The organism is Kribbella qitaiheensis (assembly GCF_042657745.1).
GTDB lineage: Bacteria > Actinomycetota > Actinomycetes > Propionibacteriales > Kribbellaceae > Kribbella > Kribbella qitaiheensis.
This window is the reverse complement of the sequence record NZ_JBHSKE010000068.1, coordinates 1-46407: the sequence shown is the minus strand read 5'-3', so window position 1 is coordinate 46407 and position 46407 is coordinate 1. Positions and strand designations below refer to the sequence as shown.

42 protein-coding genes are annotated in these 46407 nt (G+C 67.8%); 21 read left to right on the top strand and 21 right to left on the bottom strand.

What is annotated here, in order from left to right; translation table 11 throughout:
- Positions 1-474: 474 nt before the first annotated feature.
- The 3 genes from ACFPJ1_RS37870 to glnA all read right to left on the bottom strand — a co-directional run bounded on the left by ACFPJ1_RS37870 (position 475) and on the right by glnA (position 3972).
- The gene (locus ACFPJ1_RS37870; protein ID WP_380111139.1) at positions 475-1800 is read right to left on the bottom strand and encodes an ApeA N-terminal domain 1-containing protein; all 1326 of its coding nucleotides are present in this window, start codon (positions 1798-1800) and stop codon (positions 475-477) included.
- A 4-nt stretch (positions 1801-1804) separates the two neighbouring features.
- Positions 1805-2056 (bottom strand): helix-turn-helix domain-containing protein, encoded by a 252-nt coding sequence (locus tag ACFPJ1_RS37865; RefSeq protein WP_380111138.1) that lies wholly within the window; start codon positions 2054-2056, stop codon positions 1805-1807.
- Positions 2057-2547: 491 nt separating this feature from the next.
- Entirely contained in the window at positions 2548-3972 is a 1425-nt protein-coding gene (gene glnA / locus ACFPJ1_RS37860; RefSeq protein ID WP_380111137.1) for a type I glutamate--ammonia ligase, read from the bottom strand.
- A gap of 168 nt (positions 3973-4140) precedes the next feature.
- Between glnA and ACFPJ1_RS37855 the strand changes: the two genes are divergently transcribed.
- Positions 4141-4605 (top strand): RDD family protein, encoded by a 465-nt coding sequence (locus ACFPJ1_RS37855; protein ID WP_380111136.1) that lies wholly within the window; start codon positions 4141-4143, stop codon positions 4603-4605.
- A 49-nt stretch (positions 4606-4654) separates the two neighbouring features.
- Here ACFPJ1_RS37855 and ACFPJ1_RS37850 read toward each other — a convergent pair whose 3' ends face one another.
- The 4 genes from ACFPJ1_RS37850 to lipA form a co-directional block, all read right to left on the bottom strand.
- Positions 4655-5929: a class I SAM-dependent methyltransferase gene (locus ACFPJ1_RS37850; protein WP_380111135.1), complete on the bottom strand. Its 1275-nt coding sequence runs from the start codon at positions 5927-5929 to the stop codon at positions 4655-4657.
- 85 nt (positions 5930-6014) lie between these two features.
- The gene (locus tag ACFPJ1_RS37845; protein WP_380111134.1) at positions 6015-6386 is read right to left on the bottom strand and encodes a VOC family protein; all 372 of its coding nucleotides are present in this window, start codon (positions 6384-6386) and stop codon (positions 6015-6017) included.
- A gap of 107 nt (positions 6387-6493) precedes the next feature.
- On the bottom strand, positions 6494-7189 hold the full coding sequence (locus ACFPJ1_RS37840; RefSeq protein ID WP_380111133.1) for a DUF4191 domain-containing protein: 696 nt from the start codon (positions 7187-7189) through the stop codon (positions 6494-6496).
- Between the two features lie 33 nt (positions 7190-7222).
- Entirely contained in the window at positions 7223-8185 is a 963-nt protein-coding gene (gene lipA, locus ACFPJ1_RS37835; protein ID WP_380111132.1) for a lipoyl synthase, read from the bottom strand.
- Positions 8186-8245: 60 nt separating this feature from the next.
- On the opposite strand from lipA, the gene ACFPJ1_RS37830 reads away from it, so the two are divergent.
- Positions 8246-9640, top strand: coding sequence for a sensor histidine kinase (locus tag ACFPJ1_RS37830; RefSeq protein WP_380111131.1), 1395 nt, complete (start codon positions 8246-8248; stop codon positions 9638-9640).
- Positions 9637-10311 (top strand): response regulator, encoded by a 675-nt coding sequence (locus ACFPJ1_RS37825; RefSeq protein WP_380111130.1) that lies wholly within the window; start codon positions 9637-9639, stop codon positions 10309-10311. Before ACFPJ1_RS37830 ends, ACFPJ1_RS37825 begins: the two co-directional genes overlap by 4 nt.
- A 28-nt stretch (positions 10312-10339) precedes the next feature.
- Here ACFPJ1_RS37825 and ACFPJ1_RS37820 read toward each other — a convergent pair whose 3' ends face one another.
- The gene (locus tag ACFPJ1_RS37820; protein ID WP_380111129.1) at positions 10340-11626 is read right to left on the bottom strand and encodes a hypothetical protein; all 1287 of its coding nucleotides are present in this window, start codon (positions 11624-11626) and stop codon (positions 10340-10342) included.
- Between the two features lie 223 nt (positions 11627-11849).
- On the opposite strand from ACFPJ1_RS37820, the gene ACFPJ1_RS37815 reads away from it, so the two are divergent.
- From ACFPJ1_RS37815 to ACFPJ1_RS37805, 3 genes are all read left to right on the top strand, one after another.
- Positions 11850-12731 carry an ABC transporter ATP-binding protein gene (locus ACFPJ1_RS37815; RefSeq protein WP_380111128.1) on the top strand — a complete coding sequence of 294 codons (882 nt, stop codon included), beginning with the start codon at positions 11850-11852 and terminating at the stop codon, positions 12729-12731.
- A complete protein-coding gene (locus ACFPJ1_RS37810) occupies positions 12728-13960 on the top strand; it encodes an ABC transporter permease (protein WP_380111127.1) in 1233 nt (410 codons plus the stop codon). Before ACFPJ1_RS37815 ends, ACFPJ1_RS37810 begins: the two co-directional genes overlap by 4 nt.
- A gap of 108 nt (positions 13961-14068) precedes the next feature.
- Entirely contained in the window at positions 14069-15034 is a 966-nt protein-coding gene (locus ACFPJ1_RS37805) for a LysR family transcriptional regulator (RefSeq protein WP_380111126.1), read from the top strand.
- Positions 15035-15107: 73 nt separating this feature from the next.
- Here ACFPJ1_RS37805 and ACFPJ1_RS37800 read toward each other — a convergent pair whose 3' ends face one another.
- Positions 15108-16505, bottom strand: a complete 1398-nt coding sequence (locus ACFPJ1_RS37800; protein ID WP_380111125.1) for a hypothetical protein — start codon at positions 16503-16505, stop codon at positions 15108-15110.
- A 247-nt stretch (positions 16506-16752) separates the two neighbouring features.
- Positions 16753-17472 (bottom strand): lipoyl(octanoyl) transferase LipB, encoded by a 720-nt coding sequence (lipB, locus tag ACFPJ1_RS37795; RefSeq protein ID WP_132187771.1) that lies wholly within the window; start codon positions 17470-17472, stop codon positions 16753-16755.
- A gap of 118 nt (positions 17473-17590) precedes the next feature.
- On the opposite strand from lipB, the gene ACFPJ1_RS37790 reads away from it, so the two are divergent.
- Positions 17591-19246: a protein kinase domain-containing protein gene (locus tag ACFPJ1_RS37790; protein ID WP_380111124.1), complete on the top strand. Its 1656-nt coding sequence runs from the start codon at positions 17591-17593 to the stop codon at positions 19244-19246.
- Between the two features lie 46 nt (positions 19247-19292).
- Here the strand turns inward: ACFPJ1_RS37790 and ACFPJ1_RS37785 are convergent, their stop codons facing one another.
- The 3 genes from ACFPJ1_RS37785 to lpdA form a co-directional block, all read right to left on the bottom strand.
- Positions 19293-20183 (bottom strand): TIGR01777 family oxidoreductase, encoded by an 891-nt coding sequence (locus ACFPJ1_RS37785; RefSeq protein ID WP_380111123.1) that lies wholly within the window; start codon positions 20181-20183, stop codon positions 19293-19295.
- A 114-nt stretch (positions 20184-20297) separates the two neighbouring features.
- The gene (gene sucB / locus ACFPJ1_RS37780; protein ID WP_380111122.1) at positions 20298-22280 is read right to left on the bottom strand and encodes a 2-oxoglutarate dehydrogenase, E2 component, dihydrolipoamide succinyltransferase; all 1983 of its coding nucleotides are present in this window, start codon (positions 22278-22280) and stop codon (positions 20298-20300) included.
- A 107-nt stretch (positions 22281-22387) separates the two neighbouring features.
- Positions 22388-23776 (bottom strand): dihydrolipoyl dehydrogenase, encoded by a 1389-nt coding sequence (gene lpdA, locus ACFPJ1_RS37775; RefSeq protein WP_380111121.1) that lies wholly within the window; start codon positions 23774-23776, stop codon positions 22388-22390.
- Positions 23777-23908: 132 nt separating this feature from the next.
- On the opposite strand from lpdA, the gene ACFPJ1_RS37770 reads away from it, so the two are divergent.
- Positions 23909-24226 carry a hypothetical protein gene (locus ACFPJ1_RS37770; protein ID WP_380111120.1) on the top strand — a complete coding sequence of 106 codons (318 nt, stop codon included), beginning with the start codon at positions 23909-23911 and terminating at the stop codon, positions 24224-24226.
- 28 nt (positions 24227-24254) lie between these two features.
- Here the strand turns inward: ACFPJ1_RS37770 and ACFPJ1_RS37765 are convergent, their stop codons facing one another.
- Positions 24255-25025: a carbon-nitrogen hydrolase family protein gene (locus tag ACFPJ1_RS37765; protein WP_380111119.1), complete on the bottom strand. Its 771-nt coding sequence runs from the start codon at positions 25023-25025 to the stop codon at positions 24255-24257.
- A gap of 29 nt (positions 25026-25054) precedes the next feature.
- Here ACFPJ1_RS37765 and ACFPJ1_RS37760 point away from each other — a divergent pair, with 29 nt between their 5' ends.
- Positions 25055-25693: a GntR family transcriptional regulator gene (locus tag ACFPJ1_RS37760; RefSeq protein WP_380111118.1), complete on the top strand. Its 639-nt coding sequence runs from the start codon at positions 25055-25057 to the stop codon at positions 25691-25693.
- Between the two features lie 3 nt (positions 25694-25696).
- Here ACFPJ1_RS37760 and ACFPJ1_RS37755 read toward each other — a convergent pair whose 3' ends face one another.
- Positions 25697-25870, bottom strand: a complete 174-nt coding sequence (locus ACFPJ1_RS37755; protein ID WP_380111117.1) for a hypothetical protein — start codon at positions 25868-25870, stop codon at positions 25697-25699.
- 88 nt (positions 25871-25958) lie between these two features.
- Between ACFPJ1_RS37755 and ACFPJ1_RS37750 the strand changes: the two genes are divergently transcribed.
- Both ACFPJ1_RS37750 and ACFPJ1_RS37745 read left to right on the top strand, forming a co-directional pair.
- A complete protein-coding gene (locus ACFPJ1_RS37750; protein WP_380111116.1) occupies positions 25959-26642 on the top strand; it encodes a DUF2848 family protein in 684 nt (227 codons plus the stop codon).
- Entirely contained in the window at positions 26639-26971 is a 333-nt protein-coding gene (locus tag ACFPJ1_RS37745; protein ID WP_380111115.1) for a cupin domain-containing protein, read from the top strand. Before ACFPJ1_RS37750 ends, ACFPJ1_RS37745 begins: the two co-directional genes overlap by 4 nt.
- Before the next feature lie 30 nt (positions 26972-27001).
- Here ACFPJ1_RS37745 and ACFPJ1_RS37740 read toward each other — a convergent pair whose 3' ends face one another.
- Positions 27002-28495 (bottom strand): leucyl aminopeptidase, encoded by a 1494-nt coding sequence (locus ACFPJ1_RS37740; RefSeq protein WP_380111114.1) that lies wholly within the window; start codon positions 28493-28495, stop codon positions 27002-27004.
- A gap of 104 nt (positions 28496-28599) precedes the next feature.
- Here ACFPJ1_RS37740 and gcvT point away from each other — a divergent pair, with 104 nt between their 5' ends.
- The 6 genes from gcvT (at position 28600) to ACFPJ1_RS37710 (ending at position 36381) form a co-directional block, all read left to right on the top strand.
- A complete protein-coding gene (gene gcvT / locus ACFPJ1_RS37735; RefSeq protein ID WP_380111113.1) occupies positions 28600-29706 on the top strand; it encodes a glycine cleavage system aminomethyltransferase GcvT in 1107 nt (368 codons plus the stop codon).
- A gap of 532 nt (positions 29707-30238) precedes the next feature.
- Positions 30239-31246 (top strand): ABC transporter permease, encoded by a 1008-nt coding sequence (locus ACFPJ1_RS37730; RefSeq protein ID WP_380111112.1) that lies wholly within the window; start codon positions 30239-30241, stop codon positions 31244-31246.
- Between the two features lie 41 nt (positions 31247-31287).
- Positions 31288-33045, top strand: coding sequence for an ABC transporter substrate-binding protein (locus tag ACFPJ1_RS37725; RefSeq protein WP_380111111.1), 1758 nt, complete (start codon positions 31288-31290; stop codon positions 33043-33045).
- A gap of 98 nt (positions 33046-33143) precedes the next feature.
- Positions 33144-34136 carry an ABC transporter permease gene (locus ACFPJ1_RS37720; RefSeq protein WP_380111110.1) on the top strand — a complete coding sequence of 331 codons (993 nt, stop codon included), beginning with the start codon at positions 33144-33146 and terminating at the stop codon, positions 34134-34136.
- Positions 34133-35305, top strand: a complete 1173-nt coding sequence (locus tag ACFPJ1_RS37715) for an ABC transporter ATP-binding protein (RefSeq protein ID WP_380111109.1) — start codon at positions 34133-34135, stop codon at positions 35303-35305. The genes ACFPJ1_RS37720 and ACFPJ1_RS37715 overlap by 4 nt, the downstream gene beginning before the upstream one ends.
- A gap of 8 nt (positions 35306-35313) precedes the next feature.
- On the top strand, positions 35314-36381 hold the full coding sequence (locus ACFPJ1_RS37710; protein ID WP_380111108.1) for an ABC transporter ATP-binding protein: 1068 nt from the start codon (positions 35314-35316) through the stop codon (positions 36379-36381).
- 48 nt (positions 36382-36429) lie between these two features.
- Here the strand turns inward: ACFPJ1_RS37710 and ACFPJ1_RS37705 are convergent, their stop codons facing one another.
- Entirely contained in the window at positions 36430-37650 is a 1221-nt protein-coding gene (locus ACFPJ1_RS37705; protein ID WP_380111107.1) for a low temperature requirement protein A, read from the bottom strand.
- A 116-nt stretch (positions 37651-37766) separates the two neighbouring features.
- Between ACFPJ1_RS37705 and ACFPJ1_RS37700 the strand changes: the two genes are divergently transcribed.
- From ACFPJ1_RS37700 to ACFPJ1_RS37685, 4 genes are read left to right on the top strand one after another with little or no spacing between them, the layout of a single operon-like run.
- A complete protein-coding gene (locus ACFPJ1_RS37700) occupies positions 37767-38795 on the top strand; it encodes an NAD(P)-dependent alcohol dehydrogenase (RefSeq protein WP_380111106.1) in 1029 nt (342 codons plus the stop codon).
- A 27-nt stretch (positions 38796-38822) separates the two neighbouring features.
- Positions 38823-39857: an amidohydrolase family protein gene (locus ACFPJ1_RS37695; protein ID WP_380111105.1), complete on the top strand. Its 1035-nt coding sequence runs from the start codon at positions 38823-38825 to the stop codon at positions 39855-39857.
- Positions 39857-40603 carry an iron-sulfur cluster assembly protein gene (locus ACFPJ1_RS37690; RefSeq protein WP_380111104.1) on the top strand — a complete coding sequence of 249 codons (747 nt, stop codon included), beginning with the start codon at positions 39857-39859 and terminating at the stop codon, positions 40601-40603. Before ACFPJ1_RS37695 ends, ACFPJ1_RS37690 begins: the two co-directional genes overlap by 1 nt.
- Positions 40604-40662: 59 nt before the next feature.
- The gene (locus ACFPJ1_RS37685) at positions 40663-41478 is read left to right on the top strand and encodes an IclR family transcriptional regulator (RefSeq protein WP_380111103.1); all 816 of its coding nucleotides are present in this window, start codon (positions 40663-40665) and stop codon (positions 41476-41478) included.
- A 119-nt stretch (positions 41479-41597) separates the two neighbouring features.
- On the opposite strand, the gene ACFPJ1_RS37680 is transcribed toward ACFPJ1_RS37685, so the two are convergent.
- From ACFPJ1_RS37680 to ACFPJ1_RS37665, 4 genes are all read right to left on the bottom strand, one after another.
- Positions 41598-42890: a sugar ABC transporter permease gene (locus ACFPJ1_RS37680; protein ID WP_380111102.1), complete on the bottom strand. Its 1293-nt coding sequence runs from the start codon at positions 42888-42890 to the stop codon at positions 41598-41600.
- A complete protein-coding gene (locus ACFPJ1_RS37675) occupies positions 42887-43699 on the bottom strand; it encodes an ATP-binding cassette domain-containing protein (protein ID WP_380111101.1) in 813 nt (270 codons plus the stop codon). The genes ACFPJ1_RS37680 and ACFPJ1_RS37675 overlap by 4 nt, the downstream gene beginning before the upstream one ends.
- Before the next feature lie 120 nt (positions 43700-43819).
- Positions 43820-44896 carry a substrate-binding domain-containing protein gene (locus ACFPJ1_RS37670; RefSeq protein ID WP_380111099.1) on the bottom strand — a complete coding sequence of 359 codons (1077 nt, stop codon included), beginning with the start codon at positions 44894-44896 and terminating at the stop codon, positions 43820-43822.
- 102 nt (positions 44897-44998) lie between these two features.
- Positions 44999-46189 carry an ROK family transcriptional regulator gene (locus tag ACFPJ1_RS37665; protein WP_380111098.1) on the bottom strand — a complete coding sequence of 397 codons (1191 nt, stop codon included), beginning with the start codon at positions 46187-46189 and terminating at the stop codon, positions 44999-45001.
- Between the last annotated feature and the right edge of the window lie 218 nt (positions 46190-46407).

Genomic DNA, 46407 nt, shown 5'->3' with positions numbered 1-46407 from the left:
CATCGCCAGATCACTCCTCGAGACCGGTGGCTTCAGGCCCCGACTACACCCTGGATCGTGAAGAGCCGGTAAACCGTGGGATGTTCGCAGGTATTACGAGCGTGTCTACGTCCCGAAAGGGTGGCTGCCTCATTGGCGAATCACGGACGAATGTCCTTCGCAGTCGGCCCGTTGTTTGTCTGAAGGGCATTGGGAGCTTGATGTTGTGCGTGAGATGACGGGGCGACGCAATGGCTGAGGGATTGCTGACCCGGGGCCAGATTCTGGACTTGCTTGACGACTTTATTGCGAGGCTGCCGCCGACTCATCGCGTGCGAGCACTACGCGAGGGCCCGAATCGGGAAGAACAACGCGCCTTTCAGGCGGAAGTTGCTGAGGCTGAGCGAGAGGCTGAGCGCAATCAGGGTGATGGTGACTGGGATGGAGACATTGACGACTGGCCCGGTTGCTGGGTCTGAACATGGCCCCGGAGGGTTAGAGCCGCTGCACGATTCCGCTGACCTCGTTCGTCATCCATATAAAACCCTGGCAATAGGTGGCTCGTTCGATTGCGGGTCCAGCTGTTGGGATTTGCGACAGGAAGCACAGGAGAATTAGCCAGTAGGCGGAGTTCGCCATATGCCAGTAGTGATCGATATTGGACGATGGTTGCTGGCTTCGGTTGTGGGCGTGCTCGTGCCGCTCTTCCTTCAGAAACTCGCTCCACTTCTCAACGTCGAATACGGCTGTTTCGAACCGGGGTCCTGCCAACTGAGCGAGCTGGATGAGTCGGGCTTTGAGCGGCATCTTCCTAGGGTTGTCGGGGATGCCGGTCAGTTCCCTGTGCAGACCTTCTGCCGCAGCTACGGCGTTTAGTAGCCGATCCTCGGAATACATTCCGGACCGCTCTTTCACGCTCATGATTCGAGCTAGGGTCCGCCGATGCTGAGAGGCGAGCGATAGCCAGGATTTTAGACCATCGGGTCCACCAATGTCCTCATAATTGAAGGCGATTTTCGGCAGTCGCTTTTCGTACTCGCCAGCTTTGATCCGCCACGTTGCATAGTGATCGATTTCGATGCGCCGTGGTGGTCGATCGCCCATCAGGAGGCGCTCACGCTCGGAAGTGGCTTCACGCGAAGGGTGGACTATGTCCGGGTGTTCGAATTGGACTTTAGTGAACGCGCTTAGGCGGTCGATTCCCATTGAAACGAAGTCTTGGACATCGCTGACTATTTCGAGCAAGTCGGATTTCGGCGTAAGGCCGTCAGTCCGGATTCTGACGCCGTATGTCTGTGACAGCGTGTACTCACGAGGCAGATTGCCCTTCTGCCCGATCCCGTGTATAAGCGCTATCTCACCGAAGTCGGTTGAAATCTCCTCATCGCTGAGCCGTTTCCCTGAAATGTTCGCAATCCATGTGCCTTCACTCGGCTGGAGTGGTGCGCCGCTTATTCCGCTCCTGCCTAGCCAGGAGGCCATATCTTCCAACTGGACATACATGGTGTCGAATTCGATTTCGTCATCGCTGGCAAAGTGAACGTTGGTGTATGCCTCGCCGATATTCCATGTGGATACCCCGGCGGTGTTTGAGAACGGATTTTGCCTGCGGTTCGTCTCAAGGCATCGATTAAGGGTGTATCCCTGCTCCTGCGATTGCCCAAGAATCCGCACGTAGTCTTCGGGTTGCCCATTCGCGCCTAGCAGACCGTCGAGCCGCAATCGACCCCCGGTTTCTGGATCAAAGGTCAGCGCGCCATGAACCTTGTGATCGGGCTCATCAGATAGCCAGAAGAGGCCAATGTCATCGAGCTTGTCCACCACGTCACTCCAGACCGAAGGTTTGGAACACCTCAGCCGGGGCCCCTCGCAGTAGCTCCCTGAGATCGATCTTGAGGGCTGCGCACAATGCGAGTGCGTCAGCCAATGTGACTCGCCTACTGCCGTTCTCTAGCGCGCCGACTGTCGCGCGTGCCCAATCCAATTCGTCGGCTAGGTCTTCCTGACGCATCCGAATGCGCGCACGCGCCGAACGCACGTTCGCTGCAACCAGCTTGTCTACCTCGTCCTGCGTCATGGCACCTGATCTTGCCTGCTGCTCACCCTGTCGTCATGTGAGGAAACACGGCTATAAGCCGCTGTTACCAGCGTATAGCCGCTGGTGCTGTTTCAGTTCTAGGATTCCTGGCATGAGTCTTGAAAATCTGGAGTTGACCAAAGCTGCGCCGTGCGACGGCGTGAACCCGATTACCGGTGCGCCGTGCATCCTGAGTTGGCACAGGGGGATGCATCTGGACGGGCAGGGGGTCCGCTGGCTAGACGACTGAGGGGCCCTGTGAGGCCCGTGAGGCGCTGGCCTAGCCCTGGTGCTGGCTGGGGCCTTGGGCCCGTCTGAGAGGCGCTGAGAGCCGCTGGCGCTAGCTCGGGTCAACCGAGTCAACGCGGGGTCAACGTGAGGGGCCTGAGCACACGGCAAGGGCCCCTAACCCTTGTGAGGCTAGAGGCCCTTGTTTATAAGGCTTTTCGTGACTGGGCAGGACTAGGGTCGAAGGGCCCTAAAGCCTGCGTTTAAACGTCGTAGTACAGCTCGAACTCGTGGGGGTGGGGGCGGAGCTGGATCGGGGCGATCTCGTTCTCGCGCTTGAAGTCGATCCAGGTCTCGATCAGGTCGCCCGTGAAGACATCACCCTCGAGCAGGAACTCGTGGTCGGCCTCGAGGGAGTCGATCACGGCCGGCAGCGAGGTGGGAACCTGGTTGACCGACGCGTGCTCCTCCGGGGGCAGCTCGTACAGGTCCTTGTCGATCGGGTCCGCGGGCTCGATCTTGTTGCGGATGCCGTCCAGGCCGGCCAGCAGCTGGGCCGAGAAGGCCAGGTACGGGTTCGACGACGGGTCGGGGCAGCGGAACTCGATGCGCTTGGCCTTCGGGTTCGAACCCGTGATCGGGATCCGGATGCAGGCCGAACGGTTGCGCTGCGAGTAGACCAGGTTGACCGGCGCCTCGAAGCCCGGCACCAGGCGGTGGTACGAGTTCACCGTCGGGTTGGTGAAGGCCAGCAGTGACGGGGCGTGCTTCAGGATGCCGCCGATGTACCAGCGGGCGACGTCGGACAGACCGCCGTAACCGGACTCGTCGTAGAACAGCGGGTCGCCGTTGCTCCACAGCGACTGGTGGCAATGCATGCCCGAGCCGTTGTCACCGAAGATCGGCTTCGGCATGAAGGTCGCGGTCTTGCCGGCCTCCCAGGCGGTGTTCTTGACGATGTACTTGAACTTCATCAAGTCGTCGGCCGCGGTCAGCAGCGTGTCGAAGCGGTAGTTGATCTCCGCCTGGCCCGCGGTGCCGACCTCGTGGTGGGCGCGCTCGACGGTCAGGCCGCTGATCTCGAGGTGCTTGGTGATGTCGTTGCGCAGGTCGGCGAAGTGGTCGACCGGGGGCGCGGGGAAGTAGCCACCCTTGTAGCGGACCTTGTAGCCGCGGTTACCACCCTCTTCGACCCGGCCGGTGTTCCAGGCGCCGGCCACGGAGTCGATGTGGTAGTAGCTCTCGTTCTGCTTGGTCTCGAACCGCACGTCGTCGAAGACGTAGAACTCGGCCTCGGGCGCGAAGAAGGCGGTGTCGGCGATGCCGGTCGACTTCAGGTACTCCTGCGCCTTGCGGGCGATGTTGCGCGGGTCCCGGCTGTAGGCCTCGCCCGTCAGCGGGTCGTGCACGAAGAAGTTGACGATCAGCGTCTTGTCCCGGCGGAACGGGTCGATGTACGCCGTGGTCGGGTCGGGCAGCAGCGACATGTCCGACTCGTGGATCTGCTGGAAGCCGCGGATCGACGAACCGTCGAACTGCAGGCCGTCCTCGAAGACCTCGGGACCGAATGACGACACCGGGACGGTGAAGTGCTGCATGATGCCCGGCAGGTCGCAGAACCGGACATCGATGAACGCGACGCCCTCGTCCTTGACGTAGGCGAGCAGCTCCTCAGCGCTGGAAAACATACATACTCCTCGGGGTGGCTCAGAGATTGTTCTGAACGTAGGCCCTGCCGATTACTCGGCCGTGACCCCAGTGTTTCGCGGATGTTACGCCCAGCGTGTCCGCGCTGACCCACTGGTGTGGGCGGGCAGGGGAGTGAGATCCCGGGCCGCCTCGGTAGCCTCGTCATCATGGCATCATCTGCACAATCCGGCGCAGGACCCACCGACGATTTCCGATATCCGGGCAATCGCCTCGGCCTGCCCGAGGCTGGTCCGGAGTCCGTAGCCGGCTGGGGGCGACGCATCGCCGCGCTCTTCGTCGACTGGCTGATCGCCGGCCTGATCGCTTCCGCGATCGTCAGCAAGCCCGTTTGGGCGGGCGGCAACGACCTCAGTACGGCCCAACTGGTCACCTTCTTCGCGATGACCGCGATCCTCACCGGCCTGGGCGGCGCCACCATCGGCCACCGCCTGCTCGGCCTCCGCGTCATCCCCACCAAACAAGGCGGCACCGGCTACGCAGCCCAGGTAGGCCTCCTCGGCGGCGCGATCCGAGCCCTGCTCATCTGCCTCGTCATCCCCGCGGTCATCTACGACCGAGACCGCCGAGGCCTCCACGACAAAGCCGCCAACACCGTCGTAGTCCGCCGCTGACCCGTACTCCGCCCCACGACCTGCTCGCCGCGTTCCGCGGAGTACTCGGTCAGCATTTGGTCAGGAGGAGTTGGACGTCGTCCAGGTAGCCGGCTCGGAAGCCGGCTTCGGAGTAGGCGAGGTAGAACTCCCACATGCGGCGGAAGGTGGCGTCGAAGCCGAGGTCGGCGATCTCTGGCCAGCGGTCGATGAAGCGGTCGCGCCAGACACGGAGGGTGCGGGCGTAGTCGGCGCCGAGGTGGCGGATCACGTGGGCCTGCAGGCCGGTGTGCTCCGCGGTGACCTGCTCGATCACCTTCACGGAGGGGATGAGACCGCCGGGGAAGATGTACTTCTGGACCCAGGTGAAGGTGTTGCGGGTGGCGAGCATGCGCTCGTGCGGCATCACGATCGCCTGGACGACGGCGACCCCGCCCGGGGCAAGCCGCCGCTCGATCGCGTCGAAGTACACCGGCCAGTACTTCTCGCCGACCGCCTCGATCATCTCCACGCTCAGCACCGCGTCGAACACGCCGATCTGGTCGCGGTAGTCACGCAGCGCGACCTGGACACGATCGCTGACCCCCGCGTCAGCGATCCGCCGCTGGGCGAGCAGCGCCTGCTGGGACGCGATGGTGATCGCCGTCACCCACGCGCCCCGCTGAGCCGCGCGGATCGCGAGGCTGGCCCACCCGCACCCGATGTCGAGCACGCGTGACCCGGACCGCACGCCAGCGGCGTCCAGGATCGAGTCGAGCTTGCGGAGCTGGGCCTGCGACAACTCGTCGTACGACGCGGTCGCCAGGTCGGCGGTGACGTCGTCGAAGTAGGCGGCGGAGTACGTCAGCGACGGGTCGAGGAACTCCGAGAACATCGCGTTGCTCAAGTCGTAGTGGCGGCTGACGTTCTCGCGGGCGCCGGCGCGGTCGTTCTCCTGGTCGCTGGGCAGGCTCCGGGTGACGAGCCAGCGCAGTGACTGGGCCCATTTCGGCAGCAGGTGGCGATCCTGGTCGGAGCTGAACCGCTCGGCGAACGGCATCAGCAGATCCGCCAAGTCGGTCCCGGGCTCGGGGTCCCAGTCACCGGCCAGGTACGCCTCGCCGAAGCCGGAGCCGGCGTCCTGCCCGAGGCGGTCGAGGAACGGCCCGGTCCGGTGCACCAGCATGCCCGGGCCGCCCCGGCCGTACTTCCGGTTGTCCATCGTGATGGTGGCAGGCAGATCCCGCGCGATGAAGCGGATCGCGGCGGCGGCCCCGGCCCGGCGTACCGGGTTCGAGCGCGGCGGCGCCAGCGAGGGCCACGTCTCCACGGCCGGTTGGTGCACCGCGGGGTAAAGATCGGTCATCTGTCTACCTCTGGTTTTCATCCGCTCCTGGTCGCACCCTAAGGCCGGTGGATGGCCATCGGGCGCGACACGAGGAGAGGGAGCTTCACCCGGCCCGTTGGCCGAGGACTAGCAGGTTGCCGTCGGGGTCCTCGGCACGCGCTTCCTTCTCCCCCCACGGCTGGTCGGCCGGTTCCTGGGTGATCCGCGCACCTGCGGACCGGATCTGCTCGACCGACGCGACGATGTCGTCCACGTACAGCCACAGGCAGATCGCCGGGGTGCCGGCCGGACGCCGGTACTCCGGGTCGTGGCCGAGGCCCAGCGAAGCCTTGCCGAAGCGCACGCTGACGTACGCCGCGGCGCCCTCGGGCGGGAACTGGTACACCTTCTCCCCGCCGAGGACGTCGGTGTAGAACGGCAGCAGCCGCTCGAGATCAGCACTCGTCACGATAGGGAAAACGTCGTCGACGGCCATCGGGTTGCCTCCTCGTTCGTGCGGATGGTCTCACCCTTGTCTGACGAACGAGGATTTCGTGGATCGACCGGCCCGCAGTACGGGCCGGACGGCAGCACAGTGGAGGCTCAGCGGCCCTTCATGGCCTGACGGGCGCCCTTCATGCTGGTCGGCACCGGGCCCTTCGGCATCGGCACCTGCGGGCGGACGGCGTCGAGCGCCTTCAGCCGCTGCAGCAGATCGGTGATCTCGGACGGCTGCAGCGCGGCCGGGAGCTTCATCACGTGCTTGGTCAGCTTGCGGATGTCGATCTCGTCCTCGCCCTGACCGGCCATGATCTGGATCACCGGCGCGCCGCCCGCGACCCGGGTGTGCTTCTTGCCCTCGGCGGCGAGCAGGTTCTTCACCCGGCTCGGCTGGCCCTCGCCGACCAGGATGATGCCCGGGCGGCCGACCACGCGGTGCACGATGTCGGCGTTCTTGGTGACCGCGATGGCGGGCGTCACGGTCCAGCCCCGGCGCAGTGTCTGCAGCGCGGACGCCGCGGCACCGGCCTGACCCTCGATCTGGCTGTACGCCGCCTTCTCCACCCGGCGGCCGAAGATGATGGTCGCGGCCAGGAAGCCGAGCGCGACGCCCAGCGGGATCCAGATCAGCGGCGGCCCGACGAACAGGCCGAGGGCCACGAACACGACGACCACGCCGAGGAAGATCCCGGCGAGCACCAGACCGATCCGCGGGTCGGACTTCTTGGTCAGCTGATACGCCGACCGGATCTGCTTCAGCCGGCTCGTCTTCTCGGCGGGCGCGTCGTTCTTGGCCATCTCTACCTTGTCTTCGTCAGGCGGTTCAGTCGGTCAGGCGGTCTGGGAGGTCTGTGCGGCGGAACCCGCGGACGTCATCCGGGACTCCACAGCCTGACGGTACAGCCGACCGGCCCGGTACGACGAACGCACCAGCGGTCCGGACATGACTCCGGCGAAGCCGATCTCCTCGGCCTCCTCCTTCATCTCGACGAACTCCTCGGGGCGCACCCAGCGCTCGACCGGGTGGTGCCGCACCGACGGACGCAGGTACTGGGTGATCGTGATGATCTCGCAGCCCGCTCCGTGCAGGTCGCGCAGTGCCTGGCTGACCTCGTCGCGGGTCTCGCCCATGCCGAGGATCAGGTTCGACTTGGTGACCAGGCCGTAGTCACGGGCCTGGGTGATGACGTCCAGCGAACGCTCGTAGCGGAAGCCGGGGCGGATCCGGCGGAAGATCCGCGGCACCGTCTCGACGTTGTGCGCGAACACCTCGGGGCGGGACGAGAACACCTCGGCCAGCTGCTCGGGGACCGCGTTGAAGTCGGGGGCGAGCATCTCGACGCCGGTGCCCGGGTTCTGCGCGTGGATCTGGCGGATGGTCTCGGCGTACAGCCAGGCGCCGCCGTCGGCCAGGTCGTCGCGGGCGACGCCGGTCACGGTCGCGTAGCGCAGGCCCATCTTGGTGACGGACTCGGCGACCCGCCGGGGCTCGTCACGGTCGAGGGCGAGCGGCTTGCCGGTGTCGATCTGGCAGAAGTCGCATCGCCGGGTGCACTGGTCCCCACCGATCAAGAAGGTGGCCTCGCGGTCTTCCCAACACTCGAAGATGTTCGGGCAGCCGGCCTCCTGGCACACCGTGTGGAGCTCCTCGGACTTCACCAGCGCTTGAAGCTTCTGGTACTCCGGGCCCATCTTGGCGCGTGTCTTGATCCACTCGGGTTTGCGCTCGATCGGGGTCTCCGCGTTGCGCACTTCGAGTCTGAGCAGTTTCCGTCCTTCTGGAACGATCGTCACGCCCACCAGAGTACGCGGCGCGCCGGGTGACCTGGCCGCCCACCCGTAGGCTGGCCAACCATGTCCACCTCCCAGCCCGGGACGCCGCCGGCGACCGGTACGCCGAACACCGAGTGGCTCCGCCCGGGGCCCACCCGCAGCGAGCAGCGCCGGGACATCCTCCTCGGTCTGGGGATGGCCGCGGCCGGCGTGGTCGGCACCGAGCTGGCCAAGGGCACCTCACCCGGCCCGGTGGAGATGGGGGCCGGAGGCATCGAGGCGTACGTGCTGAGCGCGGCCGTCGCGCTGCCGCTGTGCTTCCGCCGCCGGTATCCGCTGACCGTGCTGCTGGTCGTGTCGGTCCTGTTCTTCACGTCCGGTGAGCGGGTGCCGTTCGCCTTCGCCGGCAACCTGGTGACGCAGATCTCCCAGTTCATGGCCCTGTACTCCGCGGCCGCCTGGGCGAAGGACCGCCGCCGGATGAAGCTGACGATGGTGGTCGTCTTCGTCGGCATGTTCGTCTGGCTGTTCCACGGGTTCGTGGAAGCCCTGCAGACCGACGCGATCAAGGGTGCCGACCAGGGCATGCTCTCGCCGTACGTGTCGTTCGTGCTGCTGAACTTCGCGCTCAACGTCCTCTACTTCTTCGGCGCCTATTTCTGGGGCCGTACCGCGTGGGGCGTGGCCCGGCAGCGGCACGAGCTCGAGCAGCAGGCGATGGAGCTGGCCGCCCAGCAGCAGGAGAACGCCCGGCGCGCGGTGATCGACGAGCGGCTGCGGATCTCCCGCGAGCTGCACGACGTGGTCGCGCACCACATCAGCAGCATCGGCATCCAGGCCGGGGGAGCCCGGCGGGTGATGAACTCCGACCCCGAGGCGGCGAAGAACGCGCTGAGCGTGATCGAGAACTCCAGCCGGACCGCGGTCAACGAGATGCGGCAGCTCCTCGGCATGCTCCGCGCGGCTGACCCGGACCTCGACGAGGAGATCGGCGTACCGGCGTTGAAGGCTCCGCAGGCGGGTGCGGACCGCCTGCCAGCTCTGGTCGCCACGGCCGGCGGGGAGGGCCTGTCGGTCGGGTTCCACCAGATCGGGCAGCCGGTCGACCTGCCGGAGACGATCTCGGTGTCGGTCTACCGGATCGTGCAGGAGGCCCTGACGAACGTACGGCGGCACTCGACCGCGCGCACGGCCCATGTCACGCTGCGTTATATCGGTGACACCGCGGTCGAGGTCGAGGTGATCGACGACGGCCGCCCGAAGCACGCACCCGTCGGCAGCCGGCTCGGCCACGTCGGTATCCGTGAGAGGGTCGGCCTGCTCGGCGGGGAGAGCGAGATCGGACCACGTCCGGTCGGCGGCTTCCGCGTCCGAGCCCGGATCCCGCTGCAACCTTCCTCGCCGTCCACCGGTGAACCGCAGATCCCCGAGGATTCCTGGGTAGACAATTCCGCCGTCGAAGGGGCACAGCAATGAGCGAAGCCGGTACGGCGATGCGCGTGCTGCTGGTGGACGACCAGGATCTGGTCCGGGCGGGATTCCGGATGATCCTCTCGGTCGAGCCCGACATCGAGGTGGTCGGGGAGGCGGCCGACGGCGAGAAGGCGGTCGAGCTGGCGACCGAGCTGCGCCCGGACGTGGCCCTGATGGACGTGCAGATGCCCGGCCTGGACGGAATCGCCGCGACCCAGCGGATCGTCTCCGCCGACGCGGGCAAGGTGGTGATCCTGACCACCTTCGACCGGGACGACTACCTGTTCGAGTCGCTCGGTGCCGGAGCCAGCGGCTTCCTGCTGAAGAACACCGCGCCCGAGGACCTGGTCGAAGCGATCCAGGTGGTCCACTCCGGCCACGCCTTGCTGGCCCCCGAGGTGACCCGGCGGGTGATCAAGCGGTTCACCGGCGGCGGCGAACGCGTCTACCGCCCGGACCTGGTCGCCGACCTGACCGAACGCGAACGCGAGGTCCTCGGCCTGATCGCACGCGGCCTGACCAACACCGAGATCGCCACCCAGCTCTTCGTCGGCGAGGCCACCGTCAAGACCCACGTCTCCCGCGTCCTCCTCAAGCTAGGCCTCCGCGACCGCGTCCAGGCAGTCGTCTTCGCCTACGAATGCGGCCTCGTAGTACCAGGCGACGAGCACTGAGTGGCGCTGTCGTGAGCCGTACTTGGGGCTACGCCCGCTGGGCGCCGATCCACACCCGCTCCGCTTCGGCGAGGAACTGGTCGAACCACGGATCAGTGGGCTGAAGAACGAACTTCGGTTCGCCTTCAGCCTGGTAGGTGTAGTACTCCACGAAGATCGCTGATGTCGGTCCGCGCTGGATCTCTGGAGCATCAACGGCGATCACGCCGGTCGCTATCGGATGCGCGGTGAGGCGGACTTCAAGGGAGCCGCCGGTAGCCGCCGCGAGTTCGGCCAGCAGGCGCAGCGACTGCTCGATGCGAGCTCGGGCCGAGTCGCTAGATCGCTCGGCGTAGTACCGCTCGGCGGCGACCCCGACCGCTGCCGAGGTGGGTTCGATGAGCAGGAACCGCATCTTGCAGCCGCGCTGAAGCCACTTCTCGAATCTCGTGTAGTTCTCGGTCAGCAACGTCGTGCGGGCGACGCCGGTGATGAAGAGATCTTTCGCGGACTCCATGGACGTGAGGAGTTCAGGCCCGAACGATTGAGCGAAGCTCGGCTGGGCGATCGCGTCGAGTCGCTGCTGGTGAGTGGGCGGCCACGGCGTACCCGCGTTCCACAGTCGCTCCGCTTGCCGTTCGTAGAAGCTGAACCAGCCACCGGCGGATTCGTCGAAATGCATGATCGGTCCCGGCTCGCCGGCGGGATGATGCTCAGCGTGCTGGATGGTGATGCTGGCCGACCTAACACTGCGCAGGAGGTTCACGCCGAGGGGCGGTACGAACTGCGCCACGCGGATCTCGAGGTCTCCGCCGGTGCTGGTTCGTAGCTCGTCCAGCTCATCCAGCGTCGTCTTGATGCGCTGGGACAGGAGGGCGGTGCGTCCCGGGGGACGGACCAGGGCACCTTGGCGAACCAGTTCCTCGTCAGTCGGGTCCAGGAGAAGCACGCGGAGCCTGGCACCGCGAGTCAGGGCTCGGTAGAAGTCGTCGCGGCCGCCCTGGATCGTCCGTGCCAGGGCGATGCCGATCAGGAGGATGTCATTCGCCTCGGCTCGTTGCCTGATCAGGTCTTCCGGGAACTCACGCAGCAGTACCTCGCGGGAGCCTGTGTGGTCGGTCGCGATCTCGGCGACCAGCTTCCGGGACTTGATCTGAGCGAACGCCAACGCTGCCAGCAACGCGAGGATGGCGGCGCTCAGCACGTTCATGCTGGCGACATCGACGATCCCCAGCACCGTGAAGACAGCGGCTGTGAGGGTCAGCAGCCAGAGGTCGACGTTCTCATCGGTCAACAAGCGGTGGGCGGCACGCAGAATCGCGCGGACGGATTTCACCTGCCAACCCTATGGGGCCGGTGTCACTTGGACGGCCACTCCGAGTGTCCCGGGATCAGACCGGTTGGGGTGGTGGTCCGCCCTGGGGATGACCTGGGTGATCACTCTGAGGGGCGACGTGCGGTGGGGTGCGTCCTGACTAGCGTGGCAGTCACTTCCCGACGGGAGTGGCTGGGCGTGTGCCCGGTCAGGGGGCCGGAGCAGTAGAGGATCGGTGAACGGGATGCTGAGCGTGGCTGGGTTGACCCGGCGGTTCGGTGATCACCTTGCGTTGGATGACGTGAGTTTCGACGTCGTACCGGGTCGGATGACCGGGTTCGTCGGGGCGAACGGAGCCGGCAAGACGACGACCATGCGGATCATCCTCGGGGTGCTGGCCGCGACCAGCGGCGAGGCGCGGTGGAACGGCGCACCCCTGACCCACGAGGTCAGGCGCGACTTCGGCTACATGCCGGAGGAGCGAGGGCTGTACCCGAAGATGAAGATCCGCGACCAACTGGTGTTCTTCGGGCGGCTGCACGGGATGGACTCGACCCGCGCCGCCGAGCGGACCGACAAGATCCTCGGCCGGCTGGGTCTGGCGGAGCGGGCGGGCGACGTGCTGGAGACGCTGTCGCTGGGCAACCAGCAGCGCGTCCAGATCGCCGCCGCCCTCGTGCACGAGCCGATCGCGCTGGTGCTGGACGAGCCGTTCAGCGGACTCGACCCGCTCGCCGTGGACGCGATGGTGGACCTGCTCCGCGAGGAGGTCACGCCGGAGGTCCCGGTGCTCTTCTCCAGCCACCAACTGGAGCTGGTCGAGCGCCTGTGCGACGACCTGGTCGTACTCTCCCGGGGCAAGGTCGTTGCCGCCGGCTCCGTTGCGGAACTCGCCGCCGGGCCGACAGCGACGTACCGGATGGTGGTGGACGGCGACGCCGGCTGGCTGCGTGACATCGCGGGCATCAAGGTGCGCGATGTGGACGGTGCGACCGCGCTGTTCGACGTGGAGGCCGCGGGCCAGGAGCAACAGATTCTGCAGCAGGCTCTCAGCCGCGGCGCGGTGCTCGAGTTCGGGCCCGAGCGCGTCGCGTTGAGCGACGTCTTCCGGGAGGCGACCCGATGAGTACCCAGACCCAGAACAAGACGATCCAGAACGAAGAGACGCCGCGCAAGGCCGCCCCGCGCAAGGAGACCCTCCGGCACCCGTGGCAACTGGTGGCGCAGCGCGAGATCAGTACCAAGCTGCGGGACAAGACCTTCATCGGCTCGACCGCGTTCATGCTGATCATCGTGATGGCGGCGGTGATCATTCCCGCGCTGATCGCGGGCAACAACAGCCCGGACAAGATCGCAGTACTGAACGACGCCGGCGCGAAGGTCGTGCAGACGGCCGATGCGATCAAGGGCGGCGACAGCTACGAGGTCACCCGTGCGACGGACTCGGCCGCGGCCGAGCGGATGGTGGTCGACGGTGATGCCAAGGCCGCGCTGCTGCCGGGCGACAACGGGTACGTCGTACTCGGCGACGACCGGGTCGACACCGACCTGCAGAACAGCCTGCGCGAGGCGGCGGTCAACCTCGGGATGGAGCAGAACGCGGCGCAGGCAGGGCTGACCCCGGAGCAGTTGCGGGCGAACACGCAGGTGCAGGAGCGGCTGCTCAATCCTGGACCGCTGCCAGAGATCGTGGCGGACTTCGTAAACATCGGTCTCGCGCTGGTCTTCTACATGACGGCGCTCGGTTTCGGCATGATGATCGCGCAGAGCGTCGTGCAGGAGAAGGAGAGCCGGGTCGTCGAGATCCTCGCCGCCGCGGTGCCGATCCGGGCGCTGCTGTGGGGCAAGGTGATCGGCAACACCGTGCTCGCGCTCTCGCAGATCGTGGTGATCGCGGCCGCGTCGCTGATCGGGCTGCTGGCAACGGATCAGGCCGACATCCTCGAGGTGATCGCGCCGGTCGCGGGCTGGTTCGTGGTGTTCTTCGTGCTCGGTTTCGTCGCGCTCGCGGGCTTGTGGGCGGTGGCGGGTTCGCTGGCCACCCGGCAGGAGGATCTCGGCTCGACCACCTTGCCCGGTCAGATGATCCTGATGGTCCCGTTCTTCTTCGCGGTGTTCGCCGGTGCGGAGGCCAAGACGGTCGCGTCCTTCATCCCGATCGCGTCGTCGATGGCGATGCCGGGCCGGATGCTGACCGAGGACGTACCGCTCTGGCAGCCGCTGCTCGCCATCCTGATACTGCTGGTGGCAACGGTTCTGATCGTGCGCCTCGGAGCTCGCCTGTACGAGCGGACGCTGCTGCAGACCGGCCGGCGGCTCGGTTACCGAGAGGCGATCGCGATCAAGGCGTCATGACTTATCGTCACAGGATCGCCAGCGTTACAGGAATTTTGTAGGCTGTGACAAAACCGCAACACTCGGTATCTGTGTGTGGGGACGGCAACTCGACTACGGTCACAACGCATGAACGTCGAGCTGCGCCACTTGCGGGTGGTGGTCCTGGTGGCAGAAGCGGGGTCCGTCGGACGGGCCGCCCGCTGGCTGAAGGTCAGCCAACCCAGCCTGACTGCGCAGCTGAAACGGATCGAGTCGGCGTTCGGCGGTGAGCTGTTCGAGCGCTCTCGCACGGGAGTCACCCCGACACCGCTGGGCCGGTACGCCGTGGACCGGGCGCGGGCGATCCTCGTCGACGTGGATCACCTGTCCGCGACGGTCTCGGCGATGACCGCCGTGGAGTCGAGCGCGGTCCGGCTCGGCGGGTTCCCGACGGCTCCGATGTCGGGGATCGCCAGCCGGCTGCGCGACCACGGCGAGATCGAGCAGGTCAGCATCGAGGTCGAGTGGGCCACCAGCGTGCTGCTCCAGCAGTTGGAGAGCGGTCGGCTCGACTTCGCCCTGCTGCGGGAGTTCCCCGGCTTCGAGCTGCGGCTTCCGACCGGGGTCGACGCGTGCACGATCGTGGAGTCCGAAAGTGCCTACGTGGTGATGGCGGCGGATCACCCGTTGGCCGTGACGACCAGGCATCGCGGTGAGATCGACCTGGCCGATCTGTCCGACGAGGAGTGGATCGGAGAACCGCCGGACGACAGCGGCTTCCACGTGCTCTTCCGCGCTGCGTGCGAAGAGGCTGGATTCGCCCCGAAGGTCGAGCACCACTCGGTGGACACGTCCGTGCTGATGGGTTTCGTCACCAGTGGTCAAGGCGTCGCGCTGATCTCGCCCACGTCGTACCGGATGCTCTCCAGCGATGTGACCACCCGGCCGCTCGTCGGAGACCCGATCCACCGGCGCCTGATGCTTGCCTGGAGCACCGAGTCACCGCGCGCCCAGATGGCGCCGGACGTCTGCCAGATGGCGATCCGCGCCTACGACGAGGCATTCGCCGAACACGCTCGCTGGGGCCAGCACCAGCGCATGCACGTCGCCTGAACCCACACGCAGAAGGCCGGCCTCCTCATCGGGGGTGCCGGCCTTCTGTCTGTACTTCTGCTGTGATTCGGGGTCAGGCGCCTGCGGGCCGGAACTGGCCCGGCAGGTCCATGATCCTCGGACCCTGCGGCCGAGCCTCCTCTGAAACCGGAGGATTCTCGAACGCCCCCACATGGACCTCACCGGTGTCATCGACATGCGGCCCATCCATCCGCTCCCGGTACTGCTGCCCCATCTGCTCGTTCCGCTCCAACCTCTGCCCGGTCGTCGCCACGTCGTACCGCGGCGCGACGCCAGCCTTCGGCGCGTCATTCTCAGGAGCGGCGGGCGTCGGTGCGTCGGGCGCGGCAGCCTTGGGAGCCTCGGGTTGCGCGGCCTTCGGAGCCTCGGGCTGGACTGCCGTCGGTACCTCGGGTGCTGCGGCCTTCGGCACCTCGGGTTGTGCAGCCTGCGGTACTTCGGGGCGCACGGGGGTGCTCGCCACACCGGATGCCGGTGCAGCCGGGGACGCGGCAGCGGCAGCCGTGGGCGCCGCGGGTGCGACCTGAGTCTCGTCGTCAGCGCTTCCGGTGCCCTCAGCAACAGTCTCGTTCTCGGCAGCCTGCGGACGGTCAGGCTCTTGAACCGTCATGTCCTCGTCGGCTGCGTCGGCTGCCTCGTCCGGCTTGTTCGTTGCCTCGTCGCGGGATTCGGTCGCGGGGACGGTCACCGTCTCGTCGCGATCCGTCGGCACGAGCACGGTCTCGTCGGCGCTGTCCCCGGCATCCGTCTCGTCGCCCGCGCGGCGGTACTCCGAGGTGTCGTCCCGCCCCTCTTCCAGTTCCCGGTCGTGGTCGACGCCCGAGGTGGCGAACTGCGCGGTCTGATCGTCCGCCTGGTTCCGCGGCGGATACGGTGCCGGGTCCTCGTCGAACAGGTCGTCGTAGTTGCTGTTCCCGAAGTTGCTGCCGAACCGGTTGTCCACAGCCGGTTGATAGGCGCCCCCGGCAACCGGGTAGTCAGCGGTCACTTCCGCCTCCTGCTGCGCCTGGGCCAGCTCCTGCTCGCGCTGGAGACGGTCTGCCTCGGCGCGATCACGCCGACGCCGCTGCATGGCCTGGACGATCAGCTGGATCCCGAAGACCAAGGAGATCACCGCGAGGATCGGCACCACGCCGTTCAGCGTGTACTGCTTGATGCCGTCGATCATCCCGGTCGTCACACCCGGCACGTCGTTGAGGAAGTTCGTCATCCGGTTGGGGATCCAGTGCACGGTGTAGATCATCGCGCCGAAGGTCAGCGCCGCACCGAGCGCCGCGGCACCCGAGAAGTACGACACCACGGTCCAGAAGATCAGCGCCCCGATGCCGTAGGCAAGCGCCATCTCCTTCGCGTTCAGCTTGACACCGCCGTCCGCCGCGAGGACGCCGAACATCGCGGGCCCGACGAGCGCTACGGCGATGCCAAGGAGGAAGCCGAGAAATTTGGACACATCCCCACCGTAGCGACGTTTCCCCTCCGCACCCCGCCGACACTTCGCGCAATCTTTACGTCTAGCCGGGCGCGTATGCCGCGTAATCCCCGGCAACACATCCCACACGACCCCACGCGCACACACCCCGCAGCACCCCGATCACACACGGCATCACCACGTGTTCGTCAGCGTGAATCCCAACCCACGGAAGACCGCGGCTGGGCTGGAGATCGCATAGAGACGCCCGGTACGCCGGTGCGACGCGTCAGACGGTCAGGCCGTAGGTGATGCCTGCTGGGGTCGGGTCATCTTCGTGGTCCAGGTCAGGAGTGCGCTCGTACTCTTCCCAGGCGAGCAGTTTGTCCAGGTTCCGGCGTACCGGTTCGAGGACTTCAGCGATCGGGACGTCGCGGCCCAGTTCCTTGGAGAGCGTGGTGACGTCAGCGTCGGAGATACCGCACGGGACGATCCGGTCGAACCAGGCGAGGTCGTTGTCGCAGTTCAGCGCGAAGCCGTGCATGGTGACGCCCTGCGCCACCCGGATCCCGATCGCCGCGATCTTCCGCTCGCGCCCACGCTCGTCCGCGGGAACCCAGACACCACTGCGCCCCTTCACCCGTCCGGTCCGGACGCCGAGCTCGGCGCACACCGCGATCAGGGCTTCCTCGAGCCTGCGGACGTAGTCCACGACGTACACGTGTGAGGCGAGTTTCACGATCGGATAGCCAACCAGTTGGCCCGGGCCGTGCCAGGTGATCTTGCCGCCCCGGTCGACGTCGACCACCGGCGTCCCGTCCATCGGCCGCTCGTGCGGCTCGGTCCGCTTGCCGGCCGTGTAGACCGGCGGGTGCTCGAGCAGGATGACCGTGTCGGATCCGGTGCCCTCGGCAACTTCCGCGTGCAGACGGCGCTGCTCGGCCCACGCCTGCTCGTAGTCGACCGCGTCGGCGCCGAAGCCGGCCTCCACATAGTTGATAGCTCTCACGTCTTCGAGTGTATGCGGACCGCCGCGGCGCCGTTCGCTCCCGTCCACAGGACGCCTGTCAGGCCTCGCTGTGGATAACTTCGGCCGGTCCGACGGCGATTCGTGCACTCTCTTGGGCATGGCACTCGAAGACATCGCCGGCTACAGCCTGCGCCGTGGGCTCGGGTCCGGATCGGTCGGCGCCGTCTGGCTGGTCCGGGACCTCGCCTCCGGCCGGCACACCGTGCTCAAACGCATCCCCAAGTCCGCCGTCCCTACGCCCAACGAATTCCGCGACGACCTGGCTCGCGCGCGGGGTATCGACCACCCGCACGTGGCCCGCCTGCTCGAAGTACGCCAGACCGACCGCGAATGGCTCCTCTTCAGCCAGTACGTCGCAGCCGGCACGCTGTCGGCTCTTCTCCAACGACGGGGACCGCTTTCCCTGGGCGAACTGGTGACCCTCATCAGCCCGCTGGCCCAGGGCTTGGCCGCAATGCACCGCGCCGACCTCACCCACACCCGCCTGAGCTCGGACAACATCATGTTCGACGCCGACGGCCGCCCCGTCCTCACCGACCCAGGCCTCCGCCTAGACGCGCCGAACACCCCCGCCGACGACCTCAAAGCCCTAGGCGACCTAGCCCTCCAATCCGGCGCAGACCCCAAACTCTTCACCCCCACCCTCTTCACCACCCCCGGCGACGACATAGCCCAACACCTCCTCTCCTTAACCCCACCCACCCCCATAGACCTCGGCTTCACCCCCAACTCGGCAAACACCTCCGCGGAGTCGGCCGCACCGGCAACCGCCGCCCCGGCAACAGTCTCCCCGGAGACAACCGGCCCGGCGACCACCAATCCCGAGTCGACCAGCCTTGGCGCCACCGGCTCTGGCTCTGCCAGGCCTGGCACCGCCGGGCGTCGGCTGGCCGGCCTGCGGTCGTCTGGCCTGGGATCCGCCCGCGCTGGGCTCATCGGCTCCGGCCGGGATCGAGGGGTAGTGCGTCGTGGGGGAACGGATGGCCCGGGGACCACCATGGGCCGCGTGGGGCTTGGGGTCACGCGTGGCGGCTCCTCACGGCGTACGAGGGCTGCGCGCTCGGGCGTTCGCAGTACCGGGAAGGCGGGGGCTCAGCGGGGTGGATCTGTTGCGAGGGTTCGAGAAGGCTTACAGACAAGGCGTTCTGCTTGCGGAATCCTGGCGGCCTGCGGAGTCGCTGCGCTCATCGTGCTTGGCATTGGTCTTGCAACGGTCGGTGTACTGGGGCAACCAGCAACCGGGTCGACGACAACCGCAGGCACCCGGCAGAGCTCCTCAGCAACAAGCCCGGTCAGGAGCGCGAGCCCGGGGCCTGTCACGGCTTCTGGCAAGCCGGGGGAGCCTCCGGGGAATTCCACGCGGGCGGCTGAGGACAGCAAGCGGTGGTTGCAGACTCTGCAGAGCCTTGACCGCCGCCGATCGCAAGCGTTCTCCACCTTGAATCCGGCTGACCTCGACGCGATCTACGTGCCCGGTAGTCCGCCGTGGTCGTCCGACCGTTCTCTGCTTGCCTCCTACCTTAAGCAGCAGGTCCGCGTGGAAGGCCTACGCATACGGATCGGAACTCTCATCGTCGAACACCCGGGCGACGAGACCGTCGTACTCCGAATCGTCGACCGGCTGATCGCCGGCGCGGCTGTGACCCGTTCCGGCCAACGAACACCGCTCCCACCTGGTTCACCAACTACCCGCCGAATAACCCTCACTGCCAGCAACACCAGTTGGCGAATCTCAGCAATCACCACCACGTGACCGAGAACTCCAGCCAACGACCGGACCACCTTTGTGGAGGTGGGGGCTAGTGGTTGAGGGCGGAGGCTAGAGCCTCTGGGGAGGTGGGGTGGGTGAAAGTGAAGCCGGTGGATTGGAGGGTGGTGGGGAGGGCTCGTTTGCTGCCGATGAGCTCCCAGGCGAATTCGCCGAGTGCGGTGGTGAGGGCGATGGCGGGGATCGGGACGAACGCCGGGCGGTGGAGGGCGGCGGCCAGATCCTTCGTGAATTGCCGGTTCCTGACGGGATTGGGGAGAACGACGTTCACCGGGCCGCTGACCTGGTCGTTCTCGGCTGCGTGGCGGACTGCTCGGAGCCAGTCCGTCAGGGAGACGACAGGGAAGTACTGCTTGCCAGAGCCCAGGCGACCGCCGACGGCAAGGCGGAAGGGAAGGGCGAGGAGTTGGAAGGCGGGGGCGGCGTGGTCGAGGACAACACCGGTCCGGAGGGTGGCGACACGGCAGCCGGCTTCGCGGGCCGGGTCGGCGGCGCCTTCCCAGAGGCGGACGACGTCCGAGAGGAAGCCTTCGCCGAGCGGGGTCTCCTCGGTGAGGATCTGGTCGCCGCAGTCCTTGCCGTAGCCGCCGATTCCGCTCTGGGTCAGGAAGACGGGTGGTCGTTCCATCTGAGCGGCGGCGGTGGCCAGGGTCGAGGTGGTGCTGACTCGGCTCTCGCGAATCGTCTTCCTGTACGTCGGGGTCCAGGGCCGGCCGACGTTCGCGCCGGCCAGGTTGATCAGGACGTCGGCTCCATCGAGGGCGGCCGGGTCCAGCTGGCCCTGGGCGGGATCCCAGCGGACCTCGCTCGGCTGGCTCGGGGCGCGGCGTACCAGCCGGACGACCTGGTGGCCGTCGGCAAGCAGATCGCGCGCGAGGGACTTGCCGAGGAAGCCGGAAGAACCAGCCAGCACGTACTTCATCGTCAGATCCTCCCGGGATCGACTCGGAGTTCATCGTCGGCGTCAAACGGCACCGACCCGTCGCGAGAGGCGTACTCAGGCGGCGGGTCGGCGACGAGGGTGGAGCGGTGGTGATCAGACGTCGAACTGGGCTTCTTCCAGGCGCTGCTTGACCGCGGTCAGGTAGCGGGCGGCGTCGGCGCCATCCACCAGGCGGTGGTCGTAGGTCAGGGCCAGGTAGACCATGTGGCGGATGGCGATGGTCTCGCCCAGTTCCGGGTGAGTGATGACGACGGGGCGCTTGACGACCGCGCCGGTGCCGAGCATGCCCACCTGGGGCTGGTTGAGGATCGGGGTGTCGAAGAGGGCGCCGCGGCTGCCGGTGTTGGTGATGGTGAAGGTACCGCCCGCCATCTCGTCCGGCAGCACCTTGTTGTTGCGGGTGCGGTCGGCGAGGTCGGCGATCTTCTTCGCCAGGCCCGCGATGTTCAGGTCGCCGGCGTTGTGCACGACCGGGACCATCAGGCCCTTCTCGGCGTCGACCGCGATGCCCAGGTGCTCGGCGGCGTGGTACGTCACCTCACCGGCCTCGTCGTTGATCGAGGCGTTCAGCTTCGGGTACTGCTTCAGCGCGTCGATCGCGGCCAGCGCGAAGAACGGCAGGAAGGACAGCTTGACGCCCTCGCGGGCCTGGAACTCGGCCTTCTTGGCGTTCCGGAGCTTGGCGATCTCGGTGACGTCCACCTCGACCACGGTGGTCAGCTGCGCGGAGACGTGCAGCGAGTTGACCATGTGGTTGGCGATGGCCTTGCGGATCCGGCTCATCTTCTCGGTAGTACCGCGCAGCGGGCTGATCGCCGGAGCGGCCTTGGCCGGAGCGGACGAGGCCGCGGGAGCCGAAGCCGCGGGAGCAGCAGCGGCGGCCGCCTTCTTGGCCTCAGCGGCTGCGATCACGTCCTGCTTGCGGATGCGGCCACCGACGCCGGTGCCCTGTACTGCGCCGAGGTCGACCTGGTGCTCGGCGGCCAGCTTGCGGACCAGCGGGGTCACGTAGTTCGGGCCGTCGGAGGAGGAGCCGTTCGACGAGGCGGCCGGAGCCGGAGCCGACGGAGCCGGAGCCGAAGGAGCTTGGGCCGGTGCCGACTGCGGGGCCGGAGCCTGCGCGGCGGGCTGAGCCGACTGCGGTGCGGGAGCCTGGGCGGCGGGCTGAGCAGCCGGTGCCTGAGCCGGAGCTGCCTGCGGGGCAGGAGCAGCAGCCGGCGCCTGGGCCGCGGGGGCCGGGGCAGGAGCGGCGGCGGCCGGTGCAGCCGCAGCGGGAGCCGACGCGGCGGGAGCGGACTCGGCCGGAGCAGCGGGGGCCGGGGCAGAGGCGGCGGGGGCTGCGTCGCCGGTGCCGACGACGGCCAGCTCGGCGCCGACCTCGACAGTCTCGTCCTCGGCGACCTTGATCTCCAGCAGCTTGCCTGCCACCGGCGACGGGATCTCGGTGTCGACCTTGTCGGTGGAGACCTCGAGCAGCGGCTCGTCGACGGCGACGTCGTCGCCGACCTGCTTGAGCCAGCGGGTCACGGTGCCCTCGGTGACGCTCTCACCCAGCGCGGGCAGGGTTACCGACGTGCCGGAGGAGGCCTGGCCTGCGGCCGGGGAGGCCGCTTCGGCCGGAGCTGTGGCGGGGGACGCGTCGCCGGCCGGGGCCTGCGGCGCGGGGGCCTCGGCAGCGGGGACCTCCTTGGCCGGAGCCTGCTCGGCCGGAGCCTGAGCGGCCGGAGCCTGCTCGGCAGGAGCCTGAGCAGCCGGAGCCTCCTGGGCGGGTGCGGCCTGAGCCTCGGCGGCCGGGGCCTCCTGAGCAGGAGCGGCGTCCGGAGTACCAGAGCTTTCGCCGGCGTCGCCGATCACGGCGAGCTCGGCGCCGACCTCGACGGTCTCGTCCTCGGCGGCCTTGATCTCCAGCAGGGTGCCGGCCACGGGCGAGGGGATCTCGGTGTCGACCTTGTCGGTCGAGACCTCCAGCAGGGGTTCGTCGACGGCAACCGTGTCACCGACCTGCTTGAGCCAGCGGGTGACGGTTCCTTCGGTGACGCTCTCCCCGAGGGCCGGCAGGGATACAGAGGTCGGCATGACGGTCGTTGCTCCTTCGTCTGATCGGTCGAGTGTCAGCCTACGGTGCCGCCCGAACGGGCGCCCGCCGGGTCACGGCGGACACGCCCGTCACAGCAGCACCAAACTTACTGGTGGAAGTGCAAGGGCTTTCCGGCCAGCGCGAGGTGCGCCTCGCCGAGAGCCTCGTTCTGGGTCGGGTGGGCGTGCACCAGCGGCGCGACGTCGGCGGGGAAGGCCTCCCAGTTGTAGATCAGCTGGGCTTCGCCGATCAGCTCGCCGACCCGGGAGCCGACCATGTGCAGGCCGACCACGGCGCCGTCCTTGGCGCGGACGAGCTTCACGAAGCCCTGGGTCTTGAGGATCTGGCTCTTGCCGTTGGCGCCGAGGTTGTAGTTGAGGATCTCGACGTCGCCGTACTTCGCCTTCGCCTGCTCCTCGGTGAGTCCGACGGAGGCGACCTCGGGCTCGGAGTACGTGACGCGCGGGATGCCGTCCTCGTCGATCAGGGCCGGGTTCAGTCCGGCGATGTGCTCGGCGACGAAGATGCCCTGCTGGAAGCCGCGGTGCGCGAGCTGCAGGCCGGGCACGATGTCGCCGACCGCGTAGACGCCCGGGACGCTGGTCTGCAGGTGCTCGTCGACGGTCACGAAGCCGCGGTCGAGGGCGATCCCGACCTCCTCGTAGCCCAGGCCGGCGGTGTTCGGGCCACGGCCGACCGCGACCAGCAGTACCTCGGCCTCGATCACCTCGCCGCCGGCGACGGTCACCTTGACCCCGTTCTCGACCAGCTCGACGGACTCGAACGGCGTACCGGTCTTGAAGCCGATCTTGCGCTTGCGGAACGCCCGCTCGAGCGTCTTGCTGCAGTCGGCGTCCTCGGACGGCACCAGCCGGGGGAGCGCCTCGACGATGGTCACCTTGGTGCCGAACGAGGTCCACGCGCTGGCGAACTCGACGCCGATCACGCCGCCGCCCAGGATCACCGCGGACTCGGGCACCCGGTCCAGCGTCAGCGCGTGCTCGCTGGCGATCACCCGGCGGCCGTCGAGCTCGAGGCCCGGCAGGGATTTCGAGTACGAGCCGGAGGCGATGATGACGTTCTTACCCGTGTACGTCGTACCGGCGACCTCGACCGTGGTCGGGGAGGTGAGCCGCCCCTCGCCCTCGATCACGGTGATGCCGCGGGCCTTGATCTGCCCCTGCAGGCCCTTGAAGAGCCGGTCGACGACGCCGTCCTTGTACTTGTTCACGCCGCCCATGTCGACACCCTCGAGCGTCGTCCGGACCCCGAACTGCTCGCCCTCGCGGGCCGAGTCGGCCACCTCGGCGGCGTGCAGCAGTGCCTTGGTAGGAATACAGCCGCGGTGCAGGCACGTGCCGCCCAGCTTGTCCTTCTCCACCAGGGCCACGGACATCTCCAGTCCCGCGGCCCGCAGCGCGGCGGCATAGCCACCGCTACCGCCGCCGAGGATCACCAGGTCGTAGAACGTGTTGCTGTCTGCCGTGTTCGTCACAGGTTCCTCCGTGGGCGTCAGGTCGGTGGGCGGCCCCGGATCGCGGAGTTCCGGCCCGGCGTCATCTTGTCACCGCCGGCCCGCTGCGTCGCTCCCGGCCCGGATTTGCCGGAATGGTGGACACTTGCTCCCATGAAGTGGTTCGGTCGCCGGCAGAAGCCGGGAACGATGCGCAAGTCGGACACCCCCGACCAGGCGCACCTGCGGGAGTTCGCCCAGACGCGGCAGGGTGTCGAGGGTTTCGTCGAGCCACGCACGGCGGTGACCGACTACACGCTGCTGCTGGTCGCCATCGACGGTGAGTGGACCCGTCGACGGGTGCCATCGGTCGAGTGGGCGCACACCTTCGCCAACAAGCTCGGCATCCCCTCGTACGACGCGGCTGTGGTCGGCTACCCGCCCCGGATGCGCGAATTCAACGCCCGCCAGAAGAAGAACGGCCTCGCTTGATCCCCAATCCCGACCAGCGCCCGCCGCCCTAGAGGATCGGCACGCGGGCCCGGATCGTGCCAGGCAGGTCGGTGTCGATTGTGCCCAGCAACAGTTCCGGCTCCGAGCCGAGCCGTGCACACGCATGCCCGATCGGGTCGATCAGCGCGCTGCGGCCGATCCCCAGCGGGTCAGTGCCGGCAGGCGGAGTCCAAGCCTGGTCGCACGCCAGCAGCCAGGACTGCGCGTCCGAGGCCCGCGCCTGAGTCAGCAGATCCCACTGCTCTTCCTTACCCGGCCCTGCTCCCCAGGAAGCCGGTACGACGACAAGGTGCGCTCCTGCACGCCCAAGTGCCGTGAACTGATCGGCGAAGCGCAAGTCGTAGCAGGTGGCCAGCCCTACCGTCACCCCGCGAACCTCGAGCGTCACCAGCTCCTTGCCAGGGGCAACCAGGTCGGACTCGCGCGACCCGAAGGCGTCGTACAGGTGGATCTTGCGGTAGGAAGCCTCGACGTCCGGCCCGGTCGCGAGCAGCGTGTTGTGGACGCGCCCGTCGCTGGCCGGCTCGAAGAGTCCCGCGACAACGACGATGCCGAGTTCCGCGGCCACCTTGCGCAGACCGGTCGCGAACGGCCCGTCGAGTGGTTCCGCGACAGCGCGGAGATCCGTGCCGAAGGCAGCCAAGGTGGCCTCGGGGAGCGCGACGAGCTCAGCCCCCGCGGCGGCGGTCCGGCGTACGGCGTCGGTGGCGGTAGCTAGGTTGGCTACTGGATCCACGCCGGTGCGGATCTGGGCCGCGGCCACTCGCAAAGATGTCATGAACCCTCCAAAGACTGTATACATTGAGTATGCAATTGAGTGGGGACTCCGGTCGAGACCGTGCCTATCAATACCTCCGCGGAACAGTGCTCAGCGACCCCGCTGTGTCGGGCACGTTCATCAACGAGCAGGCCGTCGCCACCGAGGTCGGGATCTCCCGTACTCCGGTGCGCGAGGCGCTGCTCATGCTGGCGGCTGAGGACCTGGTCCAGCTAGTCCCGCATCGGGGCGCGTTCGTCGCGCCGGTGCCGGGCCGGGAGATCGCCGAGATGATGCAGGCGCGTGGCGTGATCGAGTGCTGGGCCGCCACCACCTGCCTGGCCTCCGACGAAGCTCCAGTGGCGCCGATGTCCGCAGTACTCGAGCAGCAGCGGGCCATCGTCGACGTAGGTGACGCCAAGGAGTTCATTGAGCTCGACAGCCAGTTCCACGCGCTGCTGGTGGAGGCCGGCGGCAACAGCGTGCTCGGCCGGCTGTACGACAGTCTCCGCGCCCGACACGTCCTGCTGGGCGTCGTGGCGCTGCAGCGGAGCGCCACCCGGCGCCAGGATGTGCTTGCTGAGCACCAAGCGATCGTGGACGGTCTCGCCTCGGGTGACGCGGCCGCGGCCGAGGCGGCGATCCTCCGCCACCTCGACACCACCGGCTCCATCCTCATGAAGGGCTGACCACTACCGCGCGGACTCCGTGAACCGCTCCGACACGAAGGCCGCCTGCGGTCCGTACATCAGCGAGTACTTGTCCGAAAGCCAACCGGACAAGGGAATCAGCCCGACCTGGTGCAGGGTGCCGGTGAGCGGGTCGCTGCCGGGGAAGAACCGGACGGGGCGGTCGGGGACGGGCATCGGGGTGGACCTCCTCGCATCAATGCTTCATACTTGCTGTATACAACGTGTTCACGCAAGTCCTGATTCAGATTCGCTGGAGGTTTCTGTGTCCCAAACGCTGCGATTCACACTGCCCGGCGGTGCTGAGCGCGCGATCGACGTCCGCTATGCACTCAACGCGGGCTACGCCGGTCGCGACACCCCGCAGGTCCAGCACCACGTCGACGAGCTCGCCGAGCTCGGCGTGCCGGCACCGAAGAGGATCCCGACGCTCTACCCGCTGTCGGCGAGCCTGGTCAGCCGGCCGGAGATCGTCCAGGTCGCGCACGGGAAGACGTCCGGGGAAGCGGAGTGGGCGCTGATCGTCGGAGACGGCCCGGACGACCTGCTGCTGACGGCTGCGTGCGATCACACAGATCGTGCGCTCGAGGTGCACGGCGTTGCCTGGAGCAAGCAGTCCGCCCCGGACCTGCTCGGTGACATGGCCTGGCCGCTGGCCGCGATCGAGCACGAGCTGGACGACTTCACGCTGAAGGCCTGGGTCAGGCACGGTGAGCGGGAGCAGCTCATCCAGGACGGCACGCTTGCGCAGTTGCTGCCCCCGGCGTACTGGGTGAAGGAACTGGGCTCGCTGCTGCGGCCCGGGACGGTGTTGCTCAGCGGGACGATCCCGATGATCGCGGGCGTCGACCAGTTCGCCGACGCGTGGCGGGTGGAACTGACCGATCCGCGCGGCGTCACCAGCCGGATCCTGTACTCCGTCGAGCAGCTCGCGGCGGCCTGGGAATGAAGTCGCAGCACGAGTTCTTCACCGCATCGGACGTCCCGTGGACCGAAGTCGGACCAGGGATCAGCCAACGGATGCTCAGCAGCGATCCGGCAGACGGGACGCTGACCAGGATCGCGAAGTGGGCGCCCGGGACGGTCTCAGGCGAAGACGTGATCCAGCACGAGTACTTCGAGGAGGTCTATCTGCTCGAGGGGACGCTGACCGACCTCACCCTCGGCAAGACCTTCGAACAAGGGGATTACGCCGCTCGCCGGCCCGGTATGCCACATGGGCCGTACCGGACCGGCGAGGGGTGCACGATGCTGGAGATCCGCTACCGGACCAGCTAGAAGGGCCAGCTAAAAGGTCCGGCTAGCAGATCAGCTGGCGGCGGCGGCCAGCTCGACCAAGGTGCGAACGGAGTACCCCGTGCCGCCGGCCGGGGTGTAGCCGGAGGGCCCACCGTCGTTGAAGGCCGGGCCGGCCACGTCCAGGTGGACCCAGTCGATGCCCTCAGCAACGAAATCGCCGAGGAACGCGGCCGCGGCCAGGGCGCCGCCCCACGGCTCGCCGGTGATGTTGGCCAGGTCGGCCACCTTCGAGTGCGAGCGCAGCTTGTCGAGCATCTCCGCCGGGATCGGCAGCGGCCACATCTGCTCGCCGGCGGCGACCGCGGCGTCGACCACCCGGTCCCGGGCGGTGTCGGTGTTCGCGAACGCGCCGGCCACCTTGGTGCCCAGGGCAACGACGCAGGCGCCGGTCAGGGTGGCCACGTCGACGATCAGGTCGGGCTGGTCCTCCGACGCCCGGACCAGGGCGTCACCCAGCACGAGGCGACCCTCGGCGTCGGTGTTGAGCACCTCGACCGTCTTGCCGCCGTACATGGTCAGCACGTCGGACGGGCGGGCGGCGGACCCGGACGGCATGTTCTCCGCCATCGCCGCGTAGGTGGTCACCTGCACCGGCAGGCCGAGCCGGGCGATCGCGATGGTGGCGGCGACGACGGCGGCCGCGCCGGCCATGTCGGCCTTCATGCTGATCATGCCGCTGGCGGTCTTCAGCGAGAGGCCGCCCGAGTCGAAGGTGATGCCCTTGCCGACGAAGGCCAGGTGCGTCACCGGCTTCTTCGGCGTGTAGCTGATCCGGACCAGCCGCGGTGGGTTGGTGGATCCCTGGCCGACGCCGAGGATGCCGCCGTACCCGCCCTTGGCGAGCGCCTTCTCGTCCAGCACCTCGACCTTGACGCCGTGCTCCTTGCCCAGCTTCTGGGCGTGGACGGCGAACTCGGCCGGGTGCAGGTCCGACGGGGGAGTGTTGACCCAGTCGCGCACCTGGTGGACCGCGTCCGCGACGATCTCGGCGCGCTCCAGGGCGGCCTTGGCCTCCTTGGAACGGGCCAGGTCGGTCAGCACGGTCAGGTTGCCCGGCGCCTCGGTGCTTGCCTCGGACTTGTAGGCGTTGAAGGTGTAGCGGCCGATCAGTGCGCCCTCGGCGACGGCTCGGACGCACTCGGCGTCGGGGGTCGGCAGCGCGAACGCGACCGACTGGCCGGTCATGGCGGCGCGGACGCCGACACCGGCGGCGGTGCGCAGGTCCTCGGTCTTCAGGGCGCCGTCCGGCGCGGTGCCGAGGCCGACGGCGATCAGCGTGGCCGACTTTCCGGGCTTCGGGCCGGGCACCTTGGTGACCTCGCCGGTCTTGCCGGTGGCGCCGAGGCCGGACAACACCTCCACCAGCTTCCCGCCGTACGCGGCGTTCAGCGACTCGGTGCCGGCGGGCAGGGCTACGCCGCCGTCGAGCTTGACCACGCCGATGACCAGGACGTCGCTCTTGACGCCGGACGCATCGGACTTGCTCAGGGTGATGGTGCTCACGAAATCCTCAGTCCTCCTTGACCGGGTGGCAGGTGCCGGTCGTGACGGTACGTGAATGCTGCCTCCGCATGCTACGCCGAGGCGCTTCCGGTAAGTTCCGCTGCATGACCGAGTCTCCCGTCTTGAAGAAGTCCCCGTTGCACGAACGGCACGTCGCCCTCGGCGCCAAGTTCGCCGAGTTCGGTGGCTGGGAGATGCCGCTGGAGTACAGCGGGGTCGTCGCCGAGCACACCGCGGTGCGGACCTCCGTCGGTGTGTTCGACGTGAGCCACCTGGGCAAGGCGACCGTCAAGGGTCCGGGCGCCGCGGCGTACGTGAACTCCTGCCTGACCAACGACCTGGGCAAGATCGCGCCGGGCCAGGCGCAGTACACCTTGTGCTGTGCGGACGACGGCGGGGTGGTCGACGACCTGATCGCCTACCTGCACGCCGACGACGACGTGTTCCTGATCCCGAACGCGGCGAACACCGCGGAGGTGGTCCGCCGGCTCGCCGAGCAGGCGCCCGACGGGGTCGAGGTGACCAACACCCACGACGACTACGCGATCCTCGCCGTCCAGGGCACCGACAGCGACGACGTGGTCGCCGCGATCGGCCTGCCGACCGGCCACGACTACATGTCCTTCGCTGTCGCCGACTTCTCCGGCACTCCGATCGTCGTCTGCCGCACCGGGTACACCGGTGAGCGCGGTTACGAACTGGTGGTTCCGAACGAGGCGGCGGTCGCGGTCTTCGACGCGCTGCTGGCGGCAGGAGAGCAGTACAGCATCGTCCCCGCGGGCCTGGGCGCGCGCGACACCCTGCGGACCGAGATGGGCTATCCGCTGCACGGCCAGGACATCTCCCCGGAGATCACGCCGGTGCAGGCCCGGTCCGGCTGGGCCGTGGGCTGGAAGAAGGAGCACTTCTGGGGCGACCAGGCCCTGCGCGCGGAGAAGGAAGCCGGGCCGGCCCGGCTCCTCCGCGGCCTGCGCGCGGTCGGCCGGGGCATCCCGCGGCCGCACATGAACGTGGTGGACTCCGCCGGTACCGCGGTGGGCGAGGTCACCTCCGGCACGTTCTCGCCGACGCTGAAGAAGGGGATCGCCCTCGCGCTGCTGGCGGCGCGCGTCAAGGAGGGCGATCAGGTCGCCGTGGACATCCGCGGCCGGCAGGAGGCGTTCGAGGTGGTCAAGCCTCCGTTCGTCACCGTCCACGTCCGCGAGAGCTGACCAGAACACGCCTTACTCCTCGGGCCGCTGCGCGGGTGTTTGTCACCTAGCAGCGGCCCGACGGCGTCCGGAACGGCGATTCATCGGGGCTTCCGGAAGTCCCGGATTGTCCGATGACTGCCGGAAAGATCACGTTTCAGGGCCGTTCACCCATTCCGGAATGCGTTGTTCGAGTGGTTCTGCTCACTCGTCACCGGACGCGTGACGACGTTCACTCCGGGTGACAATCTGGCACAATCTGGCCACTGACGGTGCTGTGCCGCCGCGTTTCGCGAAGGATTGATCGCAGTGGGTGACCATCGGGGGGAAATGTTCCGGTCCGGTACCTGTTCCGGTAACGATTTGTGCACTGCTGCCGGGCACCGCTGGTTTGGTGTCACAGTGTCAGGCAGGCTAGCGCGCGGTTGTGGCGGATCGGCGGCGTCAAGGCAATTTGACGCAAGCCCTCTGCAAGGAAAAACTTCGGCACGATCTACAGACCGTTGCCGGGTCTGCAACCGGAATCTGGCCGACAGAAGCTGACGGAGCGCGAATGACTATTGGGCAACCTGACTCGACTGTGGGCGTCCAGGACCACCCGGCGTCCGCCGAGCCGGTTCGTCCGGCGACGGTCGCCCATGGCAAGTCCCCGCTGCGGATCGCGATGGAGCGGCTGCGCAAGGACAAGGTCGCCGTCATCTGCATCGTGGTCGTCCTCTTCTTCATCCTGGTCGCGGTCTTCGCACCGGTGTGGTCCAAGATCGAGGGCCAGGACTACAGCACCTTCCATCCCGACCTGGTCGACGAGTACGGCTTCCCGACCATCGGCATCAACGCCGACCACTGGTTCGGTGTCGAGCCGAAGACCGGCCGGGACAGCTTCGCCCGCTGGGTGTACGGCGCCCGCCCGTCGCTGATCGTCGCCTTCTCCGCGACGGTGTTCGGCACCATCGTCGGTGTTGTGATGGGCCTGCTGGCCGGCTTCCTCGGTGGCTGGGTGGACCGGGTGATCTCCTGGATCATCGACTTCGTCCTCAGCCTTCCGTACCTGCTGTTCGCGATCGCGCTGGTCCCGATCGTCGAGTCGATGCGAGGCGGATCGTTCAACATGACGCCCGAGGAACAGGCCTCCACGAGGTTCTTCGTACTGATCTTCGTGCTGTCGTTCTTCGGCTGGGCCGGCCTGGCCCGGATCATCCGCGGTGAGGTGCTGTCGCTGCGCGAGCGCGAGTTCGTGCTGGCAGCCAAGGCGATCGGAGTGCCGACCCGGCAGGTCCTGTTCAAGGAACTGCTGCCGAACCTGGTCGCCCCGATCGTTATCTCAGCGTCACTTTCCTTGCCCGCATATGTGACATTAGAGGCAGGCCTGTCCTTCCTCGGTGTCGGACTGGTGGAGCCGATTCCGTCCTGGGGCCAGACGATCGCGAACGCGACGAACTGGTTCAAGGCGGACCCGATCTACCTCTGGCTTCCCGTGGTCGGCATCATCGCACTGGTGCTTGCGCTGGCCCTTCTCGGCGACTCGATCAGAGACGCTTTCGACCCCAAGACTCGCCGGTAGGTCGGCGATTGCCCGTGCGGCAGAAAAGGAGAAACTCCATCATGCAGTGGAAACGGATTACCGCGGTGTCGGCGGGGGTCATGCTGGCCGTCGCGGCCTGCGGCAGCCCGTCCTCGAACAGTGGTAACGAGGCCGGTGGCTCAGGCGATCTGGGCGGGGCGCAGGTCAAGGCGATCGACGCCACTGCCAAGGGACCCGCCAAGGAGATCGACGGCGCGAAGAAGGGTGGCACCGTCACGGTGCTGTCGGACGTCACGCCCGACACCTTCGACCCGACGAACATCTACTACACCGACGGCAACCAGATCGGGAAGCTGATCTACCGGGCCCTGACCCAGTACAAGCTGGACCCGGCGACTGGCAAGCCGACCCTGGTTCCGGACCTCGCCGAGGACCTGGGCACCAAGTCGGCCGACGGTCTGAGCTGGACCTTCAAGCTGAAGAAGGGCATCAAGTACCAGGACGGTTCGCCGGTCACGGCCGCCGACTTCGCGTACGCGATCAAGCGCTCCTTCGCGCACGACCTGTACGACGCGGGACCGACGTACCAGATCCAGTTCTTCAAGGACGGCGACAAGTACAAGGGCCCATACGCCAGCGGTGACAACTACGCCGGTGTCGAGACGCCGGACGACAGCACCCTGGTCATCCACCTGGCGACGAAGTTCGACGACCTGCCGTTCTACGCGGCCTTCCCGATGTTCACGCCGATCCCGAAGGCGAAGGACACCAAGAAGAACTACGAGCAGCGTCCGATGACGACCGGCCCGTACCAGGTCACGTCGTACACCCCGGGCACCGAGCTCAAGCTGGCGAAGAACCCGAACTGGGACCCGAACACCGACCCGGTGCGCTACCAGTACCCGGACGGCTGGGACTTCAAGTTCGCCCAGGACACCATCAAGGCACAGCGTCAGGTGCTGGCCAGCGCCGGCCCGGACGCGAACGCGCTGAACTACTCCAACCTGGACGTCAGCCTGCTGCCCGAGGTCAAGGACCAGAGCCAGCTCGTCAAGGGCCCCGGCCCCTGCACGCAGATGTACACGATGGACGCGCGCAAGATCCCGCTCGAGGTGCGCAAGCTGATCGCCAAGGCGCACCCGACCGACTCGTGGCGCAAGGTTGCCGGTCTGAACCCGTCGGACTCGCCGCCCGCCTCGACCATCCTGCCGCCGGCCGTACCGGGCTTCGAGAAGTACGAGCTCCCGGGTCTGACCGGAACCGGTAAGGGCGCCGAGGACGACGCCGTCGCCGCCGAGGTGAAGTCGGAGCTGGCCAAGCTGGGCAAGTCGAACTTCGAGCTGAGCTGGTACTACTCGATCGACGACAAGATCTCCACCCAGGTGACCCAGCTGCGCAAGCAGGTCTTCGAGAAGGCCGGCTTCAAGGTTCGCGCCATCGGTGTTCCGAAGGCCAAGCTGCGTACCTTCGTCGGTGACCAGAACGCTCCGGTCAACATCGGCAAGACCCCGGCCGGCTGGTGCTCCGACTGGCCGAGCGGCACCTCCTGGTTCCCGGTGCTGTTCAAGTCCGACGCGATCGAGCTGGGCAACTCCGTCGGTCAGCTGCAGGACAAGGCTCTGGACGCCGAGATCGACCGCGTGGCCGCTCTGTCCCCGGACGAGCAGCTCAAGGAGTGGTCGAAGGTCGACAAGATGATCCTGGAGAAGTACCTCCCGGTCATCCCGCTGTACTACACCGGTACCAACTCGCCGGTCGGGAAGAACATCGGTCACGCCGTCAACGACATGACCCAGGGTCTGCCCGAGTTCACCTCGATCTACCTGAAGCAGCCCTGATCCAGTCAGGGTGACGAACATCTGATTCAGTAGTTCCGACGGTGGGGTGGTGCCCGGACTTGGTCCGGGCACCACCCCGATCGGTGAGGAGATAGCCCGTGTTGTACTTCGTGGCGCGACGTCTGGTGAGCGCCCTCAGCGTCGTGCTGGTCACGCTGATCGCGACCTTCGCGCTGTTCTTCATCGCTCCGACCGACCCGGCCGGAGCGATCTGCGGCGAACGCAACTGCACCCAGGAGCGGTACAACGAGATCAAAGAGAATCTGCACCTGGACCGACCCAAGGTGCAGCAGTTCGCGGAGTACACCGCCGGAATCTTCGTCGGCCGGGACTTCGAGACGTCCGGCGTGGTGCAGCACTGCAGTGCGCCCTGCCTCGGGTTCTCCTTCAAGAACGACCGGCCGGTCACCCAGATGCTGTCCGACCGGTTGCCGGTGACGGTGTCGCTGGTCGCCGGCTACGCGGTCATCGTGCTCACCATCGGCGTCTACGTCGGGTCGATGGCGGCCAAACGAAGAGGCACCTTCGGCGACCGCGCGCTGATGACCAGCACGCTGGTGGTCAGTTCGGTGCCGTACTACATCGTGGCGCTGATGATTGCGCTCTACCTGACCATCCTCTACCCGATCCTGCCCCGCGGCGGCTGGACTCCACCGTCCGAGAGCGTGGGGAAGTGGTTCCTCGGGTTGCTGACACCCTGGCTGGTGCTCGGCATCTACAGTTGCACCTCGTACGCCCGGTACTCCCGCGGCTCGATGGTGGAGACGCTGAGCGAGGACTTCATCCGGACCGCGCGGGCCAAGGGCCTGTCCGACCGGGTGGTCACCTACAAGCACGCGCTCCGCGCGGGCCTGATCCCGGTCATCACGATCTTCGGCCTCGACGTGGCCGGCAGTCTGGCCGGCGCGATCTTCACCGAGCGCATCTTCGACCTGCCAGGCCTCGGCGTCCTGGTGCTCGACAGCCTGAACAGCTACGACCTGCCGGTGATCATGGGCACGGTGCTCGTCGCCTCGGTCATCCTGGTAGTCATGAACTTCCTGGTGGACATCGCCTACAGCATCATCGACCCGCGGGTCAGGCTGGCATGACGACACCGGAGAACGAAGGACGGAAGGACACCCCCGACACGATGGTCGGCACCGTACCCGGCGACGGCCCAGCTCTGCCGGACGCCAAGCGCAACCCGTCGATCGCCACCCGGGAACGCCGCGACACGGCGTACACACCCAGTGGCGAGACGCCGTACCTGGTCGTGCAGGACCTCACGGTCCAGTTCCCGACCGCGGACGGGCTGGTCAGCGCTGTCAACGGCCTGAGCTACGCCGTACCGCTCGGCCGCACCCTGGCGATCGTGGGTGAGTCCGGTTCCGGCAAGTCCGTGTCGAGCATGGCCGTGATGGGCCTGCACGACCGGAAGCGGACCAGGATCAGCGGCTCGATCCAGCTCGGCGGCGACGAGATCGTCGGGATGCCCGAGAACGAGTTGATGAAGGTCCGCGGCGACGCGGTCGCGATGGTCTTCCAGGACCCGCAGTCGTCGCTGCACCCGCTCTACACGGTGGGCAACCAGATCTCCGAGGCGTACCGGGTGCACAACAAGGTGTCCAGGGACGTCGCGAAGAAGCGTGCGCTGGAGATGCTCGACCTGGTCGGCATCCCGAACCCGGTCCGCCGGTTCAAGCAGTACCCGCACGAGTTCTCCGGCGGTATGCGGCAGCGCGCGATGATCGCGATGGGTCTGGTCAACGACCCGAAGCTGGTCATCGCGGACGAGCCGACCACCGCGCTCGACGTCACCGTCCAGGCGCAGATCCTGGACCTGCTGAACAACCTGCAGAAGGAGTTCGGCTCCGCGATCGTGCTGATCACCCACGACCTGGGTGTGGTGGCCGAGATGGCCGACGACGTGCTGGTGATGTACGCCGGCCGCTGCGTGGAGTACGGCACCGCGGAGGATGTGCTGGCCCGGCCGCGGATGCCCTACACCTGGGGTCTGCTCGAGTCGATCCCGACCGTGTCGGCCGCGAGCGAGATGCTTCGCCCGATCAAGGGTCTGCCGCCGTCGCTGCTGAGCCTGCCGAGCGGCTGTTCGTTCAACCCGCGCTGCCCGTACACGGACCGCGTGAAGGGCGAGCGCTGCACCACAGACCTGCCCGAGCTGCTTCCGGTCGACGGCGCCGGCGCGCACACGTCCCGTTGCCACCTGCACGACAAGGCCTCGATCTACGAGGCCGAGGTCGCGCCGAGACTGGGCTGAGGAGAGAGATGAGCAAGACAGTGAGCAACGCAGACTCGGCCTCGGCAAGCAAGAACAGCGCCACCCCGCTGCTGCAGGTCCGGGACCTCAAGATGCACTTCCCGATCAAGGAGGCCGCGGGGCTGGGCCGGACCAGGAAGGTCGTCCAGGCCGTCGACGGGGTCAGCTTCGACCTGGAGCCCGGCGGCAGCCTCGGCCTGGTCGGCGAGTCCGGCTGTGGCAAGTCGACGACCGGCCGGATGATCACCCGGCTGCTCACCCCGACCTCGGGGCAGATCATCTTCAAGGGCACCGACATCGCCCAGCTGAAGGAGAGGGAGCTGCGCCCGTTCCGGCGGGAGCTGCAGATCGTCTTCCAGGACCCGTACAGCTCGCTGAACCCGCGGCAGACGGTCAGCAACATCATCAGCACGCCGTTGCGGGTGCACAACCTGGTGAAGAAGGGCAAGGAGCTCGAGCGGGTCCAGGAACTTCTGGAGCGGGTCGGCCTCAACCCCGAGCACCACAACCGGTACCCGAACGAGTTCTCCGGCGGTCAGCGCCAACGCATCGGCATCGCCCGAGCGCTCGCGGTGGAGCCCGAGGTGATCATCGCCGACGAGCCCGTGTCCGCATTGGACGTGTCCATCCAGGCCCAGGTGATGAACCTGCTGGAGGACCTGCGCCGCGACCTCGGCATCGCCTTCGTGTTCATCGCGCACGACCTCGGCGTGGTCCGGCACTTCTGCGACCATGTCGCGGTGATGTACCTGGGCAAGATCGTCGAGCAGGGTCCGCGCGAGCAGATCTACACCGCTCCGCAGCACCCGTACACCCAGGCGCTGCTGTCGGCCGCACCCGACCTCGGCACCATCCGCGGCGTGCCGCCGAAGGAGCGGATCCGGCTGGTCGGCGACGTGCCGTCCCCGATCGACCCGCCGAGCGGTTGCCGGTTCCGGACCCGCTGCTGGAAGGCCGAGGACATCTGCGCCACCCAGGAGCCGCCGCTGATGACCCAGGCCCAGTCGGGTCCCGGCCACACGGCTGCCTGCCACTTCGCCGAGCCGAAGGTCGACCTGACCGCCGCCACGGCCTGAGCAATCCCAGAAAGAAAGGCCCCCGCCGCCGGTGGGGGCTTTTCTTCGTCACTCGGCCGACTCGTGATGGTGGCGGAGCTCGTCTCGCTGGCGGGCGTAGTGAATGGACTCGTAGGCGACCAGCGCCGCCAGCAGACCAGCCAGTACTGCGAGTTGGCCGAGTGCCGGCACGTCCGAGAGGGTCAGCGCGGCCACGACCGCGAGGGCGGCGGTGACCAGCCGACTGACGCCGAGGGTGTGCGTGGTCCGCCACTTGAAGCCGACGTGTCCCAAGAGATAGAGCACCACCCCGCCGAAGAGGGCGAAGAGACCGATGCCCTTCAGCGGGTCGTCGAGGTGGTGGTGCTCGGTGTCGCCGACGTACTCGAGCACCTTCTTCAGGCCGAGGGCGAGCAGGATGACGCCCGCCACCATCGGGAAGTGCAGGAACGTGTACGCGTCGCGGGCGAGCTTCGGCCGGGTCTCCAGCGGCTCGGCGGCCAGGGCCTGCTCGCCGTAGTGCACCGCCGCGTCGAAGTAGATCCACCACAGCGCCGAGGCGACGGTCAGGCCGAGGAGCGAGGCGATGATGATCGGCCAGGAGATCGGCAGGTCGGTGACGCCGACGCCGATCGCCACGATCGACTCGCCCAGCGCGATGATCAGGATCAGCGCGTGCCGCTCGGCGAAGTGGGCCGGTGAGTTGAGCCGCCACCCACGGGCGTCGATCAGGTAGGTGCCGCCGTAGTCGGCGGCCAGCGCCGCGGCCCACAGGAGTGTCTGGGTCGTGCCGTGGAACTGGGAGGCGACGAGGAGCAGCGCGGTACCGGCCAGCATCGCGGGGGCGAACCTGGCCACCGTGCGGCGCAGTACCTTGTCGCCGTCGGCGATCAGCCAGAACATCACCACGTGCAGCGCCCGGAAGGCGAAATACGCCACCGCGATCACCACCGGGCCGGGCAGGCCGCCCGGCAGGTCGTGGAATGCCTCCGGGATGGCGAGCGCGATCAGGAACATCGCCGCCATCGCGGCCAGCATCACGGCCCGGATCGAGCCCTCGTCGGCCTTCACCAGGTTGCACAGCCAGGCGAAGCCGACCCAGCTCCACCAGAGCAGCCCGATCAGCAGCACACCGCGGATCACCCCGTGCCAGCTCAGCTCGTCGGCCATCAGCGCGGTGACCTGCGTCAGCGCGAAGACGAAGACGAGATCGAAGAACAGCTCCAGCGTGGTGACCGTCTGGTTCTCCGAGGTGGCCTGCACCCGGATCGGTGGCCTGCGTTTCGCCATGCGGCTCATTGTGTCCGATCAGGCGGTTATCGGAAGGCGATAACGCCCCTTTCGCCACACCGGGAGCACCGACACCATCGGACCCACCGATCCCCAAGACCGGAGGGAAGCTCGAGATGAAAGCTGTCCGAGTCCATCAGTACGGCGAACCCCCCAGCCTCGACGAGATTCCGGACCCCAAACTGGACGGTCCGCTGGACGTCATAGTGAAGGTCGACGCGGCCGGGGTCTGCCGGACCGACCTGCACATCATCGAAGGACAGTGGGCCGAGAAGAGCGGCGTCGAGTTGCCGTACGTGATCGGCCACGAGAACGCCGGCACCGTGGTCGAGGTCGGCCAGGCGGTCACCGGGGTGAGCCCGGGCGACAAGGTGATCCTCCACCCGCTGGTGACGTGTGGACTCTGTCGGGCCTGCCGTGCGGGCGACGACGTGCACTGCACGAACTCGGAGTTCCCCGGCATCAACCGCGACGGTGGGATGGCGGAATACCTCCGTACGTCGATCCGCTCCGTGGTGAAACTGGACGATGGCCTCGCGCCTGCCGATGTCGCGGCCCTCGCGGACGCGGGACTGACGGCGTACCACGCGGTGCGCAAGGCGGCTCCGCTGCTGCACCCGGGTGACCGCGTGGTGATGATCGGCGCCGGGGGACTGGGCCACATCGGCCTGCAGTGCCTCCTCGCCCTGACGCCCGCACGGATCACGGTGGTCGACCGCGCGGCCGATGTACTCGAGAAGGCCGGCAAGCTCGGCGCGCACGACACCATCCTGAGCGACGGCGAGCAGGTCCAGCAGGTGCTCGACCAGACCGGCGGCGAGGGCGCCCAGGTGGTGCTCGACTTCGTCGGCGAGCACGGCACCGAGGCCGACGGCATCGCGATGACCCGCAACTCCGGCTCGTACTTCGTGATCGGGTACGGCGGCAAGGTCGACGTGCCGACGATCGACATCATCTCCCGCGAGATCAACGTGATCGGCAACCTGGTCGGCTCCTACAACGACCTGGTCGACCTGATGACGCTGGCCGCACAGGGCCGGGTCCGACTGGCCACCAAGCAGTACTCCCTGGACGACGCGCTCACCGCGCTGGACGACCTCGACGGCGGCCGGGTCCCCGGCGGTCGCGCCATCCTGACTAGCTGAGCTGTCTGACGAGCTGAAGGAGCAAGTATGTACAGCAAGGACGGGAACGACTACTTCATCGTCGACAGCCACGTGCACGCGTGGGACGCGACCCCGGCGAACCAGGCGAACAGGTACGGCGAGGGCTTCATCAACTGCTTCTACGACTACCACCGCAACCTGTCGCCCGCGGACAAGGTTTGGACGCTGGAGGAGTTCCACAAGCAGTCCGAGGAACGCATCATCAAGGACCTGTTCACCGACGGGTACGTCGACCGGGCGATCTTCCAGCCGACGTACCTGACCGACTTCTACGTGAACGGCTTCAACACCACCGAGCAGGACGGCCAGATCGCCGAGAAGCACCCGGACAAGTTCATCGTCAACGGCGCCTGGGACCCGCGCGACGGCGAGGCCGGGCTGGACAAGCTCGTCGAGCTCGCCGAGCGCTGGAACCTGCAGGGCGTGAAGCTCTACACCGCCGAGTGGAAGGGTGACTCCAAGGGCTGGAAGCTCACCGACCCCTGGTCGTACCGCTACCTGGAGAAGTGCGAAGAGCTCGGGATCAAGAACATCCACATCCACAAGGGCCCGACCATCTACCCACTGAACCGGGACGCCTTCGACGTCGCGGACGTGGACGACGTGGCCTCGGCGTTCCCCGGGCTGAACTTCATCGTCGAGCACGTGGGCCTGCCGCGGCTGGAGGACTTTTGCTGGATCGCCACCCAGGAGTCCAACGTGTACGGCGGTCTGGCGGTCGCGATGCCGTTCATCCACAGCCGGCCGAAGTACTTCGCGCAGATCATCGGCGAGCTGCTCTACTGGATCGGCGAGGACCGGATCACCTTCGCCAGCGACTACGCGATCTGGACTCCCGCGTGGCTGATCGAGCGGTTCGTCGACTTCGGTTACCCGGCCGACCTCGACGAGTACCCGGAGCTCTCGGTGAACGTGAAGAAGAAGATCCTCGGGCTGAACGCCGCCAAGCTGTACGGCATCGACGTACCGGCCGAGCTGCGGTTGCCGGAGAGTGCCGACGAGACGGCCGCGGTCGGCTCCGAGCCGGTGTCGGTGGCCTGATGACGGCCGAGGTGACGGCCGGGATGCCTGGCACCCGGCCCTCAGGGGTCGACGACGGGATCTGGACCGCGCTGGGGACGGTCCGCGATCCCGAGCTGGACGCGCCGGTCACCGAGCTCGGCTTCGTCTCCGGCGTGACCGAGGACGCTGAGGTGGTCACGGTCGAGCTCCGGCTGCCGACGTACTTCTGCGCGCCGAACTTCGCCTACCTGATGGTCGCCGACGCGTACGACGCGGTCGCCGCGCGGGCGGGGTCCCGCGCGGTGGTGATCAGGTTGCTCGACCACTTCGCGTCGGACGAGATCAACGCCGGGGTCGCGGGCGGGCGTGGATTCGCCGGCTCGTTCCCCGGGCTGGCGGACGGGGAGCTGGAGCAGCTCCGGATCACCTTCCAGCGCAAGGCCCACCGAGCGTGCCAGGAGCAGGTGGCGTCACGCCTGCTCAAAGACGGCTGGTCGGTGCCGGACCTGGCAGAGGCGACACTCGCCGATGCTCTGCCTGGGGACGAGCTCGACCGGCTACGGCGACGGCGTACGGAGCTTGGGTTGCCGTCGGGACCGTCGGCGGCGTTGCTGCTGCAGGACGACGGGTCGCCGATCCGGCAGCTGGACCTCCCGGTGCAGTTGCGGCTGGCGAAGACGACGCGGATCAGCATCGAGGGCAACTCGGGCCTGTGTCGCGGTCTGCTCTCCGTCCGCTACGGCCTGCCACGCCCCGACGGCGTCGACCAGGTGATCGCCGGGTGACCGCGGAGACGCCCCGGCCTCGGGGTGCGTCGGCTCTCCTTTCGGGGCAGGCTGTCAAGGTGACTACGTCGGCGCCGAACTTCGACCCTCCAGCGGTGAACGGGTCGAGCGCACCCGTGTCCGGGACGGTGCAGTCGGTGTCGCGGGCCCTGCGGGCGATGGAGTTCGTCGCGGCCAGCCGGGACGGGGTGACGGCCAAGGAGATCGCCGCCCACCTGGACCTGGCCTTGCCGTCGGCGTACCACCTGCTGGCCACGCTGACCGAGTCCGGGTATCTCGTGCACCTCGCGCAGGACCACCGGTACGGGCTCGGGTACCGGGTCCGGCTGCTGGAGCAAGGGCTCGAGCGGCAACTGGAGGTGCCGGCGCTCATCGCGTCGGCGGTCAGACGGCTGCACCTGGAGGCTGACGCGGCCGCGTACTACGCCGTCTACCGCGAGGTGAACGTGGTGGTCGCGCATGTGGTCGACTCGGAACGCCGGCCGCGTGTGCAGGTGCTCGACATCGGCTTCCACGAGGCGACCCATGCGACCGCCTTCGGCAAGGTGATGCTGGCCGCGATGTCACCCGAGGAGCGCGACGCGTACCTCGACCGGGTCGGCCTCCGGCGGTGCACCGCGAACACCATGACGGACCGGTCGCTGCTGGAGGCCCATCTGGACAAGGTACGGCGCTCCGGGGTGGCGCTGGAGATCGGCGAGTTCCAGGACGGGCTGTCCTGCCTGGCCGCGCCCGTCCGGTCGAGCGCGGGTGCCGTGCTCGCGTCGGTGGCGATATCCCTGCCCTCGGCCGATTTCGCCACCCGCCGGTGGGACCTGGAACGCGCCGTACGCCGGGGTGCGCTGGTGGCCACCCGGGCGGTCAACTCGCTGTAGCCCCCGCAGTACCGCAGTACAGACGGGAACGGATCGCCACTCCGGGCGGGGAGTGGCGATCCGTCGTTTGGTACGGCGGGCTGCTGCCGATGCAGGGGGTCAGGCAGCAACCCACCGGTCTATGCGCGGCCGTGTGCCTGCCGGCTGCGGCGGCTGAGCGAGTCGATCGTGACGGCGATCAGCAGGACTGCCGCGGTCACCATGAAGCGCACGCTGGAGTCGAGGCTGAGCAGCGCCAGCCCGTTGGAGATCGACATGATCACCAGCGCGCCGAGCAGTGCGGAGTACGCCGAACCGCGGCCGCCGAAGAGGCTGGTGCCACCGATGACGGCGGCGGCGATCGCGTTCAGGTTGGTGTCGTTGCCGCCGCTGCTCTGGTTCACCGCGACCAGCCGGGAGGCGGCCAGCAGACCGCCGACGGCGGCGAAGGTGGAGCAGGCGGCGAAGACGGACAGGTAGATCATCCGCACGTTGATACCGGCCCGGCGAGCCGCCTCGACGTTGCCGCCGACTGCCATCACCGAGCGGCCCCAGCGGGTCTTGCGGATGGCGAAGTCGGTCGCCACCACCATCGCGAGGAGCAGCACGAACATCGACGAGACACCGCGGTCACCGTTCAGGACCGCGACCGGGACGGCGAGCACCAGCGCGAGCGCGACCGCCTTGAGGCCGATGATCGAGTTGGGCGCCGCCGAGAGACCGGCCGCGAGGCGCTGACCACGGGCGCGCAGCCGGCTCACGATGTAGAGCGCGACCGTTACGACGACCAGGCCGTAGGCGACCGCGGGCGACAGAAAGCTCTGCGTCGCGAACTTGACGATCGCCGAGTCGAACGGAAGGTTCAGCGAACCCTCTTTGCCCAGCACCCACAGTTGCAGGCCGAGGAAGCCCAGCAGGCCGGCCAGCGTGATCACGAAGCTCGGCACACCGAAGCGGTTGTAGAGCGCTCCGTAGAACAGGCCGATGACCAGGCCGACCGCCACGCTGGCGAGGATCGAGACCACCAACGGCCAGCCTTTGTTCACGAAGGTGACGCCGAAGATGGCCGCGGACAGACCGCTGACCGAACCCACAGACAGGTCGATCTCGCCCAGCAGCAGAACCAGAACGATGCCCAGGGCAATCACACCGACCGAGGTGGTCTGCAGGGTCAGGTTGACCAGGTTGCGGCTGGACAGGAAGTTGCTGTTGGCGATCTGGAAGACCGCCCAGATGATGACCAGTCCGACCACCACCGGGACCGAGCCCAGATCACCGGAGCGCAGCCGCGCGGTGAAGGCGGCGATCGCGCCGCTCACGCCATGGCTGGCGATCAGCCGCTCGTCCTGCAGGTCGGCCGGCAGCGCTTCCTGGGCCGGGTCCTCCACGGTGTCCTGCACGGGGACCTTCGATCCGTCGACCGGGGTGGTCATGATGCGGAACCTTCCTCACGGGTCCGGCGCGCCGCGCGCTCGGAGACTGCGTTGTCCGTGGCACCGGTGATGGCGGCGATGATGTCTTGCGTCTTGGTCTCGCTGACCGTGAAGACACCGTTGTTGCGGCCGAGCCGCAGTACCGCGACGCGGTCCGCGACGGCCATCACGTCGGCCATGTTGTGGCTGATCAGGATCACCGCGAGACCACGCTCGCGGAGTCGCTCGACCAGGTTGAGCACCTCGGCGGTCTGGGCCACACCCAGCGCCGCGGTCGGCTCGTCCAGCATCACCACCTTCGGCTGGCCGAGCAGGCTGCGGGCGATCGCGACGGTCTGCCGTTGACCACCCGACAGGCTGGCCACCGGGATCCGGACACTCGGGATCTTGGCGGACAGCTGGCGGAGCAGCTCCCAGGAGGACCGCTCCATCTCGACCTCGTCGAGCACCTTGCCCTTGCGCAGTTCCCGGCCGAGGTACAGGTTCGCGACCACGTCGAGGTTGTCGCACAGGGCCAGGTCCTGGAAGACGGTGGCGATGCCGAGCTGCTGCGCCTCGGCCGGACTGGCCACCCGCACCTCCCGCCCGTCGAACACCATCGTGCCGTCGTCGGCCGTGTAGACCCCGGCGATGGTCTTCACCAGGGTCGACTTGCCGGCGCCGTTGTCGCCGACCAGGGCGAGCACTTCACCAGTGCGCACGTCCAGTTCGATGTTCTTCAGCGCCTGGACCGCGCCGAAGCGCTTGGAAACGCCCCGCAGCGCCAGCACCGTGCCGGTGAGGGGCGGGGAGGTGGGAGTGACAGTCATCGATCAGCCTCCTGAGGCTTTGACGATCCGGCCTCGGTCCGGGTGGGTTCGCGGTGCCCACCCGGACCGAGGCGTTCCTCGAGGCCGGCCCCGCGCTGGGAGCCGGCCTCGGGGCCGGGGTTACTTGAGGCCGGCGGCTTCGCAGGCGGCCGCGAACGACGCGGTGCAGATGTCCGACACCTTGTAGATTCCGTCCTTCACCACAGTGTCGTTGATGTTCGCCTTGGTGACGGCCACCGGGTCGAGGATGGTGGACGGGACACCGGACTTCTCGGTGGTCGACTCGGGCTTGCCACCGGTCGCCAGTGCGACGGCGCCCTTGGCGGCGGCCTCGGCCTGCGGCTTCACGGCCTTGTAGATGGTCATCGCCTGGTCACCGCTGACGATCCGCTGGATCGCGGCGAGCTCGGAGTCCTGACCGGTGACCGGCGGGAGCGGCTTCACGCCGCCACCCTTGAGGGCGGCGATGGCGCCACCGGCGGTGCCGTCGTTGGCGGCGTAGACGCCGACCAGGCCGGCCTTGATCGCGCTCAGCTGGCCTTCCATCCAGGCCTGCGCCTTGTCCGGGCTCCAGTCCGGGGTGTCGAACTCGGCGGCGACCTTGAAGCCGCTGGAGTCGAGCACGCTGTGCGCGCCCTTCTTGAAGTCGGCCGCGTTCGGGTCGGTCGGCGCGCCGTTGATCATGGCGAGGTTGCCGGACGTCTTGCCGGCCGCCTTCAGGGTGTCGACCAGGGTCTGGGCCTGCAGCTTGCCGACCGCCTCGTTCTCGAACGAGACGTAGTAGTTGGCGCCCTCGATGAAGCGGTCGTAGGCGATCACCGGGACGTTCTGGCCCTTGGCGGAGGCAACCACCGCGGCCGCGGCCTTGCCGTCGACCGGGTCGAGGACGAGCACCTTGGCGCCCTGGGTCAGCGCGGCCTCAGCCTGCTGCTGCTGCTTCGCGGCGTCCTGGTCGGCGTTGCTGTAGATCAGCTCGCAGTCGGCGCAGGCGGCCTTGAGCGCCTCGGTGAACAGCGGGCGGTCCAGGCTCTCGTACCGGGTCGTCTTCGACTCCGGGAGCAGCAGCGCGATCTTCTGGCCACCGGCGGAGCTGCCGCCGGTCGAGGACGGCTCGTCCGATCCACAGGCCACCAGGGAGAGGGCAAGGGCCGAGACGGCGAGGCCGAGGCCGACGAAACGGGTTGGTGAGACGGACATAGAGCAACTCCTTGACGTGAGGGCCCGAGTAGGCCTCTCCAGAGTCAAAGGCACATCGCTCTTGACGTCAAGGCTTGAATTCAAGAAATAGACATATCGTTGTTACACGGTTGTCTCCACCGGCTTGGCCGTCCGCGAGTGGCTGAGGACGGACGCCAACTGAATGGCGCCGAGCACATCCGCTTCGTCACCCAGTTCAGCCGCGCGTAACTCCACCGTCGCGGCGGCGCTGGGGATCGCGCACCGGTCCAGGGCCTCGCGCAGCGGCAGCATGATCAGGTCGCCGGCCTCGGCCATCTTGCCTCCGACAACGATCACCTCCGGGTTGAAGAGGTTCACCAGACCGGCGACCGCGAGGCCCACGCGACGGCCGGCATCCTCGACCACCCGGCGGCAGCCGAGATCCCCAGCCAGTGCCCGGGTCACGACGTCCCGGAGCCTGAGCGGGCCGTGCGATGCCTGCAGCGAACTGAGCAACGCGCGCGACCCGACAAACGTGTCCAGGCAGCCGCGGTTGCCGCACCGGCAGATCGGCCCGTTCTCGTCGATCGTGAGGTGCCCGATCTCGCCCGCCGTACCGGCCGAACCCCGGAACACCTCGCCGCCGAGCACGATGCCCGCGCCCACGCCGTACGAGAACTTGATGTAGCAACCGTGCTGGACGCCGCGCAGCGCGCCGCCGCGGAGTTCCCCCAGTGCAGCAAGGTTTGCGGTGTTGTCGAGGGCGACCGGGGCGCGGAGGTGGCCGCCCATCGCCTCGGCGACATTCACCCCGCGCCAGCCGGGCAGTACCGCGTCCGAACCCGCCTCGCCGCTGACCGAGTCCACCGGGGCGGGCAGGCCGAAGCCGATCGCGCTGATGTCCTCGATGCCGGCGCCGATGGTCTCGGTGAGGTCGGCGATCAGGCGGGCCGCTCGCTCCATCCCGTCGTCGGCAACGTGGTCGGCCTGCAGCGGCATCAGTTGCTGGGCGAGGATCTCGCTGCTCTCGGACGCGATCGCGACGCGGACGTCCCGTTCACCGAAGGCGACACCGGCGAGCAGGCCGCCACCGGAGGCCAGGGCGACGAGGACCGCGCGGCGGCCGTTGCGGATGCTGGGGGACAGCGCGACCATGCCGGTCTGGTCGAGTTCCTTGACCATGTTCGACACGGTGGCGGCGGAGAGACCGGAGGCGGCGGCGATCTCGACCTGCGTCAGCGGGCCGTGCTGCCGGACAACCCCCAGGACGCGCTCGCGGTTGGCTTCGCGGAGCGAAGCCTGCGAGCCAGGCGCTGGGCGGGTTGCGTTCATTACATAAAGATAACGGATCGCGGGGCTTTCGCTCCCGAATCACCGATATCGATCCCGCGACTGATCGCCATCCGTCCTCACCCTCACGCCCACTCCTGCCCATCCCAACCCCCGCAAGGACACTAATGCACCCCCAGCCCACCCCCCAACACCCGCCCCATCACCCCCAAAATCCCCACCCACCCCAGCACCCCCCCACTCCCGCCCCGCCCCAGCCC

Bases quoted from the DNA above. Each gene is read 5' to 3' on its own strand.
- glnA (WP_380111137.1), bottom strand. From the start codon at position 3,972: ATGTTTTCCAGCGCTGAGGAGCTGCTCGCCTACGTCAAGGACGAGGGC.
- ACFPJ1_RS37715 (WP_380111109.1), top strand. From the start codon at position 34,133: ATGACGACACCGGAGAACGAAGGACGGAAGGACACCCCCGACACGATG.
- ACFPJ1_RS37665 (WP_380111098.1), bottom strand. From the start codon at position 46,189: ATGAACGCAACCCGCCCAGCGCCTGGCTCGCAGGCTTCGCTCCGCGAA.
- sucB (WP_380111122.1), bottom strand. From the start codon at position 22,280: ATGCCGACCTCTGTATCCCTGCCGGCCCTCGGGGAGAGCGTCACCGAA.
- ACFPJ1_RS37855 (WP_380111136.1), top strand. From the start codon at position 4,141: ATGGCATCATCTGCACAATCCGGCGCAGGACCCACCGACGATTTCCGA.
- ACFPJ1_RS37745 (WP_380111115.1), top strand. From the start codon at position 26,639: ATGAAGTCGCAGCACGAGTTCTTCACCGCATCGGACGTCCCGTGGACC.
- ACFPJ1_RS37850 (WP_380111135.1), bottom strand. From the start codon at position 5,929: ATGACCGATCTTTACCCCGCGGTGCACCAACCGGCCGTGGAGACGTGG.
- ACFPJ1_RS37830 (WP_380111131.1), top strand. From the start codon at position 8,246: ATGTCCACCTCCCAGCCCGGGACGCCGCCGGCGACCGGTACGCCGAAC.
- ACFPJ1_RS37760 (WP_380111118.1), top strand. From the start codon at position 25,055: ATGCAATTGAGTGGGGACTCCGGTCGAGACCGTGCCTATCAATACCTC.
- ACFPJ1_RS37770 (WP_380111120.1), top strand. From the start codon at position 23,909: ATGAAGTGGTTCGGTCGCCGGCAGAAGCCGGGAACGATGCGCAAGTCG.
- ACFPJ1_RS37840 (WP_380111133.1), bottom strand. From the start codon at position 7,189: ATGGCCAAGAACGACGCGCCCGCCGAGAAGACGAGCCGGCTGAAGCAG.
- ACFPJ1_RS37700 (WP_380111106.1), top strand. From the start codon at position 37,767: ATGAAAGCTGTCCGAGTCCATCAGTACGGCGAACCCCCCAGCCTCGAC.
- ACFPJ1_RS37785 (WP_380111123.1), bottom strand. From the start codon at position 20,183: ATGAAGTACGTGCTGGCTGGTTCTTCCGGCTTCCTCGGCAAGTCCCTC.
- ACFPJ1_RS37810 (WP_380111127.1), top strand. From the start codon at position 12,728: ATGAGTACCCAGACCCAGAACAAGACGATCCAGAACGAAGAGACGCCG.
- ACFPJ1_RS37815 (WP_380111128.1), top strand. From the start codon at position 11,850: ATGCTGAGCGTGGCTGGGTTGACCCGGCGGTTCGGTGATCACCTTGCG.
- ACFPJ1_RS37690 (WP_380111104.1), top strand. From the start codon at position 39,857: ATGACGGCCGAGGTGACGGCCGGGATGCCTGGCACCCGGCCCTCAGGG.
- ACFPJ1_RS37755 (WP_380111117.1), bottom strand. From the start codon at position 25,870: ATGCCCGTCCCCGACCGCCCCGTCCGGTTCTTCCCCGGCAGCGACCCG.
- ACFPJ1_RS37765 (WP_380111119.1), bottom strand. From the start codon at position 25,025: ATGACATCTTTGCGAGTGGCCGCGGCCCAGATCCGCACCGGCGTGGAT.
- ACFPJ1_RS37680 (WP_380111102.1), bottom strand. From the start codon at position 42,890: ATGACCACCCCGGTCGACGGATCGAAGGTCCCCGTGCAGGACACCGTG.
- ACFPJ1_RS37695 (WP_380111105.1), top strand. From the start codon at position 38,823: ATGTACAGCAAGGACGGGAACGACTACTTCATCGTCGACAGCCACGTG.
- gcvT (WP_380111113.1), top strand. From the start codon at position 28,600: ATGACCGAGTCTCCCGTCTTGAAGAAGTCCCCGTTGCACGAACGGCAC.
- ACFPJ1_RS37725 (WP_380111111.1), top strand. From the start codon at position 31,288: ATGCAGTGGAAACGGATTACCGCGGTGTCGGCGGGGGTCATGCTGGCC.
- ACFPJ1_RS37845 (WP_380111134.1), bottom strand. From the start codon at position 6,386: ATGGCCGTCGACGACGTTTTCCCTATCGTGACGAGTGCTGATCTCGAG.
- ACFPJ1_RS37865 (WP_380111138.1), bottom strand. From the start codon at position 2,056: ATGACGCAGGACGAGGTAGACAAGCTGGTTGCAGCGAACGTGCGTTCG.
- ACFPJ1_RS37705 (WP_380111107.1), bottom strand. From the start codon at position 37,650: ATGGCGAAACGCAGGCCACCGATCCGGGTGCAGGCCACCTCGGAGAAC.
- ACFPJ1_RS37710 (WP_380111108.1), top strand. From the start codon at position 35,314: ATGAGCAAGACAGTGAGCAACGCAGACTCGGCCTCGGCAAGCAAGAAC.
- ACFPJ1_RS37670 (WP_380111099.1), bottom strand. From the start codon at position 44,896: ATGTCCGTCTCACCAACCCGTTTCGTCGGCCTCGGCCTCGCCGTCTCG.
- ACFPJ1_RS37805 (WP_380111126.1), top strand. From the start codon at position 14,069: ATGAACGTCGAGCTGCGCCACTTGCGGGTGGTGGTCCTGGTGGCAGAA.
- ACFPJ1_RS37730 (WP_380111112.1), top strand. From the start codon at position 30,239: ATGACTATTGGGCAACCTGACTCGACTGTGGGCGTCCAGGACCACCCG.
- ACFPJ1_RS37825 (WP_380111130.1), top strand. From the start codon at position 9,637: ATGAGCGAAGCCGGTACGGCGATGCGCGTGCTGCTGGTGGACGACCAG.
- ACFPJ1_RS37790 (WP_380111124.1), top strand. From the start codon at position 17,591: ATGGCACTCGAAGACATCGCCGGCTACAGCCTGCGCCGTGGGCTCGGG.
- ACFPJ1_RS37675 (WP_380111101.1), bottom strand. From the start codon at position 43,699: ATGACTGTCACTCCCACCTCCCCGCCCCTCACCGGCACGGTGCTGGCG.